The organism is Flavobacterium sp. CF108, assembly GCF_900129795.1.
In the GTDB taxonomy this organism is placed as follows: domain Bacteria; phylum Bacteroidota; class Bacteroidia; order Flavobacteriales; family Flavobacteriaceae; genus Flavobacterium.
On sequence record NZ_FQWW01000006.1, the window covers coordinates 1 to 57,671 of the forward strand.

The following is a 57,671-nucleotide window of genomic DNA, read 5'->3' on the forward strand; positions in this document are numbered from 1 at the left end:
CTCACCTCTTCCCATCCCGAACAGAGTAGTTAAGCCCGCCTGCGCAGATGGTACTGCATCATTGTGGGAGAGTATGTCGTCGCCTTTCTTTTGAAGAATCCTCATCATTTAGTTGATGAGGATTTTTTTGTTTTACAGCTGTTTTTGGAAACTAAATCCAAAGAAATAACGTGTGATAATACCTGCGTCACAGGGGTTGAAATCGCTGTCAGTACTTTTAGAACTTTGAATCTTCAGATTCGAAAAGAATATGTGCTGATTTATTTAGGAATGAAAGTGATATTTGTTTCTTTAAAATAAAAGATTCAGCGATATTTCGACCTAATAGAAATTTAATTAATAGTTATAATGCTGTAAATTAATATATTGTAATTTTGTGTTCCACTAGATTTTTTTACTATCAACGTCATTAATAAATTGAATTACACCATTCATAAAGACTTTTTGATCATCCCACATAGCTAAATGACTTCCGTTTGGACAATATAAGTAACGTCCTTTTTTGACTAATTTACTTTGTTCTTCCATTGCTTTTGGGTCCATTGTGTCATATTTGGCACCAATCATAAGTGTTGGAATTGTAATTTCATGGAGCCTATTTTTGATATCCCATTTTGCTAATCTTCCGCTAATACCAAATTCACTTGGGCCTTGCATCATGGTGTAAATTTCTCCATTTACGTGTTTGCTGGCACGATTTAATCCGTCTGGCCATTCTTGTAATCGGCATAAATGCTCTTTGTAAAAATTCGGAATTAATAATTCCATATATCTTGGATTACTGAAATCTTTTTTGGCTTCTAAAGCTCTTATTTCTGCAAGAATTTCTGGTTTCATTTGTTTTGCCAAAACTTCATCAGCATATTTTCCATATTCTAGGGCACTTGCCATCATGTTAGAAACTAGTAATCCTTTCATATTTTGCTGATATTTTAGAGCATATTCCATAGCAAGAATTCCTCCCCACGAATTTCCTAGTACATAAAAATTTTCTTTATCGGCATTAATAGCTTTTCGTACTTGTTCAACTTCTTCTACAAATCTTTCAGTTGTCCATAAACTGCTGTCTTTTGGCTGGTCGCTATAATAAGATCCTAATTGATCGTATTCGTAAAATTCGAAACCTTCTCGTTGAAAAAATGTTTCAAAGCATTCCATGTATTCATGTGTCATTGCTGGGCCTCCGTGCAATAGTAGAATTTTTATTTTTGGGTTATTGCCAAAACGTTTTGTCCAAACTTTAAATTCTCCTGCGGGTGTTTTTATAGGTATCATTTTCACTCCTGCAGATTCGACATTACTTTGGTCATAAGTAAAATAATTGGAAAGATTAGTGTTGTTTTCTTTTTTACAAGATGTGATAAGGAGTATAGATGCAAAAGCTAGAATGTAACGCATATGAATATAATTTAATGGTTTATACCAAGTTACAAATTAAAGGTTATGTATTCTAAAAACTTTAAAAGTTTCTTAAATAGATTTGAACCCAAATTTTCTTGTAGTAAATTAGTAATACTATACTTAAATAAGCGAATTATGAAAAATAAAATATTTTTAGCCATAACATTGTTAACCCTAACAATCTCGGCCAGCGCCCAAAAGAAAATAGAAGTTACAGAACTGCCGCAGCCAGCCCAGGATTTTTTGAAAAAACATTTTAGCCATACCACTGTTGAAAAAGCTAAAAAAGATGCAGAACACGGAGAAAAAGGTTTTGAAGTAATATTGAAAGACGGAACAGAAGTAGAATTCTGGAAAGACGGATCGTATCGAGAAGTAGATGGTGAAGGCAAACCAATTCCAACCGATTTTATCCCAGATAACATCAAAGCTTATGTTGCTAAAAATCATCCAAACGAAAAAATAACACACATCGACTATGGACACAAAGATTTAGATGTTGATTTAACAAACAAAATCGATTTGGAATTTACAAAAGATGGTAAAATTCTAAAAGATAAAAAAGACAAATAAAACGCATTGCCAAAATATTCCTGAATAACCCGCCATTTAAATGGCGGACTATTCAGGAATATTTTTATTTAACGTCAATTTTTATGAAAGAACATCTTGAGAGAAAATAGTTTATATTTACATTTCTATTTTTTATTTCATGGAAGAGAATAAACATGTAACGATTTACGATATTGCCGAGCGTTTAAACCTGGCAACATCAACTATTTCACGCGCTTTAAAAAACCACCATACTATAAGTGATAAAACGATAAAAAAAGTAAAAAAAACTGCCGAAGAAATGGGATTTGTTCCTAATACTTTAGCTGCAGGTTTGCGCGGAAATAAAACCAGAACCATTGGGGTTTTAATCCCGACCGTTACACAGCCGTTTTTATCCTCCTTAATCAGCGGAATCGAAATCACAGCTCAAAAATCTGATTATACCGTAATTATTATGCAGTCGCATGACTCTTACGAAGAAGAAGTAAATATGGCCAAATCCTTATACAGCAACCGTGTAAGCGGCGTAATTTGTTCGCTTGCAATGGAAACCAGAGATACGGCACACTTCCATCAGTTTTCAAATAATAACATTCCGTTAGTATTTGTCGACAGGGTGCCAAAAGATTACAATACTTTTAGAGTCGTTATCGACAATTACACAGCAGGTTACAAAGCCACAAAACACCTTATTGAACAAGGCTGTATTCGTATTGCACATTTAACTGCAGGTTCAGAATTAGGAAATCTGTATAACGAAAGAAAAAGAGGTTATATAGAAGCCTTAAAAGATCATAATATTCCCGTAGAAGAAGAACTAATTATTAATTTGAATTCAGTTACTTACGAAGACGGAGTAAAAGCAAGCAACGCCTTATTTGATTTAAAACCAATGCCCGACGGACTATTTGCTCCCGGAGATATTTTGGCCGTAAGTGCTGTGCAAACCGCTAAAAAAAGAGGCATTAAAGTACCGGAAGAATTTAAAGTAATAGGTTTTAATAACGACCCAATTTCACAGATTATAGATCCTAATTTGTCTACAATTACACATCCTGCCGAAAAAATGGGAAAAGCCGCCGCCGAAATTATTATCAAAAATTTGAAATCATCTAAAAATGATGATGCAAAAGAAATCACCTTCTTAAATACAGAAGTACTTGCAAGAGAATCTTCTCAAAAATAAATTTAACGTAATTCTAATTTATGACTTATCAATTCGTTTATAATTGAGAAAGCCATTGACTTTATATTCTTATTTTTTAGAATACCATTATGAAAACAATTACACTTCCCGATGAAATGAATTTAGAAAAAACGCAACTCGTACATGTTGTGGATTATAGAAGTTCTAAAGATGTTTCGAAACAACAGATTATTCTAAATCAGAATATAATTAGTTTTCTTATGGAAGGAACAAAAGAAGCTATTTTTGATAATGCAGCCTTGTCAATAGATCCTTCTAAGTTTTTAATAATGAGATCAGGCAATTGTTTAATGACCGAAAAAAAGATTTCTGAAGCCTCTAATTACAGAAGTATGCTGTTGTTTTTTTCTAATGAAATGATTCATAATTTCATTAGAAAAATGGAATTTAACGAATTCGAATTAATAGAACCTAAATCTGTTTATGTTTTTGATTATGATGAATTTATACAGCGATTTGTACATAGTTTAGCTGATATTTCTAAACTTTCAGGAGATATTAAATTTAAATTATTAGAAGTTAAGTTTGAAGAAATCATGCTTTATCTAACCGGGAAGTATGGAGCCGAATTTCTATATTCCTTAACCGTTAACAGCGATAATGCCACACAAAAATTTATTCAAATAATTGAAAACAGCCATTTGAGTAAATTAACGCTGAAAGAATTGTCATTTTTGTGCAATATGAGCGTTTCAACATTCAAAAGAGAATTTGAAAAACACTACGCCGAATCTCCAATAAAATGGTTTCAAAATAAAAGGCTAGAATTTGCACATTATTTATTGCAGCAAGAACAAAAAAATCCATCAGAAATTTATTTTGAAGTTGGTTATGAGAACTTATCCAGCTTTACGCAGGCTTATAAATTAAAATACGGAGTAACGCCAAAACAAAATCAGAAAAACTGGACTTTTAGCAACAGTTTTCGATCCTTTCCCTAAAGTTTCTTAGGCAATGCCAAACTTAAATTTGCTTAAAATTTTAAAACGAAATAAAATGAAAAAGCTAAATTTAATTTTGGTGTTGTCTTTAATTTTCACAACAACAATTTTTGCCCAAAAAACATTTACCCTAACCAGTAAAGATTTAGGAGGAGAAACCACTAAAATTCAGGAATTCAACGGATTTGGCTGTTCAGGCGAAAACCAATCTCCAGAGTTGTCATGGAAAAATGCTCCCGAAGGAACAAAAAGTTTTGCCATCACAATGTACGATCCGGATGCGCCAACAGGAAGCGGATTTTGGCATTGGGTAGTCGTTGATATTCCGGCAAACATAAATGAATTGGTTACCAATGCCGGAACTAAAAACCTTGTTCCAAAAGGTGCCATTCAAAGTATTACAGATTACGGAATCAAAGGATTTGGAGGCCCTTGCCCGCCGGTTGGTCACGGATTTCATCAATATATAATTACGGTTTATGCATTAAAAACAGATAAACTGGGAACTGATGAAAATACAAATCCAGCCGTAGTTGGTTTTAATCTTTGGAACCAAACTTTAGCAAAAGCAAGTATCGTAGCGTATTACAAACGATAAAAATCAAATTTATAATATCAGAATTTCGAGTCTTGAATTCAACCCCGTTAAAGCAGGATAGTTTTTATAATTATCCTGCTTTTATTTGTTACAGAAATATATTTTTCAAAAAAAAGAGAACTAAAATTTTTTTCTTAAACAACAATCCTATATTTTTACGCAACCGATTGCAATTATTGTTTTGTTTGGAATAATGCATTTTTTGAATTAAATTTTTATCAATAAGTAATATTCAAAAGCAAAACGTTGATGTTGTAAAAATGAAAGTTTTTAAGAATAAACTAATTAGTAAATGACTTCAGTAAGATTTGTTTTTCTGTTTATTTCTATTTCCTTTTCTGCTATAGCACAAAAGGATTATAAGCTATGGCTTCAATATGACAGAATAACAAATTCAACAATTGCTTCAGAATATAAAAACAATATTCAGGGAATCGTTTCTTTAGAAAAATCCGAAACTTCGCAAATTTCTCTAAAAGAATTAGAAAATGGAATTACTGCAATGCTGGGAAATAAACCAGAAATTAAATCAGAAATAAAAGGAGAAAATAATTTGATTATTGGTTCTCAAAATTCCTTAAATCCAGATTTACAAAAAGCTTTACAAACAGATTTCGATAAAATAAACAACGAAGGTTTTATCATTAAATTAATCCGTTTTAAAAATAAAAAACAGCTGATCATTTCAGGAAAAAATGATGTAGCAGTTTTGTACGGAGTTTTTAATTTTTTAAGATTGATGCAGACCAATAAATCAATCCAAAACTTACTCATTACCGATTCTCCAAAAACAAATATTCGAATCTTAAATCATTGGGATAATCTCGACCGAACTGTTGAACGCGGCTATGCAGGTTTCTCTTTATGGAATTGGCAGAAATTGCCTGATTTTATCGATCAAAGATATATTGATTACGCCAGAGCAAATGCCTCAATCGGAATCAATGGAACAGTTTTAACCAATGTAAATGCAAATGCTTTAATCCTTACACCACAATATTTAGAAAAAGTTGAAGCTCTCGCAAATGTTTTTAGACCCTATGGAATAAAAGTTTATTTAACAGCAAGATTTTCAGCACCAATCGAAATTGGAAACCTAAAAACTGCCGATCCAAAAGATCCCGAAGTAGTTGATTGGTGGAAAAATAAAGCCAAAGAAATTTACAAACGAATTCCAGATTTTGGAGGATTTTTAGTGAAAGCCAATTCAGAAGGTCAGCCCGGCCCGCAAAATTACGGAAGAGATCACGTCGACGGAGCTAATATGCTGGCAGATGCAGTTGCACCGTTTGGAGGCGTAATTATGTGGAGAGCCTTTGTGTATTCAGAACACGACGCAAATGATCGGGCAAAACAAGCTTACGCCGAGTTTCAGCCATACGATGGAAAATTTAAAGAAAATGTAATTATTCAGGTAAAAAATGGGGCGATCGATTTTCAGCCCAGAGAACCGTTTCATCCGTTATTTGGGGCCATGCAAAAAACACCTTTAATGATGGAATTTCAAATCACGCAGGAATATTTAGGATTCAGTACGCATTTGGTTTTTCTGCCAAAATTATTTCAGGAGGTTTTAGAATCAGATACCTATCAAAAAGGAAAAGGTTCAACCGTTGCCAAAGTTATTGATGGCACTTTATACCAAAACAAACTAACCGGAATTGCTGGTGTTGCCAATATCGGGAATGATTTAAACTGGACAGGGCATCCTTTTGCGCAAGCGAATTGGTATGGTTTCGGAAGACTGGCGTGGAATCCGTATTTAGATTCAGAAACCATTGCTGACGAATGGTTAAGATGTACATTTTCAAACAACGAAAATTTTATAAAACCAGTTGCAACTATGATGATCGAATCGCGTGAAGCCGTTGTTAATTATATGACACCGCTTGGTTTACACCATATTATGGATACAGGACATCATTACGGGCCAGGGCCGTGGGTTTCTAATTTATCACGTCCAGAATGGAATCCGACTTATTATCATAAAGCTGACAAAAACGGAATTGGTTTTGACAGATCAAAGTCGGGAACAAATGCCACTTCGCAATATGCTCCGGAAATAGAAAAACTTTTTGATAATCTAGAAACCTGCCCAGAAAAAGATTTATTATGGTTCCACCACGTTTCATGGGATTATAAACTAAAAAACGGAGAAACACTTTGGAATGGTTTAGCATTGAAATATCAAGAAGGCGTAAATCAAGTCAAAGCAATGCAGAATGTTTGGAATCAGACAGAAAAGTATGTTGATAGCGAACGTTTTAATGAAGTAAAAATGTTATTAGAAATTCAGCAGAAAGAAGCAAAATGGTGGCGAGATGCCTGCTTATTATATTTTCAGCAATTTTCAGGAAAAGAATTTCCTGCAGGAGTTGAAAAACCAACACAAACTTTAGAGTATTTTAAATCATTAAAATTTCCATTTGCACCGGGGAATGGATAAAATTAGAACACAGATGACACGGATTCGCTATCGCGAAGACACGGAAAAAAGACGGATTTTTTTTCAACAAAAAAATAAAAAAAACCGTGTAAATCAGCGTTTTCGCGATAGCGAATCCGTTTAATCCGTGTGCCAAATACCAAGCAGCAAGTACCAAAAATATATTTTAAAAATTATGAATAAAAAAACAGCAATAGTAACCGGAGGAAACTCAGGTTTAGGATTTGCAACCGCAAAGAAATTATGTGACAACGGAATCACAACCTACATTATTGGAAGAACAAAAGAAAAAACAGAAGAAGCCTGCAAAGAAATTGGCGAAAATGCAATTCCGGTACTATTTGATTTAAATGATTTGAAAGGAATTCCAGCCATGATTGAAAACATTACCAAAAATGGCCCAATTGATATTTTGGTAAACAATGCTGGAATCAATATGAAAAAGGAATTTACAGATGTAACCGATGAAGATTTTTTATCAATAATTCATACCAATCTATTAAGTGTTTTCGCTGTAAGCAGAGAAGTGGTTAAAAATATGAAAGAAAATGGAGGAGGAAGTATCATCAACATCAGTTCGATGGCATCACAATACGGAATTCCAAAAGTAATTGCGTATTCATCAAGCAAAGGTGCGATCGAATCCATGACGCGTGCAATGGCGGTAGAATTGGCTCAGTTTGGCATTCGTGTAAACTGTATTGCACCGGGATTTATCAAAACCAAAATGTCATCAACAGCCTTGGACAATGATCCTGAAAGAAAAAATAAAGTACTGGGAAGAACACCAATGGGCTTTTTAGGAGAACCTTCGGACATTGCAGATGCCGTTTATTATTTCGCTTTAAGCGAATCAAAATATACAACAGGAACCGTTTTACCAGTTGATGGCGGAAACAGTATTGGGTTTTAATTGTGAAAATGCCACAAAGTCGCTAAGTCACAAAGTTCTATTTTAAAAAACTTTGTGACTTAGCGCCTTCGTGGCACAAAAAATAGTCAGTATGATAAAAATGCAGCAAACCATGCGATGGTTCGGGCCAAATGACAAAGTAAGTTTGATAGACATCAAACAAGCCGGAGCAACAGGAATTGTAACCGCTTTGCATCAAATTCCGGTTGGTGATGTCTGGACAATTGCTGATATCAAAGAAAGACAGGAAATTATTCGAAATTACGGATTAGAATGGACTGTGGTTGAAAGTCTCCCAGTTCACGAAGAAATAAAAAGAGCCTCAGGAAATTATCTGCAATACATTGAAAATTACAAAATCAGTTTGCGAAACCTGGCAGAATGCGGGATCAAAATCATAACCTACAATTTCATGCCGATTCTGGATTGGGTACGCACGAATCATAATTTTATTAACGAAGACGGAAGCAAAGCACTGTTGTACAATCAGGATGCTTTTACCTATTTTGATGTTTTTCTTTTAAAAAGACCAAACGCCGAAAAGGATTATTCTGAAGTTCAAAAACAAAACGCACTGCATTTTGGAAACAAACTTTCAGAATCAGAAAAAGCATTATTGTTTAAAAATGTTCTATTAGGATTGCCAGGAAGTACGATCAACTTTACGGCAGAACAGATTTTGTCTTTATTAAATAATTACGCCAATATTGATAACGAAAAACTAAGAGAAAATCTCATTTATTTTTTATCAGAAGTTGCTCCGGTCGCAGAAGAAACAGGTTCAAAATTAGCAATTCATCCAGACGATCCGCCGTTTTCGGTTTTAGGACTTCCGAGAATTGTTTCAACAGAAGCTGATTTAAAAGCCATTTTTAATGCCGTTCCATCAACATCAAACGGATTGTGCTATTGTACAGGTTCATTAAGTGCCGACCCGAAAAATAATCTGGAGAAAATAATAGACGATTTTGGAGACCGAATTCACTTTTTGCACCTTCGAAATACCATCCGCGAAAGCGAAACTATTTTTAGGGAATCAGAACATTTAAATGGTGATGTTAATATGGAAGTTATGGTAGAGAAATTATTATTGTTAATGAACAAAACAAAAATAAGTCTGCCAATGCGCCCCGATCATGGTTTCCTGCATTCGGTTGATGAAGCGACAGAAACGTATCCGGGATATTCATTGACAGGAAGATTAAAAGGTCTTGCTGAGTTACGGGGACTAGAAATGGGAATTGCTTTTAAATTGAATTTGTAATTATTCTAAAAAATGCAAAAGTGTTTAGTGCCGAAAATTTCTCGCAAAGACGCTAAGTCGCAAAGTTTTATTATAAAGGCTTAAAAAGGAAGAAACTTGGCGACTTAGCGTCTTTGCAAGATTAAAAAGAATAGATTAAATGAAAAACTTTGACTTTGTTCTATGTGTTTAAAAATCAAACTATCGCATCTGATTTTATCGCTTTTCCTCATCGGATTAAGTACAAAATCGTATGCCATAAATCCAGAGAAATACATAGTAAATCAGGCTTCCGCCGAAAACTTTCCTTTGGTTTCAAAAGGAAAAACAGCTTCCATTTTAGTAAGTTCAACTGATTTTTCAGGCGTTTTAAAAGTTGCAGGATATTTAGAAAATGACATTTTTCAGGTTTCAGATTTGCATCCAAAAAGAATCAATAAAATTTCTGAAGCAGAAGATTTTGTGGTTATTATTGGAACTTTAGGAAAAAGTGAAATTATCGATCAATTGGCGAAAGAAGGTAAAATTAACGCAAACGAACTTCGTGGAAAATGGGAAAAATTCACCACTCAAATTATCGAAAATCCTTTTAAAGGAATCAAAAAAGCATTGGTAATTGCAGGTTCAGACAAAAGAGGAACGATTTACGGAATCTACGATTTATCGAATCAAATAGGCGTTTCACCTTGGTATTTTTGGGCGGATGTTCCAGTGAAAAAACAATCAGAATTGCATGTTTTGCCCGGAATTCATTCGCAGGGAGAACCAAAAGTAAAATATAGAGGAATTTTTATAAATGACGAAGCTCCAGCTTTATCTGGCTGGGCATTTGAGAAATTTGGCGGATTTAATTCGAAATTCTACGATAAAGTTTTTGAATTGATTCTGCGAATGAAAGGCAATTATTTATGGCCGGCAATGTGGGGCAGAATGTTTTATGTAGAAGATGCGCAGAATGCTGTTTTGGCAAACGAATACGGAATCGTAATGGGAACTTCGCACCACGAACCGTTAGCAAGAGCGCATGCCGAATGGGGAAAAGCAAACGGAAAATGGGATTTTAATACCAATTCAGAAGCTTTGATTAAGTTTTGGAAAGACGGTATTAAAAGAATGGGAAACAAAGAAACCATTGTAACCGTTGGAATGCGAGGCGACGGCGACGAGCCGATGACAGAAGGAACGGCAATTGGTTTATTAGAAAATATCGTAAAAACGCAAAGAAATATTATTGTAGAAGTAACGAAAAAGCTTGCTGAAGAAACGCCACAAATGTGGGCGCTTTACAAAGAAGTTCAGGATTATTACGACAAAGGAATGACGGTTCCCGATGATATTACGCTTTTACTTTGCGATGATAACTGGGGAAATATTCGCAAATTGCCGGAACTCGATTCAAAACCAAGAAAAGGCGGTTACGGAATTTACTATCATTACGATTATGTAGGCGGACCAAGAAATTATAAATGGATAAACACAAACCAAATTGAACGAGTTTGGGAACAAATGGATTTAGCGTATCAATACGGCGTTGATAAAATATGGATTGTAAATGTGGGCGACATTAAACCAATGGAATTTCCAATAGAATTTTTCTTAGATATGGCATGGAATCCAGAAAAGTTTAATGCCGGAAATTTAGATCAATATTATGTGAATTGGGCAAAAGAAAATTTTGGAGATCAAAGCACAACTGATATAGCCGAGATTTTAAAATTATATACTAAATATAATTCCAGAAGAAAACCTGAATTGCTAGATTCAAAAACCTACAGCATCACCAATTATAATGAAGCAGATCGAGTTGTTGCAGACTATCAAAGATTAGTTGAAAAAGCCAATTCAATCAACGAAAATTTGAAACCGGAATATAAAGATGCTTTTTATCAATTGGTTTTGTTTCCTGTTTTGGCGAGTGCCAATTTAAATGAATTGTATGTTGCGGCGGCTAAAAATCAGTTGTATGCAAGTCAGGGAAATGCTATTGCAAATGTGTATGCTGAAAAAGTAAAAGAATTATTTAAAAAAGACAGTCTGCTGACGAATTATTACCATATCAAATTAGCCAACGGAAAATGGAATCATATGATGTCGCAAACACATATTGGTTATGATAATTGGCAGCAGCGGGATAAAAATGTAATTCCGAAAACAAAAACAATTGAGGTAACAAAGATTGTTGCTGTCGATTTTCCAAAGGCTGAAACATCGATTAATAAAAATAGAGATTTAGATCATGTTTGTGGTTTTGTTGAGGACAACGGTTACATTTCAATAGAAAGTAAAAATTATTCTAAAGCGATAAATTCGGATGCAGTAAAATGGACCATAATTCCAAATCTTGGTAAAACAGAATCAGGTGTTACGATCAAACCTTCGAATATTAAACCGATTGAAGTTTCGGAAAATTCACCAAGATTAGAATATGACGTTCATTTTTTCAGTAAAGGAAAGATAAAAGTAAATGCCTATTTTTCGCCAACAATCAATTTTAAAATCGGAGATGGCCTGAAATACGGAATTGGTTTTGATGATGAAAAACCACAAATTATGAACCTCAACGCAGATTCTTCAGAGAAAGCCTGGGCTGAATCTGTTGCGAACAATATCAAAATAATAACCTCGACGCATCAAATCGAAAATTCAGGAAATCATGTTTTGAAAATTTATGCCGTTGATCCGGCTTTAGTACTCCAAAAAATTGTAATTGAGATGGAAGAAGGAAAAGTTTTGGAGTCGTATTTGGGGCCGCCGGAGAGTTTTAGAAAAGAGTAATAACGTTCTGTTTGTTATTCCGAGGAACGAAGGAATCGCATTAGAAACTCTACAAAGATTGGTGATTTTCATTGCGTATTTAGACCTGACAGGTTTTAAAAACCTGTCAGGTCTCCGTTGAGAAAAAACTATTAACTATTAAACCAAAAATATATGAAATTTATTAAACCTTATTTGTTTGCCGTCACGACTTTGCTGACTGTAAGCTGTACATCACAGAAAGAAACTACTTCATTAAAAGATGTTTACAAAAACGACTTTTATATCGGTACAGCTTTAAGTGCAGATCAAATTGAAGAAAAAGATGCAAAAGTAGATTCATTAATTAAGAAGGAATTTAATGCAATCACGCCGGAAAATATCATGAAATCGATGTTCATGCATCCGCAAAAAGATAAATACGATTTTGCTTTATCGGATAAATTTGTGACTTATGGAGAGAAGAATAAAATGTTTATTCATGGGCATACTTTGATATGGCACAGTCAATTAGCGCCCTGGATGGAAAAAATAGCGGATAGTACAGAAATGAAAGCTTTTATGAAAGATCATATTACAACGATTGTTTCAAAATATAAAGGCAGAATCAATTCGTGGGATGTGGTAAACGAAGCTTTAAACGATGATGGAACTTTGCGACAATCTGTTTTTTTGAAAACGCTTGGCGAAAAATACCTTGTTGATGCTTTTAAACTGGCAGAAAAAGCCGACCCAAAAGCAGAATTGTATTACAACGATTATAATATCGAAGAACCAGCAAAAAGAGCCGGAGCAATTGCTTTAATCAAAAAAATAAAAGCAGCAGGAGGAAAGGTTGACGGTGTTGGTATTCAGGGGCATTGGAGATTGCAGAGCCCGTCGATTGAAGAAATTGAAAAAAGTATCTTAGAATATTCGGCATTAGGAATTAAAGTTGCTTTTACAGAATTGGATATTACTGTGCTGCCAAATCCGTGGGATTTAAAAGGTGCCGATGTAAATCAGAAATTTGAAGGAAGTGCGAAAATGAATCCATATCCTAAATCATTGCCGGATTCAGTTCAGACGCAACTGGCAGAACGTTACGCATCGATTTTTAAACTATTTTTAAAGCATAAAGACAAAATCAGTCGTGTTACTTTTTGGGGCGTTTATGACGGACAATCATGGTTAAATGACTGGCCGATAAAAGGAAGAACCAATTATCCGCTTCCTTTTGATGCAGCTTTAAAGCATAAACAAGCTTACGATAGCATTTTAAAGTTGAAGAAAACGGAAGAATAATGAGTTAAAATGGCTTTGAATTAAAATATTATTAACAATCGGTTGTTTTAAAAAATATTCTTGAAATAAAGTAAAGTAAATTTGCGTAATATGTTTTTTTGTATAATTTTACACAACCGATTGTTTTAATCACAATTCGTTTTCCTGCAAGGTTTTCAAAACCTTGTAGGTATATTTGAGAGGGGTATTATAAAACAATTTAAACCTACAAGGTTTTGAAAACCTTGCAGGAACTAACTAACCACAAACCACAAAATGAATAACATTTCACAAAAATTATCCATCAAAGAAAAAATTGGATACAGCTTAGGAGACTTGGCTGCTAATTTAGTTTTTCAAACTTTGATGACCTATCTGGCTTATTTCTACACCGATATTTACGGATTATCGCCAACCGATTCTTCTATTATCATGTTGATTGTGGGTTTAGTTGCGGCTTTTATTTTTAATCCTATTATTGGGGTTTTAGCAGATAGAACCAGTACCAAATGGGGAAAATTCAGACCGTGGATTTTGGCAACTGCAATTCCGCTTGGCGTGGTTGCTTTATTGGCGTTTTCAACTCCTGATTTCTCTTATAAAGGAAAAGTTATTTATGCCGTTGTAACCTATACTTTATTATTGCTTTTTTATGCAGGAAATAATCTGCCGTATTCTGCTTTAAGCGGTGTAATTACAGGCGATATGTCCGAAAGAAACAGTATGTCATCGTATCGTTTTGTGGCAGTTATGTTTGCGCAGTTTTTTGTTCAGGTTTTTATGCTCGGCATTATAAAAAGTGCGGGAAATGGAGACAAAGCAATTGGTATCGAAAAAGTAATGACAGTTTTGGCTATCATTGGAACTATCATGCTTTTAATCACATTTTTGACGACAAAAGAAAGAATCATTCCGAAGCCGGAACAAAAATCAAGTGTAAAAGAAGATTTAAGCGATTTGGTCAAAAACAGACCGTGGATAATTATGCTTTCGCTTACGACTTTGGTTTTTATTACGCTGGCAATGAAAGGTGGTTCGTATGTGTATTATTTTGAAAACTATGTAGATAAAGAACAATTGGCGATTTTTATTCAACCGATTTTAGATACTTTATCAAATATAGGTTTGAATCATTTTGGAAATGATCCTGTTTCAGCCGGATTCGGATTATTTAATGCGGGAGGAATTATCTTTATGATTGTGGGAATTACATTGTCTAAAAACCTGGCCGATAAATACGGAAAACGAAATATTTTCGGATTGTTTTTATTCATTTCGACATTGTTTATTATCGCTTTTTATTTCTTCCCGTCAACTTCGATAAGCTTCATGTTTTTCTCTCAAATCTTACACGGGTTTTTCTACGGAATCACAATCCCGATTCTTTGGGCGATGATTGCCGATGTTGCAGATTATTCGGAATGGTTAAATAACCGCCGCGCTACAGCCATTATTTTCTCTGCCATGATGGTAGGTTTAAAAGCCGGATTAAGTATTGGAGGCGCATTAACAACATTATTTTTAGGATATTTTCATTACACGCCAAATTCTTCCGTACAGACAGAAACTGCAATAAACGGAATCAAATTATTGGTCAGCATTTTTCCTGCAATTCCATTTTTAATTGGAGCCGGATTATTGTTTTTCTATAAAATCAATAAACAAATGGAAGTGCAGATCGAAACCGAATTAAAAGAAAGAAGAACTTAATTATTTAAAACCAAGATATTACTATGCCTGAAGATAGCATTGAACAAATTAATTTCGAGGAAATTAATGAACTGGCGATTTCAAAGCCTTTAGTTTCTCACATTTATACGGCCGATCCGTCGGCGCATGTATTTAATGGTAAAATTTATATTTATCCGTCACATGATATCGATGCCGGAATTCCGTTTAACGATAACGGAGATCATTTCGGGATGGAAGATTACCACGTTTTTTCGATGGAAAGTATTTCATCAAAGGCCGTTGATAATGGCGTTGCATTGCACGTAAAAGATGTTGCCTGGGCCGAAAAACAAATGTGGGCTCCAGACGCAGCACAGAAAAATGGAAAGTATTATTTGTATTTCCCTGCCAAACGTGCTAATGGGATTTTCCAGATTGGAGTTGCCGTTGGAGATTCTCCTGCAGGACCTTTCAAGTCGGAGCCAGATGCGATAAAAGGAAGTTACAGTATTGATCCGGCAGTTTTTGAAGATGAAGATGGTAAACATTATATTTATTTTGGCGGAATCTGGGGCGGACAGCTGCAGAAATACAGAAATAATAAATACGATCAAGAGAATGAAGAACCTTCTGGAAACGAACCTGCTTTAGGGCCAATTGTAGCTTTACTTCGAGATGATATGCTGGAGTTTGCAGAAGATCCAAAAGAGATTAAAATTCTGGATGAAAACGGAGAAATGCTGCTGGCTGGAGATAATGCCCGTCGTTTTTTTGAAGCTTCGTGGGTTCATAAATACAGCGGAAAATATTATTTCTCGTATTCAACAGGAGATACACATTTTATTTGTTATGCAATTGGTGACAATCCGTATGGGCCGTTTACGTATCAGGGAAGAATTTTGAATCCGGTTGTGGGCTGGACTTCGCATCATTCTATTTGTGAGGTTGAAAACGAATGGTATTTGTTTTATCACGATTCGAGTTTGTCAAAAGGCGTAACACATTTAAGAAGTATGAAAGTAACTAAAATCGATTATCTGGAAGATGGTTCGATTGTTACGATTGATCCGTATGGGATAAGAAGATTGATAGATTAAAAAAATTTCATAAAAAATACAATCGGTTGTGTTGATTTTGCTGTTCCTTGTAAGGTTGGTTTGCGTGAGGGATAGAAGTGGAAAGCCCGCAGCCTGACGAAGGAAGTGCGAGGACTTGAAACGGATAGCCCGACCCGGAGGGGCACGCCCAAAGTATTATTTTGAATGGAATAAAAAGATAACAATTTTTAATGTAAAAGTATTTTTTTATAAAAGACAATTAATTACTTTAGCAAACCATAACAGAACGGAACAGAACGGTATGCTAAACGAAGAACAAGAGAAATTTGTATTTGCTATAAATCATGAAAGTGATATCCCGAAATACCAGCAATTGGTAGACGGAATAACAAATGCAATTGCTGAAAATATATTGCAAAAGGGAGATTTACTTCCTTCGGTAAATAGTATTTGCAAGACAAATCAGTTGTCGAGAGATACGGTTTTTAAGGCTTATACGATTTTAAAAGATCAGAATACGATTGAATCTGTACCTAATAAAGGATATTATGTTTCGGGTGAAACAAGAAAAGTGCTTTTGGTTTTAGACACTTTTAAGGCATATAAAGAGGTTTTGTACCATTCGTTTGTCAATAATCTGCCGGATAATGTGATTACTGATGTGCAGTTTCATCATTATAATATTGATGTTTTTAAAACAATCATTAATAACGGAATCGGGAAGTATTACAAATATGTGGTGATGAATTTTGATCACAAGGAAATTGCTCCGGCTTTGTCGGCAATTTCAAAAGACAAACTGCTTTTGATAGACTGGAATATTCAGGCAGATAAAAGTAATAATTATGTTTTTCAGGATTTTGGAAAAGCTTTTTATGAGTCTTTGACAGAAGTGGCTGATTTGTTTAAAAAGTATAAAAAGATACAATTTGTGTATCCGGATTTTACCAATCACCCGAAGGAAACGGTTGATTTTTTTAAGAAATTCTGTGCTGATTTTAGTTTTGAATATGAGATTGTAACAGATCCTAAAAAGTTCAATATCGAAAAAGGAATGGCTTATATCAGTGTAAGCGACAGGATTTTGGGATACTTTTTAGAGCAGTGTAAAGAAAAAGATTTTGAACCCGGAAAAGACGTTGGTTTTTTGTCGTATAACGAAACGCCAATGAAGAAATTTATTTATAAAGGAATTTCAGTTGTTTCAACTGATTTTAAGGAATTAGGAACCAAAGCAGCGGCATTTATTACGCATGACGAAGAAACGAAATGTTATGTGCCGACAAATTTAATAATAAGAGAATCATTGTAGTATGTATTATATCGGATATGATATTGGAAGTTCTTCAGTCAAGGCAGCCTTGGTAGAAGCAGAAACGGGTAAAAAAGTAATCGTTTTGAATGAACCGCAGAACGAAATGGAAATCTTGTCGATTCACCCGGATTGGGCAGAGCAGGATCCTGAAATTTGGTGGCAGCACATTTGCACGGCAACCAAAAGGGCGATTCGTGAAGCTAATATTGATGCATCGAAAATTCAGGGAATTGGTATTTCGTACCAAATGCACGGATTGGTGATTGTGGATAAAGGCGGAAATGCACTTCGAAATTCAATTATTTGGTGCGACAGTCGTGCGGTTGAAATTGGTAATACCGCTTTCGCCGAAATTGGAGAACAAAAATGTATGGAACATTTACTGAATTCTCCGGGGAATTTTACGGCTTCTAAACTAAAATGGGTGAAAGAAAACGAGCCTGAAGTTTACAATAAAATTGATAAATACATGCTTCCGGGAGATTATATCGCTTTGAAATTAACAGGCGAAGTAACGACAACTAAAAATGGTTTGTCTGAAGGAATGCTTTGGGATTATAAAGAAAATAAAGTAGCCGATTGGCTTTTAGATTACTACGGAATCGATAAATCATTGACGCCAAAAATCGTAGAGAATTTCACGAATCAGGGCGTTGTTACAGAACAAGCTTCGGCGGTATCTGGTCTTCCGGCCGGAATTCCGATTGTGTACAGAGCGGGAGATCAGCCAAATAATGCTTTGGCTTTAAATGTTTTGAATCCGGGAGAAGTCGCGGCAACGGGCGGAACTTCGGGCGTATTTTATGCCGTAAGCGAAATGTCTTCTGGAAAAAGTACGAGAGTAAACAATTTCGTTCACGTAAACTACGAATTGGAAACGCCGAGAGTTGGTAAACTTTTAAATATTAACGGAGCAGGAATTCAGTACAGATGGCTTCGTAATAATATGGGCAACGAAAGTTATGAAGCAATGAACGAAAAAGCTTCTAATATTGAGGTTGGATCTGAAGGCGTGGTCGTGATTCCGTTTGGAAATGGCGCTGAACGTATGTTCAACAATAAAAACATTGGAACTCATTTTTTAAACCTCAACTTAAATATTCATAACAGCGCGCATTTGTTTAGAGCTTCTCTTGAAGGAATTGCTTTTTCGTTTGTATACGGAATGGAATGTTTAAAGGATGATAATGCGACAATTAATGTGATTAGAGCCGGAAATGATAATCTTTTCCGTTCGGAGATTTTTTCCAATACGGTGGCGACTTTAATTGGTCACGAAATTGAAATTTATAATACAACCGGAGCAGTTGGTGCGGCAAGAGCAGTTGGTTTAAAAGATGGTGATTACAGCAAATTTGGTGCTAATGTTAGTGACAACGATCATGTAATGACGTTTTTACCACTGCACAACGCAGCTCCTTACGAAACGGCTTATAAAAAATGGAAACAAGAATTAGAATTAATATTAACAACTAAATAAAAGAACAAATGATAGTTTTAGGAGATAAAGAATACTACAAAGGTATTGGCCAAATAAAATTTGAAGGAAAAGAATCTGATAATCCGTTGGCATTTAAATATTACAATCCAGATCAAGTTGTAGCTGGAAAAACAATGCGTGAGCATTTTAGATTTGCAATTGCATACTGGCATACATTCTGCGGACAAGGAAGCGATCCATTCGGACCAGGAACGCAGCAATTTGCATGGGATCAATCTTCAGATCCGTATCAGGCGGCAAAAGATAAGGCAGATGCTGCTTTTGAATTTATCAGCAAAATGGGATTTGATTATTTCTGTTTCCACGATTATGATTTAATTGCTGAAGGAGCAACTTTCGCAGAATCAGAAAAACGTTTAGCATTCATTACAGATTACTTAAAACAGAAAAAAGCAGAGTCTGGAATTAAATTGCTTTGGGGAACTTCAAACTGTTTCTCAAATCCAAGATTCATGAACGGAGCGGCTACAAATCCTGATTTTAATGTAGTAGCAAGAGCCGGAGGTCAAGTAAAATTAGCGCTTGATGCAACGATTGCTTTAGGCGGAGAAAACTACGTATTCTGGGGTGGTAGAGAAGGTTACATGTCTTTATTAAATACAGATATGGGAAGAGAATTAGACCATATGGCACAATTCCTTGCAATGTCTAGAGATTACGCAAGAGCGCAAGGTTTCAAAGGAACTTTCTTTATTGAGCCAAAACCAATGGAACCGTCAAAACACCAATACGATTTTGACTCGGCAACAGCAATTGGATTCTTAAAAGAATACGGTTTAGATAAAGATTTCAAAATTAATATCGAGGTAAACCACGCTACATTGGCACAACACACTTTCCAACACGAGTTAGAAGTTGCGGCAAAAGCTGGAATGTTAGGAAGCATCGATGCAAACAGAGGAGATTACCAAAACGGTTGGGATACAGACCAATTCCCTAATAACATTCAGGAAACTACTGAAGCTATGTTGGTTTTCTTAAAAGCTGGCGGATTACAAGGCGGTGGAGTTAATTTTGATGCTAAAATCAGAAGAAATTCTACAGATTTAGAAGATGTTTTCTTAGCGCATATTGGCGGTGCTGATACTTTTGCAAGAGCTTTATTGACGGCTGATAAAATTATCACTTCTTCTCCTTACGAAAAATTAAGAACAGAAAGATACAGCTCTTTTGATGCTGGAAAAGGTAAAGATTTCGAAAACGGAAAATTAAACCTTAAAGATTTATATGATATCGCAAACCAAAACGGAGAGTTAACACTTCAAAGTGGTAAACAGGAATTGTTTGAAAATATCATTAACCAATATATTTAATTGGTAAAATCCATGAAGTTAGACCTGACAGGTTTTTAAAACCTGTCAGGTCTCTATAAAGATCTATTAGTGAGAAACTATCTAAAGAAATACAATTAAATTTCAATGTGATAGCTGTAGAAAGTGCAAATTGTTCAACAGCTGTTTCTATGATTTTTTAGATACAAATAGAGAGAATGTGTATTAAGATTATGACTTGTTTTTGAGATTTAGATTGGAAGAAAATAGATTGAAGGTTTAGTTACTATTTTTTAATAATCAAAACGAAGAAATAGAGTCAGTTTGATAAAATTATTAAGTGAGTTATTTTTTTATTGAAGGTTTTTTGAAGAGCAGAATCGGTCGAAATGCACATTTTTTTCTCGCTAGATGTTAGACGCACTGCTGTGCGTCTCTACAAATTACACACAATCTTTGTCATTTCGACTGAAAGGAGAAATCGCACAAGAAACTCTGCAAAGATTGACGATTTTGCATGTCGAATTACTCGTGCGATTTCTCGTTCGAAATGACAAACTACACAATTACACTCCATTCAAATTGCAGACCACACAATAACCACGAACTTTAAACCAAAAAACTTATGAAATTTTTTATTGATACCGCTAATCTCGAAGACATTCGAGAAGCGCAATCTCTTGGTGTTCTCGACGGCGTAACCACCAATCCGTCTTTGATGGCAAAAGAAGGAATTACAGGAAAAGGAAATATCCTAAAACATTACTTAGACATTTGTAATATTGTCGATGGCGATGTTTCTGCTGAGGTAATTTCAACTGATTTTGACGGAATGATAAGAGAAGGAGAGGAGCTTGCCGCTTTACATCCGCAGATCGTGGTGAAGTTACCCATGATTGGCGACGGTATAAAAGCTTGTAAATATTTTTCTTCAAAAGGAATTAAAACAAATGTAACATTAGTATTTTCGGCAGGGCAGGCATTATTGGCTGCAAAAGCTGGAGCAACTTATGTTTCGCCATTTTTAGGAAGATTGGATGATGTTTCGACAGACGGAATGCATTTAATTGCTGAAATCAGGGAAATTTATGATAATTACGATTATCAAACGCAGATACTTTCTGCTTCAGTGCGACATACGATGCATATTGTAAATTGTGCTAAAGTTGGATCAGATATTATGACCGGACCGCTTTCGGCAATTAAAGGATTATTGAAACATCCGCTTACTGATATTGGTTTAAAACAGTTTGTTGAAGATGCTAAAAAAATGAATCTCTAAACCCTAAATACACAACGCAATGACTAAGCTCTTTTCTTCTTGAAAAGGGCTTTTTTTGTAACTTTTCAACAACCGATTGCCTTTTTGAACAGTTTTTAAATCAAATAATTTTAGAGATGCGCTTGTATTCAGCTTTTCTTTAGAATATTAAGTTAAAATTTCAATTATTCTGTACTTTTTATATTACTAAAACGATGTAGATGTATTGAAAATATCTTAAATCCTTCATTTTATGCTTTTTTTAATATTTTGAACAAAACAGTTTTTTATTCATAATCTTTTGAATGATTACGTTTATAAATATGAGTATAATTTAATTTTTTAGGATTATAAGTAAACTATGTGTTTTTTTAAGATACTATTTTTATAAAATTCTTAAATAAAATTAACGCAACCGATTGTGTGTTATTGTTTTTTATATATATTTGTTTTAATAATGGTTATGAGTTGTTTTTATTCTGAAAACAGCTTCTGCATCATTTCATAAAAAAAAACTAACTAAACCATACTATTAACTCATTAAACTAATTATTTATGACTAACCTTTTAATTACTAAAAGCAAATCAAAATACTTTAAAAATTTAGGGTACTTAATCCTGATGTTGGTATTTTCTGCTGCGGTAAATGCACAAACCACTGTGTCAGGAACAGTTTCTGATAGTAACGGACCAATACCGGGAGTAAACATTTTTGTAAAAGGAACTAAAATCAGTTCAGTTTCTAATTTTGACGGAACGTATACCATCAGCCCGGTTCCCGCAAATGCAACTTTATCCTTCAGCTTTATTGGTTATAAATCAAAAGACGTTGCGGTTGCTAACAAAAGCAAAGTAGATGTAACACTTGAAGAAGATGTAAGCAGCTTAAAAGAAGTTGTCGTGGTAGGTTACGGCACCATGAAAAGATCTGACTTAACAGGTTCTGTTTCATCAGTAACAAGTCAGGCAGTTACACAATCGGTAACAACATCAATCGAGCAGGTTTTACAAGGACGTGCGGCGGGTGTAAACGTACAGGCAAACAACGGTGCGCCGGGAGCAAGTTCTTCTATTCGTATTCGTGGTATCAGTTCGCTAACAGGATCAAATGAACCAATCTTTGTAATCGACGGTGTTATTATCGACAATACAACAAGTTCAGTAAACACGAATCCGCTTTCTATGATTAATCCATCAGATATTGTTTCGATGGATGTTTTAAAAGATGCTTCTGCAACTGCAATTTACGGTTCGAGAGCGGCAAACGGGGTTATTATTGTAACCACAAAACGCGGTAAAAAAGGCGATCTTACTTTAAACTTTGACAGTTATGTAGGATGGCAGGAAATTCCGAAACATTTGGATTTATTAAACCTTAGAGAATACGGAACATTAAAAAACACACGTTCGGACTTAGGAATTGTACAGCGTGATAATACCTTTATTCGTCCTGATTTATTGGGCGAAGGAACAGACTGGCAGAAAGAATTGTTCAACACCGCTTTAATGCAGAGTTACAATTTATCAGCTTCAGGAGGCTCAGAAAGTACAACTTACTCTTTAGGAATTGGTTATTTAGATCAGGAAGGTATAGCAATTGGTTCTTCATTTGACCGTTTCAATTTAAGAGGAGTTGTAGATTCTCAGGTAAAAAGCTTTTTAAAATTGGGAGTAAACTTTGCCCTGAGTCAATACAATCAAACCACAACGGTTACAGACGATGCTTTAATCATAACCGCTTTAAAACAAACGCCAAACGTTGCGGTTCGTAATGCTGATGGAAGTTTTGACGGCCCTGATACTACAGAATTCGTTCAAAATAATCCAATAGGTTTAGCTTCTATAAAAGACAATCACAATAAAAATTACGCTATTAGAGCTAATACGTATGCTGAAATTGGTTTTACAAAAGAACTTAAATTCAAAACACAATATTCGTTAGATTACGGATTTGCAAACAATTATACTTTTAATCCATCGTATACTTTTGGAGCATTGGTAAACGATGTGCGCGAAGGAACAAGAACAAAATCAAACAGTGCATTTTGGAGCTGGAACAATTTATTGACTTACAATAAAACTTTTGGCGCACATACCATTAATGCCATGTTAGGTCAGGAAATGCAGGAATCAAGCTGGGAAAACCTTTACGGATACCGTTCTGGTTACATCACAAACGGCGCTACAGATTTAAATGCCGGAGATGCTACAACAGCCAGAAACTCAAATGCAAGCAGTGTAAGTTCTATCAGCTCTTACTTCGGAAGATTGTTTTATTCTTTCAATGATAAATATTTACTGACTGCGACTTTAAGACGAGACGGATCTTCAAAATTTGCAGAAGAAAACCGTTGGGGATGGTTTCCGTCAGCAGCTTTGGCCTGGAAAATTTCAAATGAAAATTTCTTAAAAGAAAACAAAACCATCAACAATTTAAAATTGCGTTTAGGATGGGGAGCCGTTGGTAATCAAAGTGCGCCAAACTACGCTTATACTTCAATTTACGGATCTTCGGCAACAAACTGGGGAACTGGACAATTGGCAGGAAATACAGCAAATCCAGACATTAAATGGGAAACCACATATTCAAGCAACTTAGGTTTAGACCTTGGACTTTTTAACAACAGAGTAGAATTAGTTGCCGATGTGTATTACAAAAAAACAAACGACTTATTGCTTGAACTTCCATTGCCGGCTTACGTAGGAACAACGGGACAAGGGGCGACAAGACCGCCAACAGTAAATATTGGATCTCTTGAAAATAAAGGATTTGAGTTTAGTTTGAATACCATTAATATGGAGAGAAAAGATTTTATATGGAAATCGAATATTGTTTTCTCAATGAACAGAAGCAAGGTTTTGGCACTTAATACAGAATCTGGCGTATTAAATAAAAACATTCAACAAGGTTCTGATGTCACAACTGTTACCAGAACGGCGGTTGGAGAAGCAATTGGACAATTTTACGGTTACAAAGTGATTGGCCGATTTGAAAAAGCTACAGATTTCTATTATAAAGATAAAGACGGAGTGGTAAAACCAACGGCTTTGCCAGAAGGAATGGCGATTGGTGAAAACGGTGTTTGGATTGGAGATTATATTTTTGAAGATGTAAACAAAGACGGAATCATCAACGAAAAAGACCGCGATTACATCGGAAATCCGGCTCCAGATTTCACATTCGGTATCGGAAACACATTTTCTTTCCAGGGATTTGATATCAACATTTTGCTGACAGGTTCTTACGGAAATGATATCGTAAACTACCAAAGACGCTGGTTAGAAAATCCTCGTGAAAATACCAATTTATTGAAATCTTCTTTAGGATATGCGCAATTAGAATTAATCGATCCAAACGGGCCAAACGATTATCGTAATGTACAAATTGTGGGCGGAGATCCATATATGACCAGAATTGCGGCATCGTCTGCATCATCAGCATCAAACTACCGTTTCAGCAACCGATTTGTAGAAGATGGTTCTTATGTAAGAGTAAAAAATATTTCGATAGGATATAATCTTCCAAAGAAATTATATTCTAAATACGGAATCTCAAACATTAAGATATATTCTAACGCTCAAAACGTTTTAACCTTTACAAAATACAAAGGTTACGATCCAGAAGTGGGATCAATTAATCAGGATGCGCTTTTAAGTGGTATTGATAATGGACGTTATCCTTCGCCAATTATTACAACGCTTGGATTGAATGTTAATTTCTAAAATTTACAGACTATGAAAACAAAAAAAATATTTTACACGGTTCTTATGATCGCATTGCCATTTGTTTGGACTAGTTGTAGTGATCTTTTAGATGTTGAACCAGAAGATCAAATCACAAAAGAGAATTTTTATAAATCAGAATCAGATTTTCAATCGGCAACAGGCCCGCTTTACAACAGAGTCTGGTTTGACTTTAATGATAAATTCTATTACGGTTTAGGCGACGGACGTTCAGATAATTTGTACGCTCCATATTCTGATTACGTTTATCCGTTTACAGATTTATCTGAAACAGGATTAACAGGACCTTTAGTTTCGGCTTGGGGATCTTTATACAATGTTGTACAGCAATCAAATAACGTAATTATCGGAATTTCTGATAGTAAAGTAGACGAAAGCGTTAAAAACAAATATATCGCCGAAGCCCGTTTTATGAGAGGAACTGCCTATTGGTATTTAGCCTCTTTATGGGGAGATGTAATTATTTCTACAGACCCGAGAGAATTGGTTAAAAACCCAATCGTAAACAAAAATCCGTTAAAAGATGTTTATGAATTTGCGATTCGCGATTTAGAATTTGCGGCAAAATATCTGCCAGAAACGGCAGGACAAGCCGGGCGTTTAACAAAATACAGCGCATTCGGAATGTTATCTCGTGTTTACCTATCCTATTCGGGAGTTAGCGATAACCCAAACAGCGGAACAAGAAATCAGCAATATTTAGATTTAGCCAAAAAAGCTGCCGAAAAAGTAATCACCTCAGGTCCATATAGTTTAATGTCAAACTACGCCGATTTGTTTATGATTGATAACAACAACAATACCGAATCGATGTTTGCCTTACAATGGGTTCCAAACGGAGATTATGGAGTTATTAATACACATCAGGCTTATTTTGCTTTAGGTTCTGATATTACAGGAGATGATGCCGCTTGGGGATACTGGACAAGAGCTTCGAATGATGTTTTAAGAGAATACGAATCAAAAGACCTTCGCCGTAAAGCAACATGGATGGGCGATGATGATTTTTATCCGGAAATCAACAAATCAAACGGAGGTTATACAGTCGATCACGCAAAAGAATTCTTAACCGTAAAAAAAGGAGTTGTAGGTTCTACAAAAGACAATTCTAAAATTAGCCGTATGAACTCAGCCTTAAATACTTATATGCTGCGTTTAGGAGAAGTATATCTAAATTATGCCGAAGCCGCTTTAGGAAACAACGCTTCAACAGCAGATGCACTTGCTTTAGATGGCATAAACAAACTTCGTGTTCGTGCAGGTCTTGATCCAAAAACAACCTTGACTTATGCAGACATCATTCACGAAAGAAGAGTTGAACTTGCAATGGAAGGACAATATTGGTACGATTTAGTGAGACGCGCTTATTACAAACAGCAAGAAGTTATCAACTACGTAACGGCACAAAACCGCGGAACAATTGAGCCAATTCTTTACGATTCGGCAACAAATACCTTGTCTATAGATCCGGCAAGAAGCAGTAGTCCGCGTTCAATTGGCGTGATCGATGCTACAATTTTCCTTCTTCCTTATCCGGAATCAGAACTGGTTCAGAATCCGTTGTTGAGAGAAAATCCAGTTCCGTATCAATTTACAGAAGAAAAAATAACAGACTTGTTCTAGTATTTTGAAAAACAACAATCTAAAAAATATTAATATGAAATATATTTTAAATAAAAAATATTGGGCACCCATCGCACTGTTGGGAATTATGTTCTTTAGTACGCTATTTACTTCTTGTGATAATAACGATTCTGAAGGCGGAACCATAACCATATCAAAAGTTTTTCTGGAAGATGTAAATTCAACCGTTCCGGATAGAGAAGTGACTTTTGCCCGTTTAGGACAAGCTTTGCGTATACAAGGTTCTGGTTTTACAGGCTTAAAAAGAGTATACATCAACGGATATCAAACTTATTTTAATGTAGTTTTTGTTTCCGATAATTCAATGCTGATCAATGTTTCTGCAGATACCCCGATTCTAGAAGCAGATCCATCGGTAAGAAACACGATTCGATTTGTAAACGATAATAATGAAACCACATTTTCATTTGAAATTCGTTCAGGAAAACCAGCAATTACAAACATTTCAAACACAATGCCGAATGCAGGAGAAACCATTACCGTTTCAGGAACTGGTTTAACCGAAGTAAGCAAAGTAGTTTTTCCTGGAAATATCGAAGTATCAACAGGAATTACTTCAGATGAAGACGGTGAATTTTTTACAGTTCCAGTGCCAAATGGCGTTTCAGACAACGGAGGTTCATTATTCGTTCAAACTTCAAACGGAGGCGTTTATTCTCCGGCTTATTTTAACTGCAAAAGAAGCATTATTTTAGACTTTGATGGAAGAGGAACGCACAGTTTCTGGGGAACTCCTCCTGCCAACGGAATGATTTTAGCAACGGATATAGAATCGGCAGCTATAGGCTCAGGAAATGTTTCACAAGGCAAATATGTACCACATCGTCCGGCTCGTATTGCCTCTATTCCTGCAGCGACAGGAAGAGCAACAGAAACCTGGACAGCAGGAACAGGCGTAGACAACTGGAGAACACAATTAACTCCTTTTATTCCTGCAACCACACCGCTTGATAAAGTAGCATTTCAATTTGATATCTATGTACCAGACGCATGGAAAGATTCAGGATATTTAAAAATATGTACAATCAATAATTTCAATGCCGGAACATGGTCTGGCGGGGTTTACAACTACATTCCGTGGCTTGTTGATGGAAAATCAGTTGCTTTTCAAACTACAGGATGGATAACGATTACCATTCCGTTGAACAAATTTTATCAATGGTCGAAAGAACCTTTTACTTTTGAAGCTGTTTTAGCCTATCGTGAAGTTGCAACATATCAAAATTTTGGTATTTGGTTCGAAAATGCTGATGTAAAAATGAAAGATGTTCTGGGAACTGCAAGTGAAGTAGAATTTGCTTCAAAACCAACTTCAGTAAAAGTGTACACAGACAACTGGAGAATTGTATCATTAGATACTCCGGTTTACAATGATTTTGCTAACTAAAAAAAAACACCAAAATGAAATATAAATATATATTGCCAGTAATTGCCTCATCCTTAATGCTTCTGGCATCTTGTGATGATAATTTAATGGAATGGGAAAAAGATCCGGAGCATGGCGAGGTAACAGGAGCAGAACTTCCGCTGGCATTAGTAGAAAAAATAAGCCGATACGATAACCTTAAAACGTACACAGATTTTGTTTTAGGAAACGGAATTGGTGCCGATTTATACCTAACTGACGCAGCGTACCGCAAAATTGTAAACGACAACTTTGATGAGGTTACACCGGGTTATGAAATGAAACACGGCGCAATGGTAAACTCAAAAGGTGAAATTAATTTTACTAAAGTAGATGCCTTTATTGCCGAAACCAAAAAAGCTGGATTAACAGTTTTTGGTCATACTTTGGTTTGGCATTCCAACCAAAATGCAAGTTATTTAAATAGTATAATTGCGCCAACCGTAATTCCCGGTTCAAGCGGAACCAACACATTAGATGTTGCCGGTTTAAAAAACGGAACATTTACAAACTGGGCAAGAAATAATCCCGGAAAAGGAATTGCTATTGCACCAAATGAAGGACTTGCAACGGGTTCACAAGCTATTAAATTAGAATCAAGTGCGACATCTTCTGCACCATATAATCTGCAATTAACCTCTCCAAACGTATCCATTGTAAGTGGTCACAATTATGAGATTTCTTTCTATATAAAATCAGATGTAACAGGAAAAGGACGTATTTCTTTCAATGCTTCATTAACGAACCAATATCCGTACAAAGACTGGTTCAGCACAGGCGGATCCTGGACAGAAGCTTTTGCAACAACAACAGCATGGCAGCAGGTTAAAATTAAATTAGCTCCCGGAGATTTTGTTGGCGGAAGCACCAATTTCAAATTCAATATTGATTTGGGATATCTGCCAAATGTGACCTATTTAATTGATGTAAATACTATTGCAGTTGTAGATCTTGATGCTGCAGCCACAGTTACAAATTTAGTTGCCAATGGTAATTTTAATGCAGGTATCAGCGGATGGTCAAAATACAATGGAGCTAATGATGCTTTAAGCGCAGCAGGCGTGTCTGATGCATATGAAGGAAATGGAGCGATGAAAGTGGTAAACGCAACTTCGGATGCAGCAAATCAATGGAAAACACAAATTCATGCTGATTTTACTTCAACCTTAACATCTGGAAAAGCATATACAATTTCATTTATGATTCGTTCTGAAGCAGCTGGCTCTGTAAGATGTTCAACAACAGGAACAACGGCACATTATCAGGGAGATCAGGCAACATCACCAACATGGAAATTAATAGAATGGAAATTTACCGGAAACGGAACTGAAACAGGTTTAAACTTTGATTTAGGAGGAACTGCCGGAACTTATTACATAGACAATGTTTCAGTAACGGATGGATCATCTGGCGGAGGCCCAACAGCACCAATAACCATCAATAAAACCGATGCAGAAAAAACAAAAATCATTGGCGATGCTATGGCTGACTGGGTTTCTAAAATGATGACACACTACAAAACAAGCGTTTTTGCCTGGGATGTTGTAAATGAACCAATGAAAGAAGACGGAACATTAAGAACAGGAAATGAAGGCGATACCGCAGCCGATTTTTTCTCTTGGATTAAATATCTAGGAAAAGATTATGCTGTAACCGCATTCAAACTGGCGCGTCAATACGGAAACGCAACAGACAAACTTTTTATCAACGATTATAATTTAGAATCAAGATTAGACAAATGCGACGGATTGATTCAATATGTGGAATATATTGAAAGCCAAGGCGGAAAAGTTGACGGAATTGGAACGCAAATGCACATAGGTTTAAATACAGATAAAGATAAAATTGCCCAGATGTTCCAAAAACTGGCAGCGACAGGAAAATTGATTAAAATTTCTGAGCTTGATGTGAGATTAGGAACAAATGCTCCAACCGTTGCACAGCAGGCATCACAAGCCGAAATGTATCAATATGTGGTAGATATGTATAAAAAACATATTCCGGCAGCACAGCAATATGGTATTACAGTTTGGGGAGTTTCTGATAACTCAAAAGAACATGAATTTTGGCTTCCGGACGAAGCACCAAATCTTTGGGATGCAAATTACGTTCGTAAACACGCCTATAAAGGAACTGCTGATGGTCTTGCAGGAAAAGATGTAAGTAAAGACTTTTCAGGAGAGTTGGTTAAGTAAGTTAAGTGTAGTCTTAATCCATAATATGAATCTGAAAGGATTTGTATTATGGATTATTTGTTTTTAATTTAAAAAGAATCAAAATGTTTACGTTCCCAAAAAATACAATAGTTCTCCTGTTTTTTGCTTTTTTACAATTCGGATATGCTCAGGAAAAAATACCGCATCTTCAAAAAAAAGGAAATAAAACACAACTTATTGTCAACGACAAACCTTTCATTATTCGCGGCGGGGAATTAGGAAATTCTTCGGCAACAACTATGGAGAGTATGGAACCCATTTGGGAAAAACTGACAGACATGAACCTCAACACAGTTTTAACGCCAATTTATTGGGAATTAATCGAAAAGGAGGAAGGTAAATTTGATTTTTCGTTAGTAGATGATTTGATTGTAAGAGCCCGAAAAGAAAATCTAAAACTAGTATTTCTTTGGTTTGGATCTTGGAAAAACAGTATGTCAAGCCACGCACCGGAATGGGTAAAACTGAATCAGAAAAAATATCCAAGAATAAAAGATGATAAAAATAAAAGTCATGAAATTTTAACGCCTTTTAGCGAAGAAAACCTGCAAGCCGATTTAAAAGCTTTTCAGAAACTAATGTCACACATTAAAGATTTCGACCAAAAAGAAGAAACCGTCATTATGGTTCAGGTCGAAAACGAAATCGGAATGCTGCCAACGGCACGCGATTATCATCCGTTAGCCAATGAAGCATTTAAAAAAGAAGTTCCAAAAGAATTCATTCAATATTTACAGAAAAACAAAGAAAAACTAGTTCCTGAATTCTCGGCAGTCTGGAAGAAAAACGGATTTAAAACAACTGGAAACTGGGAAGAAATTTTCGGAAAAAACCTCCAAACCGATGAGATTTTCATGGCTTGGTATTTTTCAAAATTCACCAATACAATAGCTAAAGCCGGAAAAGATGCTTATCCAATCCCAATGTTTGTAAACGCAGCCTTAAATGCACCAGAAAAGAAACCGGGAGAATATCCAAGTGCCGGGCCTTTACCGCACCTAATGGACGTTTGGAAAGCAGCCGGAAACGCCATAGATTTTCTTTCACCAGACTTTTATAATCCGTCATTCAAACAATGGAATGATTTGTTTACAAGACAAAGCGATCCGTTATTTATTCCCGAACATCGTTTTGATGAAACCGCACCGTTTAAAGGTTTATATGCAATCGGACATTATGAAGCCATTGGTTTTTCGCCTTTCTCTATAGAGTCTGTAACCGATGCAAAAAAAGAACCGCTAGGCAAAATTTACGATTTAGTACAGCAGTTAACTCCAGTTATTGAAACCAATAAAGGTCAAGGAAAAATTGATGGAGTTCTATTAGACAAGGAAAATAATACACAAATAGCTAATCTAGGAAACTACGAATTTACCTTTAAACACGATTACACCCTAAATTGGTCCGAAGGCGCAAAAGCAGAAACCTGGCCAACAGCAAGCGCTATAATTATAGAAATCACACCCGATGAATTTTACATAGCAGGTTCTGGAATTGTAGTAACTTTTAAACCATTAAAAAATAAAACCGCAAACGCCGGAATACTAAAAACAGACCAGGGAAAATTTGAAAACGAAAAATGGAGAACCATCAGACATTTCAACGGAGACCAAACCCATCAAGGAAGACATTTGAGAATTTCAGTAGGCGATTATGAAATTCAAAAAATAAAACTATACATTTATGAGTAGTTTTTTTCTGTTTTTTTGCCACTAATTTCACTAATTTTCACGAATTATTTTTTTTAAGATTAAAAAATCTGCTAAATCTGCGTGAAAAATTTTTAGCCACAGATTAACACAGATTAAAATGATTTAAAATAATTAGTGTTCTCCGAGGGCAGAAAAAAATTAGTGAAAATTCGTGAAATTGCTTCGCCTGTTCGCTATCGCTCGGGTCGTGGCAAAAAAAATCAGCGTTAACCAGTATAATCCGTGTCATCAGTGGGCTAAAAAATAAACAAGACCAAATGAAAAAAATAATACTAGCAATACTTATAGTTTTCAATGCCAATGCTCAAATAAAACTCCCAAGACTAATAAGCGACGGAATGATATTACAGCGCGATACAAAAGTCAATATCTGGGGCTGGGCGTCGCCAAAAGAAAAAATAGAACTCGATTTCAATCACAAAACATACAAAACCATTACAGCCGAAAACGGAAAATGGCTAATTCAGCTTCCATCGCAAAAAGCAGGCGGACCATACGAAATGACTTTAAAAGCATCCAACACAATCACCCTGAAAAACATACTTTTTGGTGACGTTTGGGTTTGTTCCGGTCAATCGAATATGCAGCTGTCAATGGAACGGCTTAAATACAAATATCAGGACTATATTGCTAAAGCGGAGAATTCGAACATCAGACAATTTCTAGTTCCCAATCAATATTTTTTTGAAAGAGAAAATACCGATTTCTCTTCCGGAGAATGGATCGCAGCAAATCCAAACAGCGTTTTAAAATTCTCTGGAGTTGCCTATTTTTTCGCTTTAGAAATCTATGAAAAATACCAAATCCCAATTGGAATAATCAATTCCTCTTTAGGAGGTTCTCCCGCAGAAGCCTGGATCAGCGAAGAAAACATTAAAAAATTCCCCGATTATTATCAGGAATATTTAAAATTTAAAGATGGAAGCCTCGAAAAACAAATCGACGAAAACGACGATAAAGTAAGTTCAGACTGGGACAAATTATTAGACGAAACAGATCCCGGACTAAAAAATAAATGGGTAGCTGAAATCGATAATTCCGATTGGAAAACGATGAACGTTCCCGGTTACTGGGCAGACGGTGAACTCGGAAATATAAACGGTTCGGTTTGGTTCAAAAAAGAATTTACGCTGGGGAAAATAAAAGAAAATCAGGCGAAGATTATTTTAGGAAGAATTGTCGATGCCGATTCGGTTTTTGTAAACGGACATTTTGTTGGCACAACTTCCTATCAATATCCGCCAAGAATTTACTCTTTCAATTCCAATATTTTGAAAGAAGGAAAAAACGAAATTACCGTTCGAGTTATCAGTAATTCGGGTAAAGGAGGTTTTGTATTTGATAAACCGTATGAATTAATTAATGGCGACGAAACAATTGATTTAAAAGGAATCTGGAAATACAAATTAGGTGCAAAAATGTTACCACTTCCGGCACAAACTTTCGTCAGATTAAAGCCAGTCGGACTTTATAATGCTATGATTGCGCCGCTAAAAAATTATGACATAAAAGGCATTCTTTGGTATCAGGGAGAATCGAGTACCAAAAAACCAGCAGAATATCTTCCTTTAATGGAAACCTTAATTTCGAACTGGCGCTCTCAATGGAAACAGGAAAAGCTGCCTTTTTTATTCGTTCAGCTGACCAATTATATGGAAACAAAACCGGAACCAGTTGAAAGTAATTGGGCAGATTTAAGACAACAGCAGTTGAATACACTAAAAGTTCCAAATACCGCAATGGCCGTAACAATTGATGTAGGAGAGTGGAATGATATTCACCCTTTAAACAAATACGATGTAGGGAAAAGATTGTCGCTTCAGGCAAGAAAATTGGTTTATGGCGAGAAAAATTTAGTCGCTTCGGGACCGATTTTTAAATCAATAAAAAAAGAAGGCAACAAGTTAATTCTAAGTTTTTCAGATGTTGGAACAGGATTACAAATCAAAACCGGAAGTGAATTAAAAGAATTTGCAATTGCCGGAAATGATGGGAAATTCGTTTGGGCAAAAGCCATTATCGACGGCGATAAAGTTATCGTGAGTAATGATTCAATTGCAGATCCGGTAAAAGTAAGATATGCGTGGGCAGATAATCCGGCAGAAGCCAATTTATATAATAAAGAAAATTTGCCGGCTTCGCCTTTTGAAGCAGATATTAAATAATTTTTTTATAGCCATTTTATTCAATTGCCTCCTGCTTTAGCTGGAGGTATAAAAATCTGTAGTCAAAAAGGCTTTAGCCGAACTTCATAGTTTGGCTAAAGCCTTTTTTATGTTTCTATAAGTTAACCTCCAGCTAAAGCAGGAGGCAAATAATTTACACCCATTTTTTACTGTAGAGACGCACAGCAGTGCGTCTAACACAACGTAACCACAATTTATATCACTTTACGCATAAGACGCACTGCTGTGCGTCTCTACGGATATACTTTGTGTTGATATTATTGTCATTTTTTGCATTTCAAGATCTTAGATTTATTTTATTAAATACTAAAATTCAAATTTTCGAAAATCTTATCTTTATAAATTAAATAGAACTTTTTTTAAATTAACAAATGATGATAAAACCAATCGATTTTATAGAAAACTTTGATTTTTATTTTCCAGATTATATTAATACTGCGCCATGGAATATTGTCAATGAACTGGACAAAATACTTTTAGAAAAATTAAAACTTCTTTCAGCTGATTATAAAATAGAAGGAACAACTGCGATACACAAAACAGCCGTAATTGAAGAAGGCGTAACCTTAAAAGGAACAATCATCATTTCAGAAAATTGTTATGTTGGTGCGCATGCTTATTTACGAGGGCCAATATTATTTGGGAAATCTGTAAAAATTGGTCCGGGTTCAGAAATAAAACAATCGTTTATTTCTGATAATTCGGCAGTAGCTCATTTTAATTATATAGGAAACAGCCTGATTGGTCAAAATATTAATTTTGAAGCAGGTTCAATTTGTGCCAATCATTACAACGAGAGAAAAAACAAAAACATTTCGGTTAAATATAAAGAAGACATTATCAATACCCATTCAGATAAATTTGGGTCATTGTTAGGTGATAATTCTAAAGTTGGTGCAAATGCGGTTTTATCGCCGGGGACAATTTTGGATAAAAATAGTATTGTAAAAAGATTACAGTTGATTGAGCAATTGGTAGAGGAATAACTTTGTGTAGACGCACTGCAGTGCGTCTCTACGATATGCTTTGTGTTGATATTGTTGCCATTTTTATACCCATTTTTCTGTAGAGACGCACAGCAGTGCGTCTACGCAACGTAACACGAACGAATATCACTTTGCGCATAAGACGCACTGCTGTGCGTCTCTACAAAAACTATTTATTCATCGCAATATACTCCGAAGGCGTCATCGTAAAATGCTTCTGGAAATTACGACCAAAACTCGTCTGCGATTTATAACCCACCATTTCTGCAATCTCATACATTTTATAATTCTCATTTAAAAGCAATTCCGCAGCACGTTTTAAACGCACGATATTAATCAATTCATTCGGACTCAGATTCGAAATATCTTTAATTTTTCGGTACAAAGTCGAACGGCTCATATTCATGATTTCTGCCAAAGACTCAACACTTAAATCAGAATCCGTGATGTTTTTCAGGATTTCTTCGTCGAGTTTTTTTAGGAACTTTTCGTCGGTTTTGTTGTGCGCAATACTTTTAATGTGCGAAAGCGGAGAACTCGCATAATAATTCATAATCTGCTTTCTGTTTTCGATTAGATTATTCACCTGAACTTTTAAATAATCCATTGAAAAAGGTTTAGCGATATACGCATCCGCACCCACTTCAAGACCGTCAATTTGCGATTTCAGTGAGTTTTTGGCAGTAAGCAAAATTACCGGGATATGGCTTGTTTCTAAATTGGTTTTAATCTCTTTACACAACGTAATTCCGTCCATAATTGGCATCGAAACATCACTTATAACAAGCTGGATATTCTCGTTATGAATTATTTTTAAAGCATTTTCTCCATTATCCGCTTTTAAAATCGTGTAAAACGGAGCCAATTCAGTCGTAATAAAATTCAATAAATCTTCATTGTCTTCAACCACTAAAAGCTGTGTTTTTTCGTGTTTGTTTTCGATTTCTACAGTTTCAGATTCTGCTTCAATTTCTTCTTTCTCAGTTTCATTATAAAACATAAATTCTTCTTCCTGACGAAGCGGAACCACAAGTTCAAAAATATTCACTTTCGAATCCGGAATCACCTGCAGGTTTCCGTTATGCAATTGCGTTAACGAATGCGCCAGCGAAAGCCCGATTCCCGTTCCCGAAGTCGTATCCATATTATCAACCCTGAAAAACGGCTCAAAAATTTTATCTTTTAAATGAAACGGAATCAGATTTCCGTCATTTTTTACAATTAAAGTCAATTTCTTTTCATCTCTAAAAAGCGTGATCGAAGCTTTATCAGTAGAATATTTAATAGCATTACTCATTAAATTACTCAGAATTTTTTTGAAAGCCTCTTTATCTACAAAAGCAAAAATATCTTTATCTCCCAGTTCCAGTTCAAATTCAATCCCTCTCTCTTCAATCAATTGACTGAATCTCAAATGTAAATTCCGAACCATAGACGAAATATTCGCTTCCACGAAAGTGAGTTTTAAACCACCAATTTCAGACTTTCTAAAATCCAGTAATTCATTTACCAGTTTTAATAAACGAGAAGTGTTTTTCTTCATTATCGAAAGATTCTGAGGCACTTCCGGCAATATGTGATCCATTACCAAAAGTTTTTCCAAAGGCCCTTTTATCAATGTCAAAGGCGTTCTGATTTCGTGCGCCACATTGGTAAAAAAGTCAATTTTAGCCTGATAGATTTCTTTCTCTTTTTCGTCGTTTAAATGTTTTATTTTTCGATTGTGTTTAATCTGAGTGAGATTTTGTGAATAACGAATGATGTAATAAAACGAACCGCATATCAGCAGAAAATAGAAAAAATACGCATAAGAACTCGCCCAAAACGGCGGCAGAATCCTGATTTTCAATTCCACTTCTTTACTCCAAACACCAAAGCTATTCAGTGATTTTACTTTAAAAACATAATCGCCAGGCGCGAGTTCCGTAAAGAAAACTTTATTGTTACGTTCCAGATAAACCCAGTCATTATTAACGTTTTCCAGTTTATACCAATATTCGGTAAGTTCCGGCGCGGTATAATTTAACGAAGCAAATTCAAGATTAAATGACGATTGGCTGTTGTTAAGTTCCAGTTCGTCAATATGCGCAATAGATTGTTTTATAGGCGAATCATTTTCATTGGCATCAATATCCTTATTATTGATTTGAAGATTGGTAATAAAAGTCGAAGGCGTGTATTTGTTCTTGGTAAAATTCTTCGGGTTGAAACTGATCATTCCGTTTAAATTCCCGAAATACATATCGCCGTTTGTATCCTTAAAAGCCGATGCATAATTAAACTGGTCGCTCAATAAACCATTTGCGGTGGTGTAAATTTTAATGCTTTTATGATCAGGTCCAAATTTTACCAAACCTTTAGAAGTCGTCAGCCATAAATTTTTAGCTTCATCTTCTAAAATCGAATAAACAACATTACTCGGAAATCCGTTTTTGGTTGTGAATTTTTTAAAAGTCCTCGTTTTTTTATCAAATAAATCCAATCCGTTTTCGGTCGCAAACCATAAATTTTTAAAACTGTCTTCAAAAATATAATTGATCGAATTATTACTGATACCGTTTGGGTTTTTGTAATCGTAAATAAAAACCTCTTTCTTTTTGGTTTTCGGATTATAATAAAACAAACCATCACGATAACTTCCTGCCCAAAGATTTCCGTCGCTGTCTTCTTTATAAGTCGTATAATGCGTCGTTTCGGGAAAAGTTTTTAAGGTTTCAAAATTGTCGTTTTGTTCATTGTATAAATAAAGTCCCATTGTAGTAATCACAATCAATTCGTCTTTTTTGGTTTCATAAAAAGAAAAAATGAAATTACTGCGCAATCCCGAAGCCGGATTATTGGCACTATAGTGTCGCACAACGTTACCCGAATTTCGATCTAAAACATCCAGACCATGTTCAAAAGTTCCCACCCAGATTTTATTTTTTCTGGGCATTAAAGCATGAATATTATAATACGAAACACTGCTTTTGCTTCCGTTTGGTAAATACGATGTAAACTGCTGTGTTTTTGGATTAAATCGGTTTAAACCGGCATCTTCAGTACCAATCCATAAATTACCTTTATCATCTTTATGAATTTCCCTAACGGCACTTCCGCTAATAGAATTTTGTCCTTTCTGCGGAAAATATTTTTTGAACTGCGTATATTGTTTTTGATGGTAATTGATGCCGCCAAAATACGTTCCAACCCAAATTCCGTTTTCTTTATCAATAGTTATAGAATACGCCGCATTGTCTGAAATCGCATAGGGATCATTATAATTTTTTTTAAGATTAATGCTGGATTTCGTTTTCAGATTATAAACATAAACCCCAGATTCGCTGGCAATCCAAAGTTCATCATTTCCTCTCTTTTTAAACTGACGGACATAAACCGGTTTCTTTGTCGAAAATTCTAAACTCGAAGTTGTTTTATTGTGAATGTTATAAAGTAAAACGCCGTCGTCCTGCGTACCAATCACAATATTGTTTTTATCTAAAGCATAAATAATCGTAATCCTAAAATTAGAAGAACTTGCAGGAGGCGCAATTGGAATATTTTCAAAAGAAAAATTCTCTTCAGAATAACGATAAATTTTATTCAATGAAGAAGCCCAGATTTGACCATTTGCATCTCTGGAAATCGAAGTGGTAATGAAATATTTATTCGGATTAAAAGTTTTGGTTTCCTTTTTTGTTGTCGAATATTTATAAAGAATATTTCCAGAGATAAACCAGATATTTCCGTTTTTATCATGATTAATATCGTTGATACGGTCGTTAATCGCTTCGTTTAAAACCGTAAACTGATCTGTTTTTTTATCGTATTGATACAAACCTTTATCTGTTCCTACCCAAATTACACCTTTATATTCATGTAAAGACTGGATATAATTACTTCCTAAACTATGAATTGGGTCGGCATTGCTTCTGTAAGTTTTAAAACGATAACCATCAAATCGGTTTAAGCCATCTTTTGTACCAAACCACATAAAGCCGTCTTCATCCTGTAAAGAAGTCAAAACAGTGTTGTTAGAAAGTCCTTCTTCAACCTGAAAATGTTTGAAATAATATTCCTGTGCCTGAATAAAATTTATCGAAAAAAGCGAAAAAAATAATAAAAGAAAGAATTTACGCATAGTTGTGTTTTTTAGGATAAAACAAGGACTTATTCAAATCGTGTCAATATTCAACAAAATGTTGCAAGCCGCTATATTTCTGATCTTTTTTATACAATTTGAATCATTTCAGATAGAAATTGACACAAATAAATCATTTTATTTTGAATTAAAATTATCTACTTTGAATTTTCAAACAAATCATATTGACAATTTTTAGGCTAAAAAAATACAGCATCAATAAAATTAAGTTTGAAAAAATACATCATTAATAATTTTGAATTAAAATGAACACATTATTACTGAGCAATATTAATTATTTTTTTGCTCGCATCAGAGATGATTAGAATTTTTAAAAAACAATTGTAAAACCAACCAAAAAATGAAAACTATCTAAATGACAAATCAATGAAAACAAAGATCACTCAAATTTTAAAGCAGAGATATTACCTCTTGTTTTTCTTTAGTTTATTATTACAACAAACGTATGCACAACAGCAAATAACCATAACGGGAAAAGTAGTTTCTGCAGCAGGAGAATCAATTCCGTTTGCTAACGTTGTCATAAAAAACACAAAAAATGGTGCAGTTACCGATTTTGACGGAACATATAAAATAGCTGCAGCGGGAAACCAAACGTTGGTTTTTAGCTCACAAGGCTACAAAACAGCAGAAGTAGCCATCAACAACAAATCTTCAATTAATGTTACTTTAGAAGAAGATGCGATGAAACTAGAAGAAATTGTAGTTGTAGGTTACGGATCGCAGCAGAAAAAAGACCTTACAGGAGCAGTTGCGCTGGTAAAAGCTACAGAAATCCAAAAACGTCAGGTTACTACTATTGCCGACGGATTACAGGGTTTAGTTACCGGAGTTAAGGTTCGCGGCGGCGGACGCCCGGGACAGGAAGCCAATGTTGAGATTCGTGGATTAAAAAATCTTCAAAGCGCTAATCCGCTGTATGTAATTGATGGTGTAGTTACAACAGCAAACAGAGATTTTAACCCAAATGATATTGAAAGTATTCAGGTTTTAAAAGATGCATCGGCTGCGGCAATTTACGGTTCAAGAGCAGCAAATGGTGTAATCATTATTACGACTAAAAAAGGTAAAAAAGGACCGCTTCAGGTTGAAGTTTCGGCAAAAACCAGTTTTACTTCAATGCCAAGATATGATTTAATGGGAACAGAAGAGTTCGCAAAATTCAATAATCAGGCTTATGATAATGCCGGAATTCCGAGACAAAACTTAAATATGGCCGTAAATACAGACTGGCAGGATGAAGTTTTTAGAACCGGAATGATGCAGGATTATAATGCAAGTTTTTCTGGAGGAAGTGAAAACTCAACCTTTTTTATGTCTGGAAATTATTTTGGAAATGAAGGAACTGTTGTAGGAACAGATTTTGACAGAATTTCATTCCGTGTGAATTCAAGCGGTACAAAAGGAATTTTCAGCATTGGAGAAAACATTGCGATAAGCAATTCAAAAACCGATGAAATGTCTGGAGAACCTATCATTGATGTTTACAGATTATTACCAACAATTCCGGTTTATGACGAAAGCAATCCGGGCGGATATGGTTATGGAAAAGCGGGTGTTGCGAATACTTTTGGAACAAACCCTTTGGCATTGGCAGATTTCTCAAACAGAATAAATGAAAACTTTAGAGTAAGAGGAAATATCTGGTCAGAATTAAAATTCGCTCCATGGTTAAAATACCGTTTCAACTTTGGTTACGACACCAGTTTTGATTCGTATAAATTCATGAGAAAATTAGGAAACTGGACTTTAAATCAGCCATACGAACAATCTTTTATTAATCAGAATAAAGGAAGATCTGAAATGATGCTTTTTGAAAATACTTTAACTTTTAAAAAGGATTTTGGAAAACATAGTTTAACAGTTTTAGTAGGGCAGACGTACCAAAAAGACAATTATAACCAAATAAGCGGAACCAAAAGAAATCTTTTAATAAACCCAAATACAGGTCAGTATTTTGATGTTTTAGATTTAGGAGATCAGGCAGAAGTAGGAGGTTTTAGAGAAACAGCCGCTTTAGCATCTTATTTAGGAAGATTAGAATATAATTACGATAACCGTTATTTATTTAATGCCGTTATTAGACGAGATGGTTCTTCAAAATTCAGCGATGCAAACAAGTGGGGTAATTTCCCGTCACTTTCTGCAGGATGGAGAATCAGCAACGAATCTTTCTTTAAATCAGAATTTATTAAAGATTTAAAATTAAGAGCCAGTTACGGAGAATTAGGAAGCGGAAATATTAAAAACTACGAATATCAAGGTTTCATAAATACTTTTGGAGCTATTGTTATGGGAAGCGGACAAGTATTATATCCTTCTGCAACTCAGGTTAGATTAGCCAATTCAGAATTACGCTGGGAAAAATTAAAACAAACCAACGTAGGTTTAGATCTAGGTGTATTAAACAACGATTTACGTTTTACGGCTGATTATTTTATCGCCCGTACAGAAGATGTATTATTTGGTTTCCCAATTTTAATGACAACAGGAAGTGATGAAGGAAATCCAATTTCGAATGCTGCAACTGTTGAAAATAAAGGGTTTGAGTTAGAATTAGCTTACAGCAAAAAAATCAATGATTTCTCTTTTAATGCTTCTGTTAACTTCACTAAAATCAACAATAAACTGGTTGAATTAGGAAACGGACAAAACGAAAGTTTTAGCGGAAATACCGTTACCCGTCAAGGAAATCCGGTAGGAATGTGGTACGTTTTACAAACAGATGGTTTGTTTCAAAGTGCAGAAGAAGTTCAAAATTACAAAAATGCCGATGGTAAAGTAATTATGCCTTATGCGCAGCCGGGAGATATTCGTTTTAAAGATGTTAACGGCGACGGAGAAATTAATAACAAAGATAAAGACATTGTAGGAAGCCCTTGGCCGGAATTTGAAATGGGTTTAAATGCAGGAGCAGAATATAAAGGTTTTGATTTTTCTATGAACTGGATTGCTTCGCATGGTGCAACTGTGTATAACGGATTTAGAAGTGTAGTAGACCGTTTTGATGATGATAGTAATTACAGAAGAGGAATTCAGCCTTGGACTCCTGAAAATCCAAATACTGATTTTCCAAGAATTGTAAAAGGAACAACTTTAAACTCAAGAGGGGACAGCGACAGATTTTTAGAAAGTGGAGATTTTATCCGTCTAAAATACATTGGGTTTGGATATAACCTTCCTCAAAATGTGCTGAAAAATTCAGGAATTACAAGAGCAAGATTAACACTTTCTGCACAAAATGTAATTACCATTTCAAAATATAAAGGTTTAGATCCTGAGTTTACTAATTCAAATATTTTTGAAAGAGGTGTTGATAATGGGGCTTTCCCAAACCTGCAGACGTATTCATTTGGTGTTGAATTTGGCTTCTAATTTTAAAAAATCACGTAATGAAAAAAATAATAGTATTAATAGCAGTTTTTACAGGTCTTTTCTTCACATCATGTGAGGATGAATTAGACCAGGACAATCCAAATAAATTGACTACAGAGCAGTATTGGAAATCTGAAGGTGACGCTCAGGCAGGAGTAAACTCCATTTATGCCATGTTTTACAAAGATGGATTATGGGCAAGATGGATTTATTTCCGTTTAGATTTAACTTCTGATGAAGGATACAGCAACAGTCCGTGGGTCGAATTAGCAGACTGGACAAGATTCAACTACATCAATTATAATTTTTGGGAAGGAAACGTAGTAACATGGAGAGATACCTACAAAGCTATTTTTAGATGTAATCAGGTAATTGCCAACGTTCCGAATATTACTTTTCAAAATGAAGACGACAAAAAGAAAATAATCGCGCAGGCTAAATTTTTAAGAGCGTTACATTACTATTATGCAGCGGTTCTTTGGGAAAATATTCCAATTGTTTTAGAGCCTTCAAAACCAACCGATACTCCGGAACAAAAAAATGTAACCGAAGTGTATGCTCAAATCGAAAAAGATTTAAATGAAGCTTTCGCAGATTTGCCGGAATCGTGGACAGGTGAGCAATTAGGTAGACCTGATAAAGGGGCAGCAAAAGCATTTCTGGCAAAATTATACATGCAGCAGCACAAATGGAATGAAGCAAAAGGCGCTTTAGATTATTTAATTGCTGGACCTGGAGCGAAGTATAATTTAGTTTCAAACTACAGAGACAATTTTACAGATGCTAATGAAAACAACAGCGAATCAGTATTTGAAATTCAGTTTGGAGATCAAAGAAAAGGTGGAACAGACGAAAGCCAAAGTGCTGCAGTTTCTAGTAACCGTGCTCAGTTTTTTGCACCAAGAAGTATTGGATGGTCAGATGGTCAGGCTCGTTTTTGGTTAGTAAATGCTTTCAAGGAAGAAAAAAACCAAGCAGGAAATCTAGACATCAGATTAAGATATACATTGTTTTATCCTCAGTTAGAAGCTGATTTTGGAGACAAAACCTACGGAAAAAATTGGGAATGGGGCAACGACGAAGCTTGGTTTAGAAAAGGAAGCCGTGACTATTACAGAAACAACGAAGATTATTACAGTCAGGTAAATTACAGATTGGTTCGTTATGCTGATATTTTATTACGCTACGCCGAAGTGCTGAACGAATTAGGGAATACAGCAGATGCCTATCAATATGTTGATTTAGTGAGAGCACGTGTTAACTTGAAAACTTTGGCAGCAGCTCATCCTGAAATTGGAAACGATCACGATAAATTTTTAGAAAGATTAAAAACAGAAAGAGTTTTAGAATTAGCCGGAGAAAGTGTTCGCTGGGAAGATTTAAAACGTTGGGGAGATTTAGACTCTCAGGCTGCTGTTGATAAAATCGCACTTCGTGACCCGGATTTTAAAAACTTTAAAGTAGGTAAAAATCAAAGATTACCAATTCCGCAGACAGAGGCAGATAATAATCCATTCTTAGAGCAACACCCTGAATATTAAAATGATTTTAAAGGGAATCAAGTTCGCAAAAACTTGATTCCCTTATAAAAAGAACGACCGTTCATAATAACAAAATTTATAATGAAAAAAGTAAAATTGTGTCTGACATTTATGTTGGCAGGATTAGTATTGCTAAGCTGCAACAACAAAAAGAATACTACCGAAGAAAATAAAAACGAAACTGCTGCAGTTGAAAAAAGAGAAATCTGGACAAAAGATCAGGCCAATAAATGGTATGCAGAACAGCCTTGGTTAGTAGGTTCAAATTATTATCCTAGCACAGCTATAAACCAATTAGAGATGTGGCAGGAAGATACTTTTGATCCAAAAAGAATAGATCAGGAACTAGGCTGGGCAGAAAATTTAGGCATGAATGTAATGCGTGTTTACCTGCATGATTTATTGCACCAGCAAGATGCAGAAGGATTTTACAAACGCATGGATCAATTTTTAGAAATAGCAGATAAACATCACATTAAAATACTTTTTGTTTTATTTGATTCCTGCTGGGATCCGTTTCCTGCTTTAGGAAAACAACGTGCGCCAAAACCGCACACGCACAACTCAGGCTGGGTGCAGAGTCCGGGGCAAAAAGTGCTTCAGGATAAAACACAATATCCTCGTTTAGAGAAATATGTAAAAGAAACCGTTGCTCATTTTAAAGACGACAAACGTATTTTAGGCTGGGATGTTTGGAACGAACCAGATAACATGACAGGTCCATCTTATGAAAAAATTGAAATCAAAAACAAAGTCGATTTGATCCTTCCGCTTTTAAAAAATGTTTTCGTTTGGGCAAGAGAAAGCAATCCGTCACAGCCGTTAACTTCTGGAGTTTGGGTTGGAGACTGGAGCGACGAAGCCAAAATGAAACCAATGCACAAAATGCAGATCGAACAATCAGATATTGTTTCTTTTCATAATTACAACACACCTCAGGATTTCGAAAAAGTAATTAAACAGTTACAGCGTTACGGAAAACCTTTATTGTGTACCGAATACATGGCAAGACCAAACGGAAGCACATTTGAAGGCTTTTTACCAATCGCAAGAAAATACAATGTTGGAATGATCAACTGGGGATTTGTTGACGGAAAAACACAAACGAAATACGCTTGGGACAGCTGGACGAAAACATACAACGCAGAACCAAAAGTATGGTTTCACGAAGTATTACATACAGACGGAACACCATACATAAAAGCCGAAACAGATTTAATCAAAAAACTAACATCTGAGGCTAATAAGAAGTAGAATTATTGGCCACAGATTTCACAGATTAAACGGATTTTCACTGGTCAATTTTATTAAAATTAATTTAGAAAATTAAAATCAGTGAAAATCCGATTAATCCGAGGGCAATAAAAATAAATCATTTTAATCCTTTTAATCTGTGGCAAAAAAATAATTAGTGAAAATTAGTGGAATTCGTGGCAAAAAACATTTTAATTTTTAGCAACATGAAAAAAAATACAATAAAACAGCTCCTTTTTCTAATGGTAATTTTGGTTGGATTTTCTGCGAAAGCACAACAGCCAGACCCGCCGGGGCAAGTAAAAGGAAATGAAAAACCCAAAAACGAAGCCTATCTTTTTGCGCACATGACGCACAACGATTACGGCAGATTATACTATTCAGTAAGTTTAGACGGTTTGCATTGGGAAAACCTCAACAATGGAAAACGAGTTTTTGAAGAATACAAAGGACATCCCGATATCTGCAAAGGCCCGGACGGAAAATATTACATCGCAGGAAATACAGGCGACGATGCAAAAAGTATCAACATCTGGGTTTCGGATGATTTAATTACATGGAAAAAACATTCAGACTATATGCCTGATTTAAAAAACACGCCTGATTATTCAAACGCTTTACAGCGAATTGGCGCCCCAAAATTATACTACGACAAAGATTCTGAAAAGTTCATTATGACATGGCACACGCCGCATCTTGAAGGAACAAAAGAAGACGGCGAACGTTATTGGGCAAGTCAGCGAACGTTGTATGTTTTATCTAAAGATTTAAAAACTTTTGAAGGAACACCACAACGTTTATTCGATTGGGATATGGGAACCATTGATGTTTTCATCCGTAAAGTCGGCGATTCTTATTACGCCGTAATTAAAGACGAAACCTATCCAACATTATATTGGACAACAGGAAAAACCATCCGAATTGCCAAATCAAAATCCCTTTTAGGACCTTATTCTTTGCCCCAGCAATCTATCAGCCCAAACTTTAGAGAAGCACCAATGCTGATCCCTTCTCCAGATGATAAAATATGGTACATGTATTACGAGCAATACCCGGGCGTTTCATACGGATTATCAATTGCAGATAATTTAAACGGGCCTTGGTTTCAGGCATCAGGTTACACTTTTTTCTCCGATTGGGATAAATACAGTTTCCCTGAAAAAGTACGCCACGGCTGCATGGTTACAATCTCTAAAAATGAATACGACAGTTTAGTGAAGAAATTTGGAATCACTAAAAATAAATGATGAGTTATAAGTTATGAATTATGAGTTTGGAATTAGGCATTTGTTAGTGTTTTTTGAGTTAATACGAAACAGAGATTATTTTATCGGAAATAAATTATTAATCACACTTAAACCAACTCATAATTCATAATTAATAATTCACAATTAAAAATTTGGTTAGTAAAGTTAGTGTTTGAAATTACCAGACTATGTGGATATGGTCTGGTAATTTATTTAGTAAAGAAGAAACAGCAGTAATCGAGGAAATTATTGCGTAAAACGATATAAAATGAATAAGAAAACTACAGTTCTGGTGGCGCTTTTTTTAAGCTGTCTGGTTCATGCACAATGGAAACCGCAAGGCGATAAAATCAAAACAAAATGGGCAGCGCAGGTTGATCCGAACAAAACTTTACCAGAATATCCCCGTCCGATTATGGAGCGCGGCCAATGGAAAAATCTGAATGGATTATGGAATTATGCTATTCAGGAATTTGGCAAAACAGCACCTTCAAAATATGATGGGCAAATTTTGGTTCCGTTTGCAGCTGAATCGAGCTTATCTGGCGTGATGAAAGAAGTTGGAGCAAAAAATGAACTTTGGTACGAAACCAATTTTTCAATTGAATCAAACTGGAACGGAAAAAATATTCTGCTGCATTTTGGCGCTGTAGACTGGAAAACAGAAGTTTTTATTAACAATATAAAAGTTGGTTCACATACTGGCGGATATACGCCATTTTCATTTGATATCACGCCATTTATCCAAAAAGGGAAAAATCAAAAACTAGTTGTAAAAGTTTGGGATCCATCAAACGACGGCCCACAGCCAAGAGGAAAACAAGTTAAAAATCCCGAAGGAATTTGGTATACGCCCGTTACCGGAATCTGGCAGACGGTTTGGATTGAACCTGTAAATGCTAAAAACATTTCAGAATTAAAAACAACACCAAATATTGATCAAAATACAATCAGTATTAAGGCCGATGTAAACGGAGCAGAAAAAGGTGATTTAATAGAAGTTTCTGTTTTTGAAGGCGGAAAAGAAATTGCTAAAGAAAAAGCCGTGATTGGCGAAAGCAATGATATTGTTTTAAATTCTCCAAAATTATGGTCGCCGGAAAATCCGTTTTTGTATCAGACAAAAATCCGCTTAATCCGCAAAAATAAAGTTGTTGATGAAGTGAAAAGTTATTTTGCGATGCGAAAAATTTCATCAAAACGAGATGAAAACGGAATCATGAGAATGCAGTTAAACAACAAAGATTATTTCCAATACGGTCCATTAGACCAAGGCTGGTGGCCAGATGGATTATATACCGCACCAACAGACGAAGCTTTAAAATACGATATTATTAAAACAAAAGAACTAGGTTTTAATATGATTCGTAAACATGTAAAAGTAGAGCCGGAACGCTGGTACACACATTGCGATCAATTGGGAATTTTAGTTTGGCAGGATATGCCTAGCGGAGACGATCAGCCGATTTGGCAAAACACAAAATACTTTACCGGAACAGAATTACAGCGTTCGCCAAAATCAGAAGAAATCTACAGAAAAGAATGGAGAGAAATAATGGATCATTTGTATTCGTATCCAAGTATTGTCGTTTGGGTTCCATTTAACGAAGCCTGGGGACAATTCAAAACGGTTGAAATTACAGAGTGGACAAAAAATCACGATCCAAGCCGATTAACAAATTCGTCAAGCGGAGGAAATCATTTTCAAACAGGAGATATTTTAGATTTACATAATTATCCGGGACCGGAAATGTATTTATATGATGCCAGAAGAGTTACCGTTTTAGGAGAATATGGCGGAATTGGACTTCCGCTTGAAGGACATTTATGGAGAGCAAATGACAATTGGGGTTACGTTAAATTTAAAAATGAAGCTGAGGTAACTGCAGAATATATCAAATACGCTCAAATTTTAAAGAACTATGTAAAAACAGGATTTTCGGCAGCAGTTTACACGCAGACAACCGATGTTGAAGGCGAAGTAAATGGTTTCATGACCTACGACAGAAAAGTAGATAAAATGGATTTCAAAGCCGTAAATAAGATCAATACAGAAGTTATAAATACTTTGAATCATTAAATAGGCATTTTTTTAAACACATAGAAACATAGGTTTTTAGTTCCTCAAAATGACAAACAGCTTTGTGAACTTCGGCTTCTTTTGAAGTGACAAGGCTGAGAAAAAACCTTTGCGAACTTTGCGAAAACCTTTGCGTCTTTGCGTTAAAAAAACACACCCAATAATAAAAAAACTAAAATGAAAAAATACCTAATTCTTTTTCTGTTGACAACAATGAGTGTTGCTCAGCAAAAAACATTCACAAACCCCATTCTGCCAGCGGGTGCAGACCCTTATAGCACCTATTACAAAGGATATTATTACTATACCAATACACTTGGGAATCGTTTGGTTTTGTGGAAAACAAAAGATTTATCCGATATCAAAAATGTAGAAAGCAAAGTGATTTGGACACCGCCTAAAAACACAAATTATTCAGCAGAAATCTGGGCACCGGAGTTTCATATTATAAACGGAAAATGGTATTGTTATTTTGCCGCAGATAATGGTGATAACAACAACCACAGAATGTATGTTTTAGAAAATAAATCATCAGATCCGTTTAAAGGTAATTTTGAATTTAAAGGAAAAATTGCTGCCAAGACAGATAAATGGGCAATTGACGGAAACGTTTTTGAACATAAAAAACAGCTTTATATGATTTGGGCTGGCTGGGAAGACGACACAAACGGACAGCAGAATATCTACATCGCTAAAATGAAAAGTCCGCTTGAAATTGACGGCGACCGCGTGATGATTTCTTCGCCAACAAACGATTGGGAAACACACGGAGCATTGCATGATGATGTAAATCCAGCGCAGGTAAACGTAAACGAAGGGCCGCAGTTTTTAGAAAGAAATGGTAAAATTTTCATAGTGTTTTCGGCAAGCGGATGCTGGACAGATTTCTATTCTTTGGGATTATTAACCTTTAACGGAAGTGATAATTTATTAGAGGCATCGGCATGGAAAAAATCCCCAGAACCTATCTTCAAACAATCCGATAAAAATAAAGTTTATGCACCGGGGCATAATTCATTCTTTAAATCTCCTGACGGAAAAGAAGACTGGATTTTATACCATGCCAATTCAAATCCGGGAGAAGGCTGCGGCAACAAAAGATCACCAAGAATGCAGAAAATAGATTGGGATGCAAACGGATTTCCGGTTTTAAGTGAACCGGTAAGTGAAGAAACGAAATTGGCAATTCCTTCAAAATAGAACTTAGAAGTATTAATCAGAGGATGAGATTAGCTTACGCTCAGTTCGCTGGCGCTCGTGTGCTTCGTTCCTCGCAATGACATAAAAATGAAAAATATTCAAATCGCTGCGGTTGTTTTACTGGCACTTTTTCAATTTAATTGCAAAGACAATAAAAAAGAAAATAAAACTTCAACTGAAACTACCGAAATAAAAACAGATTCAGTTAAAACCGTTTTAGAAACTAAAAATTTTGATACAATAATCGAAGGTAAAAAAGTCAATTTATACTGGATAGAAAACAAAGGAATCAAAGCCGCTTTTACCAATTACGGCGGAAGATTAATTGGACTTTGGGTTAATGATAAAAATGGAAAACCAACTGATGTTGTTGTTGGAATGAATAGCGCAAAAGGCTTTAAAACTTCTACAGAACCATATTTTGGAGCAACAATTGGAAGAGTTGGAAACAGAATTGGAAAAGGAAAATTTACTTTAAAAGGAAAAGAATATCAAGTTCCGCTTAACAATGGCAAAAATGCTTTACACGGCGGTATAAAAGGTTTTCAGGATGTAGTTTGGAATGCCGAAAAAGCAAACGAAAGCATTTTGGTTTTTACGTATGTTTCGCCAGATGGAGAACAAGGTTTTCCAGGGAATTTAACCGTAAAAGTAACATATACGATTACTGATGATAATTCAGTAAAAATGGAATACGAAGCGACAACAGATAAAACGACAATTGTCAATTTAACCAATCATGCCTTTTTTAATTTAAACGGAGAAGGAAGCGGCACAATCTTAAATCACGAATTACAAATTTATGCAAATGAATTCACGCCGGTTGATGAAGGTTTGATTCCGAGCGGCGAATTAAAATCCGTAAAAAATACTGTTTTTGATTTTACTTCAAAACACACCATTGGTGAAAGAATCGAAGCGAAAGATGAGCAGTTAAAATTCGGAAAAGGCTACGATCACAATTACGTTTTAAATGGAACAAAGAAAAACGGACTGAATCATGCCGCAACAATTTCCGGAGATAAATCTGGAATTACAATGGATATTTTTACAGAAGAACCGGGATTACAGTTTTACAGCGGTAATTTCATGCAGTCGAAAAACACTTTTAAATCTGGTTCAAAAGATGATTTCAGAACGGCTTTTGCTTTAGAAACACAGCACTTTCCAGACGCGCCAAACCAGCCAAAATTTGCTCCAATTGTTTTGAAACCGGGAGAAAAATATCATACGGTTTCTTATTATCAGTTTTCTGTGAAATAACAAAATAGTTTAACCGCAAAGAGCGCAAAGAATTACGCAAAGGACGCCAAGTTTTTTTTATCACTTTTTGTCATCCTGAGCGAAGTCGAAGGAACGCAAAGTTATTCCTCATTTTTTTTACTCTTGCGTGCTTTGCGTAATTCTTTGCGCTCTTTGCGGTTAAAATACACCAACTAAAACCAATAAAAAATGAAAAAAATCCTATCCCTAATAACATCACTTTGTGTTTTCGCCGCCTGTTCGCAGGAAAAAGACACCAACCAATCAAAACCAACAGAAGTAAAAGCACCAGCAATTTTACTGGCCGATCCAACTATTTTCTACAACAATGGAACCTATTATTTATACGGAACCACAAGCGGAGATATTCCAAATGGAGAGGGATTTCAGGTTTATACCTCATCCGATTTAAAAGACTGGAAAGGTCCAGTTGGAGCGCAAAATGGTCTTGCTTTAAAAAAAGGAGACGCTTTTGGTGACAAAGGATTTTGGGCACCGCAGATTCTTTCGTATCAAAATAAATTTTATATGATTTATACTGCGAATGAAAATATTGCAGTTGCAACAAGTAACAGTCCGCTTGGGCCATTTAAAAGCGATTCAAAAGAACCGATTATTAAAACCGGAAATCAAATCGATCCGTTTATTTTTATTGATGAAGATGGAAAAAAATACCTGTATCATGTTCGTTTGACAAACGGAAACAGAATTTTTGCGGCAGAAATCAACGACGATTTTAAAAGTATAAAACCAGAAACTTTAACGGAATGTATTTCGGGAACTATGCTTTGGGAAAACACTCAAAATGTAAGCTGGCCCGTTACAGAAGGCCCGACAGTTTTAAAACACAACGGTTTGTATTACATGATTTATTCGGCAAATGATTTCAGAAATATTGATTATGCTGTAGGTTACGCTACAAGTAAAAGTCCGCTTGGACCTTGGGAAAAAGCTGCTGACAGCCCAATCATCAGCAGAAAAAATACCAAACAAAACGGAATTGGACATGGCGATGTATTTTGGGATAAAAATAATAAAATACATTATGTCTTACACACTCATTATAGTGAAAGTGCCGTTTCGCCAAGAAAAGCCGGAATTATTTCAATTGAATTTAAAGATGGAAAAATAGTAACTGATCCTGCAAGTTTTCAGTTTCTAAAAGTTAATTAGTAACATCCAGTTATCATTCCGTAGGAATGTTTCGTCGGTAGAAAAAAAATAAAGTTCAGTAACATTTACGTTCCGTAGGAACGTTTGGTATGTTAGATTATAAAAAATGATGTCAAAATCAAACGTTCCTACGGAACGTAAACAATGATAACAATATAATTTTTTACCAATGAGATGTTCCTACGGAACAAAGAAATATATAAAATAAAGGGCTGCCTCGATTTTTGAGACAACCCTTTTTGCTTTCCTGCAAGGTTTTCAAAACCTTGTAGGTATTGTATATTCCAAGATAAAATCAATAATTATTTGGCGTAAAATTTAAACCTACAAGGTTTTGGAAACCTTGCAGGAGTTGAAACCTATTTTAGGAATCTTTTTTATTTGAAAATATAAAAAATGAAAACAAGTTTGAAATCAAAGCTGCAACCATCCAGGAACGCATCCAAAAAAATAAAAAAATAGATTTATTAGAGCAGTTAATACTGGCGAGAGTTAAAGTTATAAAAAACGTTGTTGTCAGATTTTGAAGAACTGGAATTAATAATTTCCTATTATAAAACCGGACAATTCTCATTTTAATTCAAATTAATTAGCTGAGGTCCAAATTCTTCGTAGAAAATATTTTCCTGATTTACGTTTAAATTAATAAGTGCTTCATATTGGGTTTTGATGAACATTTCAGGCCCACAGATATAATATCGAGCTTCTTCTAATAAAATGGAATCTTTGCATTTATGAAGATCAACGCGACCGTGAATTACTTCATTTGAAATCACATTTTCTGGCGTTACAGCATCATAAAAAGTAAAGGTTTCTAAATGATTTGCTTCTTCTTTTAAAGCCAAAATCTGATCTTTGAAAGCATGAACAGATTCGTTTCTGCAGCCGTGAATCCAGATTGTTTTTTTATTCTGAATCGAACTCAAATTTGTTTCAAGCATGCTTAACATCGGCGTAAGCCCAACTCCTCCGCTGATTAATACTAAAGGATTTTCAGAATCTTTTTCTAAATGAAATAATCCTGCCGGAGAAGAAATCGAAATAACATCACCTTCAGATTTTGAATGCATGGTATTCGAAACCCATCCGTTTGGATTTGGCGCAATGCCGCTTTCTTTTTTCACCGAAATCCTGTAATATTCCGGATTAAAAGTACTTGATAAACTATATTGTCTTGGTTGTAAAAGATTCAATTCAGGCACAAAAACCTGAACGCTGATAAATTGTCCGGGATGGAAATCGGCAATTTCTTTTCCATCTTCTGGATAAAGATAAAACGATTTAATTTCAGTCGATTCTTCAACAATTTTTTTAATAACGAATTTTCTCCAGCCGTTCCAGCTTCCCGGTTTTGCAATATTTTCGTCGAATAAATCTTTTTCAAGATTAATCATAATATCGGCAAGTTCATAAAAAGCAACTGTCCAAGCTTCAAGAATTGACGTAGTAGCAGCTTCCCCAACCACTTCTCCAATAGAAGCAATAAGATGTGTTCCTACAATTTTATATTGTTCCGGCTGAATATTAAGGCTTCGGTGTTTTGTTCCAATTCCTTTTAATACGCCAATCAAAACTGACGGATCGTCTATATTTTCGGCGTAAGCCAAAACTGCATTTGCTAAAGCAGATTTTTGTCTTCCGTTTGCCTGATTTCCCATATTAAACATATTTCGCAATTCAGGATGATGCTTAAACATTCTGGTATAAAAATAATTGGTAAGGTCTTCGCCGCTCGCTCGTAAAATTGGAATCGTAGCTTTAATAAGCTCTTTTTGATGTGGATTCATTTTGAATAATTTGATTAGGATTTAAATTGAAATTCTAAGAAATAGAGGATCTTAGAACTTATATCCGCAAATTTAATCCCACAGTATTGCTTCGTTTTATGATTCAAATCATAATGGGTTAAGTTTTTTTGTTTCAGGTTTCAAGTTGAGACTAAATTATTTTTTTTGACAGAATATGGATATTCTCATTTTATTCCGTAGAGACGCACAGCAGTGTGTCTACGGAATGAATATCACTTTGCGCATAAGACGCACTGCTGTGCGTCTCTACGATATACTTTGTGTTTGTATATTATTTTTAAAAGGAGATAAGTATTCTCATTTTATTCCGTAGAGACGCACAGCAGTAAGTCTACGCAACGTATCACTTTGCACATAAGACGCACTGCTGTGCGTCTCTACAATATACTTTGTGTTTTGTATATTGTTTTAAAAAAAAGATAAGTATTCTCATTTTATTCCGTAGAGACGCACAGCAGTGCGTCTACGCAACGATCACTTTGTACATAAGACGCACTGCTGTACGTCTCTACAATATGCTTTGTGTTGATTTTTATTTTTTGTTTTACAATTAATAATCAACAATTAACAATTCAAAATTGTTGTTGGTCGAAATTCTGCATCGTGAAATTTCAATTTATAGTACATTTATATCTACAGACTATTTTAAGTAAATCAGCAATGAAAAATATTTTTCTTTCCGTATGTTTTTTTGGTTTAATTTCCAGCGGTTTAAGTCAGGAATTAGCGAATGCTCCAAAACCTTTTGGACCGCTTCCTACGCAAAAACAAATCGACTGGCAGGAAATGGAATTTTACGCTTTTGTGCATTTTTCATTAAATACGTTTACTAATAAAGAATGGGGTTACGGCGATGAATCTCCGGAATTGTTTAACCCAACAAATCTTGATGTTCGTCAATGGGCGCGTATTGTAAAAGCGGCGGGAATGAAAGGAATTATTTTGGTTGCGAAACATCACGATGGATTCTGTTTATGGCCGTCAGCATATACAGAACGTTCTGTGAAAAATTCTCCGTGGAAAAACGGAAAAGGCGATTTGGTTAAAGAATTGGCAGCAGCTTGCAAAGAATACAATTTAAAATTGGGATTATACCTTTCGCCTTGGGATAGAAACCGTGCAGATTATGGCAAACCAGAATATGTTACGTATTTCAGAAACCAGCTCAAAGAATTACTGACAAATTACGGAGATGTTTTCGAAATGTGGTTTGACGGTGCAAATGGCGGTGACGGTTATTATGGTGGTGCCGATGAAATCCGAAAAATAAATACACTTGAATATTACAATTGGGATGAAACGTATAAATTAATCTACAAAACCGCACCAAAAACTTTGGTTTGGGGAGTTGGTCCTTCAGAAGCCAGATGGATTGGAAATGAAGAAGGCCGTGCCGGAAAAACAAACTGGTCGCTTTTACGCCAAAAAGATGAATTGGCTGGAAAAGTGCATTATACCGAATTTATGTCGGGGCATGAAGATGGGGAAAAATGGGTTCCGGGTGAAGCCGATGTTTCAATAAGACCGGGATGGTTTTATCATTCCGTTGAAGATGACAAAGTGCGTCCGCTGGATGAAATGGTCGATATTTATTATGAATCAATTGGTCGAAATGCAACTTTATTATTGAATCTTCCGGTTGATAAAAGAGGTTTGGTTCACGAAAATGATGAAGCAAGATTGAAAGAATTAGTTGCAACCATAAAAGCTGATTTTAAAACCGAATTATTATCAAAAACAAAAATTACTGCTGATAATGTTAGAGGAAATAACATAGAATTTGCAGCAAAAAATGTTTCTGACGGAAATAAAAACACCTATTGGGCAACAGATGATAATGTAAAAACTGCTTCGATAACTTTTGAGTTTGAAAAACCTATAGACATAAACCGAGTTTTACTTCAGGAATATATTGCGCTTGGACAACGTGTAAAAGCATTTAATGTTGAAGCTAAAGTTGATGGAAACTGGAAAACGGCTGCAAACGAAACGACTATTGGTTACAAAAGAATTTTAAGAATCGACAGAGTTAAAGCATCGGCATTAAGAATCAATATTACAGACTCAAAAGCCAATATTGTAATTTCAAATATTCAGGCTTACAACGCGCCGACTTTTGTGCGTATGCCGGAAATTCAGCGTGATAAAAATGGCGATGTAACAATAAAATCGGAAGATGGAAATCCAGTTTATTATTCGCTTGACGGAAAAAATCCAACGAAAAAAAGTACTTTATACAAAGGAGTATTCCGAGTTAATAAAGCAGTAACCATAAAAGCAGTTGCTATTGATGCAGCAGAAAATATAAGCAGTGCTGTAAAAACGGCAAAATATGGCGCATCAAAAGAAAACTGGAAAATAATTTCGGCTTCAAGCGGAGATTTAAAATCAGCTGACCGGGTTATTGACGGAAATCCAAATACGGATTGGAGTTTTGGAGGCGATGCAAATAAACTTCCGCAGGAAATAACCATAGATATGGGAAGTTTTTTAACGCTAAACGGTTTTACTTATGTACCGCAGCAAGTGGGCAATAATCTTAATTTAATCTCCAATTACGAATTCTACACAAGCGCCGATAATGTAAACTGGACATTGCAGTCTGAGGGTGAATTTTCGAATATTAAACACAATCCAATCGAGCAGGTTAAGACTTTCAAAAAGACTAAAGCGAGATATATTCGTTTTGTTGCCAAGTCAGCGGTAGGGAAGGGATCTACGGTTACTATTGCAGAAATAAACGTGATTGAAACTTTATAATTCACTTTTGATTTGTAATCTTTTTGCTTAAAGTTTCAAATTTTGTTTTTTAGCGAAGCTTACAGGTTATTAGTCGAATTTTTGATTATTTACATGATGTAATATTTAATTTTATACTAAATAATTACAACAACAGGCAAATGATTAAAGAAAGTATAAATTTCAAAGAAGCAGGAAAGTTTGAAGAAACGCGTTTTGAAAAGATACACAATGTAATTTTCGATTCGTCTAAAGAAGCTTCGATTTTAGTTGCTCAGGAAATCGCCAATATAATTCAGAGAAAAGAAGAATTAAACGAACCTTGTGTTTTAGGTTTGGCAACAGGGTCTTCTCCTATAAAAGTATACGAAGAATTAGTTCGTCTTCATAAAGAAGAAGGTTTAAGTTTTGAAAACGTAGTAACTTTCAACTTAGATGAATATTATCCAATGGATAAAAAAGATATTCAGAGTTACTGGTATTTTATGCATGAACATCTTTTTAATCATGTTAATATTCTGCCTCAAAATATTAATATCCCTGACGGAAGTATCAGCAT

General features: G+C 35.3%; 35 protein-coding genes and 1 rRNA gene (1 of these 36 running past the window's edge). 33 read left to right on the forward strand and 3 right to left on the reverse strand.

Annotated features, from left to right (window positions below):
- Nucleotides 1–88 (forward strand): 5S ribosomal RNA (rrf, locus tag BUE10_RS16725); the annotation flags it as partial.
- A 296-nt stretch (nt 89–384) separates the two neighbouring features.
- On the opposite strand, the gene BUE10_RS16730 is transcribed toward rrf, so the two are convergent.
- A complete protein-coding gene (locus BUE10_RS16730) occupies nt 385–1,398 on the reverse strand; it encodes a proline iminopeptidase-family hydrolase (RefSeq protein ID WP_073486919.1) in 1,014 nt (337 codons plus the stop codon).
- A gap of 138 nt (nt 1,399–1,536) precedes the next feature.
- On the opposite strand from BUE10_RS16730, the gene BUE10_RS16735 reads away from it, so the two are divergent.
- The 22 genes from BUE10_RS16735 to BUE10_RS16840 all read left to right on the forward strand — a co-directional run bounded on the left by BUE10_RS16735 (nt 1,537) and on the right by BUE10_RS16840 (nt 35,291).
- Entirely contained in the window at nt 1,537–1,974 is a 438-nt protein-coding gene (locus tag BUE10_RS16735; protein ID WP_073486921.1) for a PepSY-like domain-containing protein, read from the forward strand.
- A gap of 139 nt (nt 1,975–2,113) precedes the next feature.
- Nucleotides 2,114–3,142, forward strand: coding sequence for a LacI family DNA-binding transcriptional regulator (locus BUE10_RS16740; RefSeq protein WP_073486922.1), 1,029 nt, complete (start codon nt 2,114–2,116; stop codon nt 3,140–3,142).
- Nucleotides 3,143–3,231: 89 nt separating this feature from the next.
- The gene (locus BUE10_RS16745; protein WP_073486923.1) at nt 3,232–4,104 is read left to right on the forward strand and encodes a helix-turn-helix domain-containing protein; all 873 of its coding nucleotides are present in this window, start codon (nt 3,232–3,234) and stop codon (nt 4,102–4,104) included.
- 55 nt (nt 4,105–4,159) lie between these two features.
- Nucleotides 4,160–4,702 (forward strand): YbhB/YbcL family Raf kinase inhibitor-like protein, encoded by a 543-nt coding sequence (locus BUE10_RS16750; protein ID WP_073487384.1) that lies wholly within the window; start codon nt 4,160–4,162, stop codon nt 4,700–4,702.
- Between the two features lie 292 nt (nt 4,703–4,994).
- Nucleotides 4,995–7,148 (forward strand): alpha-glucuronidase family glycosyl hydrolase, encoded by a 2,154-nt coding sequence (locus BUE10_RS16755; RefSeq protein ID WP_073486925.1) that lies wholly within the window; start codon nt 4,995–4,997, stop codon nt 7,146–7,148.
- A gap of 175 nt (nt 7,149–7,323) precedes the next feature.
- Nucleotides 7,324–8,061, forward strand: a complete 738-nt coding sequence (locus BUE10_RS16760) for an SDR family NAD(P)-dependent oxidoreductase (RefSeq protein WP_073486927.1) — start codon at nt 7,324–7,326, stop codon at nt 8,059–8,061.
- A 100-nt stretch (nt 8,062–8,161) separates the two neighbouring features.
- Nucleotides 8,162–9,325 carry a mannonate dehydratase gene (gene uxuA / locus BUE10_RS16765; RefSeq protein WP_091290771.1) on the forward strand — a complete coding sequence of 388 codons (1,164 nt, stop codon included), beginning with the start codon at nt 8,162–8,164 and terminating at the stop codon, nt 9,323–9,325.
- 162 nt (nt 9,326–9,487) lie between these two features.
- Nucleotides 9,488–12,079, forward strand: a complete 2,592-nt coding sequence (locus BUE10_RS16770; protein WP_073486930.1) for a glycosyl hydrolase 115 family protein — start codon at nt 9,488–9,490, stop codon at nt 12,077–12,079.
- A gap of 153 nt (nt 12,080–12,232) precedes the next feature.
- The gene (locus BUE10_RS16775; RefSeq protein ID WP_073486932.1) at nt 12,233–13,342 is read left to right on the forward strand and encodes an endo-1,4-beta-xylanase; all 1,110 of its coding nucleotides are present in this window, start codon (nt 12,233–12,235) and stop codon (nt 13,340–13,342) included.
- Between the two features lie 255 nt (nt 13,343–13,597).
- On the forward strand, nt 13,598–15,031 hold the full coding sequence (locus BUE10_RS16780; protein WP_073486934.1) for an MFS transporter: 1,434 nt from the start codon (nt 13,598–13,600) through the stop codon (nt 15,029–15,031).
- A gap of 23 nt (nt 15,032–15,054) precedes the next feature.
- Entirely contained in the window at nt 15,055–16,089 is a 1,035-nt protein-coding gene (locus tag BUE10_RS16785) for a glycoside hydrolase family 43 protein (RefSeq protein WP_073486936.1), read from the forward strand.
- 262 nt (nt 16,090–16,351) lie between these two features.
- Entirely contained in the window at nt 16,352–17,362 is a 1,011-nt protein-coding gene (locus BUE10_RS16790; protein ID WP_073487386.1) for a GntR family transcriptional regulator, read from the forward strand.
- Nucleotide 17,363: 1 nt separating this feature from the next.
- The gene (locus tag BUE10_RS16795; protein WP_073486938.1) at nt 17,364–18,845 is read left to right on the forward strand and encodes a xylulokinase; all 1,482 of its coding nucleotides are present in this window, start codon (nt 17,364–17,366) and stop codon (nt 18,843–18,845) included.
- A gap of 8 nt (nt 18,846–18,853) precedes the next feature.
- The gene (gene xylA, locus BUE10_RS16800; protein WP_073486940.1) at nt 18,854–20,179 is read left to right on the forward strand and encodes a xylose isomerase; all 1,326 of its coding nucleotides are present in this window, start codon (nt 18,854–18,856) and stop codon (nt 20,177–20,179) included.
- A 583-nt stretch (nt 20,180–20,762) separates the two neighbouring features.
- Nucleotides 20,763–21,419, forward strand: coding sequence for a fructose-6-phosphate aldolase (fsa, locus tag BUE10_RS16805; protein WP_073486941.1), 657 nt, complete (start codon nt 20,763–20,765; stop codon nt 21,417–21,419).
- Nucleotides 21,420–21,953: 534 nt separating this feature from the next.
- Nucleotides 21,954–25,121 carry a SusC/RagA family TonB-linked outer membrane protein gene (locus BUE10_RS16810; protein ID WP_091290759.1) on the forward strand — a complete coding sequence of 1,056 codons (3,168 nt, stop codon included), beginning with the start codon at nt 21,954–21,956 and terminating at the stop codon, nt 25,119–25,121.
- A 12-nt stretch (nt 25,122–25,133) separates the two neighbouring features.
- On the forward strand, nt 25,134–26,765 hold the full coding sequence (locus BUE10_RS16815) for a RagB/SusD family nutrient uptake outer membrane protein (protein WP_073486943.1): 1,632 nt from the start codon (nt 25,134–25,136) through the stop codon (nt 26,763–26,765).
- A 34-nt stretch (nt 26,766–26,799) separates the two neighbouring features.
- On the forward strand, nt 26,800–28,173 hold the full coding sequence (locus BUE10_RS16820) for a glycan-binding surface protein (protein WP_073486945.1): 1,374 nt from the start codon (nt 26,800–26,802) through the stop codon (nt 28,171–28,173).
- A gap of 14 nt (nt 28,174–28,187) precedes the next feature.
- Nucleotides 28,188–30,386: an endo-1,4-beta-xylanase gene (locus BUE10_RS16825; RefSeq protein WP_073486946.1), complete on the forward strand. Its 2,199-nt coding sequence runs from the start codon at nt 28,188–28,190 to the stop codon at nt 30,384–30,386.
- Between the two features lie 83 nt (nt 30,387–30,469).
- Nucleotides 30,470–32,098 carry a GH35 family beta-galactosidase gene (locus BUE10_RS16830; RefSeq protein WP_073486948.1) on the forward strand — a complete coding sequence of 543 codons (1,629 nt, stop codon included), beginning with the start codon at nt 30,470–30,472 and terminating at the stop codon, nt 32,096–32,098.
- Between the two features lie 278 nt (nt 32,099–32,376).
- A complete protein-coding gene (locus BUE10_RS16835) occupies nt 32,377–34,284 on the forward strand; it encodes a sialate O-acetylesterase (protein WP_073486950.1) in 1,908 nt (635 codons plus the stop codon).
- A 392-nt stretch (nt 34,285–34,676) separates the two neighbouring features.
- Entirely contained in the window at nt 34,677–35,291 is a 615-nt protein-coding gene (locus tag BUE10_RS16840) for an LbetaH domain-containing protein (RefSeq protein ID WP_234984758.1), read from the forward strand.
- 169 nt (nt 35,292–35,460) lie between these two features.
- On the opposite strand, the gene BUE10_RS16845 is transcribed toward BUE10_RS16840, so the two are convergent.
- Nucleotides 35,461–39,411, reverse strand: coding sequence for a hybrid sensor histidine kinase/response regulator transcription factor (locus tag BUE10_RS16845; protein WP_073486954.1), 3,951 nt, complete (start codon nt 39,409–39,411; stop codon nt 35,461–35,463).
- Between the two features lie 387 nt (nt 39,412–39,798).
- Here BUE10_RS16845 and BUE10_RS16850 point away from each other — a divergent pair, with 387 nt between their 5' ends.
- The 8 genes from BUE10_RS16850 to BUE10_RS16885 all read left to right on the forward strand — a co-directional run bounded on the left by BUE10_RS16850 (nt 39,799) and on the right by BUE10_RS16885 (nt 52,565).
- Nucleotides 39,799–42,807, forward strand: coding sequence for a SusC/RagA family TonB-linked outer membrane protein (locus BUE10_RS16850; protein WP_073486956.1), 3,009 nt, complete (start codon nt 39,799–39,801; stop codon nt 42,805–42,807).
- Between the two features lie 17 nt (nt 42,808–42,824).
- A complete protein-coding gene (locus BUE10_RS16855; RefSeq protein ID WP_073486958.1) occupies nt 42,825–44,348 on the forward strand; it encodes a RagB/SusD family nutrient uptake outer membrane protein in 1,524 nt (507 codons plus the stop codon).
- 81 nt (nt 44,349–44,429) lie between these two features.
- A complete protein-coding gene (locus BUE10_RS16860) occupies nt 44,430–45,602 on the forward strand; it encodes a glycoside hydrolase 5 family protein (RefSeq protein ID WP_073486960.1) in 1,173 nt (390 codons plus the stop codon).
- 206 nt (nt 45,603–45,808) lie between these two features.
- The gene (locus BUE10_RS16865; RefSeq protein ID WP_073486962.1) at nt 45,809–46,849 is read left to right on the forward strand and encodes a glycoside hydrolase family 43 protein; all 1,041 of its coding nucleotides are present in this window, start codon (nt 45,809–45,811) and stop codon (nt 46,847–46,849) included.
- A gap of 268 nt (nt 46,850–47,117) precedes the next feature.
- A complete protein-coding gene (locus BUE10_RS16870) occupies nt 47,118–48,929 on the forward strand; it encodes a glycoside hydrolase family 2 protein (RefSeq protein ID WP_073486964.1) in 1,812 nt (603 codons plus the stop codon).
- A 177-nt stretch (nt 48,930–49,106) separates the two neighbouring features.
- Complete coding sequence (locus BUE10_RS16875; RefSeq protein ID WP_073486966.1) at nt 49,107–50,129, forward strand: glycoside hydrolase family 43 protein; 1,023 nt, start codon at nt 49,107–49,109, stop codon at nt 50,127–50,129.
- Between the two features lie 87 nt (nt 50,130–50,216).
- Nucleotides 50,217–51,392 carry an aldose epimerase family protein gene (locus BUE10_RS16880; protein ID WP_073486968.1) on the forward strand — a complete coding sequence of 392 codons (1,176 nt, stop codon included), beginning with the start codon at nt 50,217–50,219 and terminating at the stop codon, nt 51,390–51,392.
- Between the two features lie 189 nt (nt 51,393–51,581).
- Nucleotides 51,582–52,565 carry a glycoside hydrolase family 43 protein gene (locus tag BUE10_RS16885; protein ID WP_073486970.1) on the forward strand — a complete coding sequence of 328 codons (984 nt, stop codon included), beginning with the start codon at nt 51,582–51,584 and terminating at the stop codon, nt 52,563–52,565.
- Between the two features lie 575 nt (nt 52,566–53,140).
- On the opposite strand, the gene hmpA is transcribed toward BUE10_RS16885, so the two are convergent.
- Nucleotides 53,141–54,352, reverse strand: a complete 1,212-nt coding sequence (hmpA, locus tag BUE10_RS16890) for an NO-inducible flavohemoprotein (RefSeq protein WP_073486972.1) — start codon at nt 54,350–54,352, stop codon at nt 53,141–53,143.
- A gap of 681 nt (nt 54,353–55,033) precedes the next feature.
- On the opposite strand from hmpA, the gene BUE10_RS16895 reads away from it, so the two are divergent.
- Complete coding sequence (locus BUE10_RS16895) at nt 55,034–57,133, forward strand: alpha-L-fucosidase (RefSeq protein ID WP_073486973.1); 2,100 nt, start codon at nt 55,034–55,036, stop codon at nt 57,131–57,133.
- Nucleotides 57,134–57,273: 140 nt separating this feature from the next.
- Nucleotides 57,274–57,671, forward strand: the beginning of a protein-coding gene (gene nagB / locus BUE10_RS16900) for a glucosamine-6-phosphate deaminase (RefSeq protein ID WP_073486975.1). Its footprint extends 1,516 nt past the window's final position; only the first 398 of its 1,914 coding nucleotides appear in the window; the start codon lies at nt 57,274–57,276; its stop codon lies off the right edge, out of view.

Excerpts from the sequence above, each read along its gene's own strand:
- BUE10_RS16730 (WP_073486919.1), bottom strand. The coding sequence starts at position 1,398 with ATGCGTTACATTCTAGCTTTTGCATCTATACTCCTTATCACATCTTGT.
- BUE10_RS16735 (WP_073486921.1), top strand. The coding sequence starts at position 1,537 with ATGAAAAATAAAATATTTTTAGCCATAACATTGTTAACCCTAACAATC.
- BUE10_RS16740 (WP_073486922.1), top strand. The coding sequence starts at position 2,114 with ATGGAAGAGAATAAACATGTAACGATTTACGATATTGCCGAGCGTTTA.
- BUE10_RS16745 (WP_073486923.1), top strand. The coding sequence starts at position 3,232 with ATGAAAACAATTACACTTCCCGATGAAATGAATTTAGAAAAAACGCAA.
- BUE10_RS16750 (WP_073487384.1), top strand. The coding sequence starts at position 4,160 with ATGAAAAAGCTAAATTTAATTTTGGTGTTGTCTTTAATTTTCACAACA.
- BUE10_RS16755 (WP_073486925.1), top strand. The coding sequence starts at position 4,995 with ATGACTTCAGTAAGATTTGTTTTTCTGTTTATTTCTATTTCCTTTTCT.
- BUE10_RS16760 (WP_073486927.1), top strand. The coding sequence starts at position 7,324 with ATGAATAAAAAAACAGCAATAGTAACCGGAGGAAACTCAGGTTTAGGA.
- uxuA (WP_091290771.1), top strand. The coding sequence starts at position 8,162 with ATGCAGCAAACCATGCGATGGTTCGGGCCAAATGACAAAGTAAGTTTG.
- BUE10_RS16770 (WP_073486930.1), top strand. The coding sequence starts at position 9,488 with ATGTGTTTAAAAATCAAACTATCGCATCTGATTTTATCGCTTTTCCTC.
- BUE10_RS16775 (WP_073486932.1), top strand. The coding sequence starts at position 12,233 with ATGAAATTTATTAAACCTTATTTGTTTGCCGTCACGACTTTGCTGACT.
- BUE10_RS16780 (WP_073486934.1), top strand. The coding sequence starts at position 13,598 with ATGAATAACATTTCACAAAAATTATCCATCAAAGAAAAAATTGGATAC.
- BUE10_RS16785 (WP_073486936.1), top strand. The coding sequence starts at position 15,055 with ATGCCTGAAGATAGCATTGAACAAATTAATTTCGAGGAAATTAATGAA.
- BUE10_RS16790 (WP_073487386.1), top strand. The coding sequence starts at position 16,352 with ATGCTAAACGAAGAACAAGAGAAATTTGTATTTGCTATAAATCATGAA.
- BUE10_RS16795 (WP_073486938.1), top strand. The coding sequence starts at position 17,364 with ATGTATTATATCGGATATGATATTGGAAGTTCTTCAGTCAAGGCAGCC.
- xylA (WP_073486940.1), top strand. The coding sequence starts at position 18,854 with ATGATAGTTTTAGGAGATAAAGAATACTACAAAGGTATTGGCCAAATA.
- fsa (WP_073486941.1), top strand. The coding sequence starts at position 20,763 with ATGAAATTTTTTATTGATACCGCTAATCTCGAAGACATTCGAGAAGCG.
- BUE10_RS16810 (WP_091290759.1), top strand. The coding sequence starts at position 21,954 with ATGACTAACCTTTTAATTACTAAAAGCAAATCAAAATACTTTAAAAAT.
- BUE10_RS16815 (WP_073486943.1), top strand. The coding sequence starts at position 25,134 with ATGAAAACAAAAAAAATATTTTACACGGTTCTTATGATCGCATTGCCA.
- BUE10_RS16820 (WP_073486945.1), top strand. The coding sequence starts at position 26,800 with ATGAAATATATTTTAAATAAAAAATATTGGGCACCCATCGCACTGTTG.
- BUE10_RS16825 (WP_073486946.1), top strand. The coding sequence starts at position 28,188 with ATGAAATATAAATATATATTGCCAGTAATTGCCTCATCCTTAATGCTT.
- BUE10_RS16830 (WP_073486948.1), top strand. The coding sequence starts at position 30,470 with ATGTTTACGTTCCCAAAAAATACAATAGTTCTCCTGTTTTTTGCTTTT.
- BUE10_RS16835 (WP_073486950.1), top strand. The coding sequence starts at position 32,377 with ATGAAAAAAATAATACTAGCAATACTTATAGTTTTCAATGCCAATGCT.
- BUE10_RS16840 (WP_234984758.1), top strand. The coding sequence starts at position 34,677 with ATGATGATAAAACCAATCGATTTTATAGAAAACTTTGATTTTTATTTT.
- BUE10_RS16845 (WP_073486954.1), bottom strand. The coding sequence starts at position 39,411 with ATGCGTAAATTCTTTCTTTTATTATTTTTTTCGCTTTTTTCGATAAAT.
- BUE10_RS16850 (WP_073486956.1), top strand. The coding sequence starts at position 39,799 with ATGAAAACAAAGATCACTCAAATTTTAAAGCAGAGATATTACCTCTTG.
- BUE10_RS16855 (WP_073486958.1), top strand. The coding sequence starts at position 42,825 with ATGAAAAAAATAATAGTATTAATAGCAGTTTTTACAGGTCTTTTCTTC.
- BUE10_RS16860 (WP_073486960.1), top strand. The coding sequence starts at position 44,430 with ATGAAAAAAGTAAAATTGTGTCTGACATTTATGTTGGCAGGATTAGTA.
- BUE10_RS16865 (WP_073486962.1), top strand. The coding sequence starts at position 45,809 with ATGAAAAAAAATACAATAAAACAGCTCCTTTTTCTAATGGTAATTTTG.
- BUE10_RS16870 (WP_073486964.1), top strand. The coding sequence starts at position 47,118 with ATGAATAAGAAAACTACAGTTCTGGTGGCGCTTTTTTTAAGCTGTCTG.
- BUE10_RS16875 (WP_073486966.1), top strand. The coding sequence starts at position 49,107 with ATGAAAAAATACCTAATTCTTTTTCTGTTGACAACAATGAGTGTTGCT.
- BUE10_RS16880 (WP_073486968.1), top strand. The coding sequence starts at position 50,217 with ATGAAAAATATTCAAATCGCTGCGGTTGTTTTACTGGCACTTTTTCAA.
- BUE10_RS16885 (WP_073486970.1), top strand. The coding sequence starts at position 51,582 with ATGAAAAAAATCCTATCCCTAATAACATCACTTTGTGTTTTCGCCGCC.
- hmpA (WP_073486972.1), bottom strand. The coding sequence starts at position 54,352 with ATGAATCCACATCAAAAAGAGCTTATTAAAGCTACGATTCCAATTTTA.
- BUE10_RS16895 (WP_073486973.1), top strand. The coding sequence starts at position 55,034 with ATGAAAAATATTTTTCTTTCCGTATGTTTTTTTGGTTTAATTTCCAGC.